The sequence below is a fragment of the Sphingomonas sp. P3_C6 genome (assembly GCF_056402595.1).
Genome location: NZ_JBFUHB010000002.1, coordinates 56641 through 114311, shown reverse-complemented (window position 1 = coordinate 114311; position 57671 = coordinate 56641). Strand labels below are relative to the sequence as shown.

45 protein-coding genes (1 of these 45 running past the window's edge) are annotated in these 57671 nt (G+C 65.5%); 37 read left to right on the top strand and 8 right to left on the bottom strand.

The window, feature by feature from the left end; all coding sequences use genetic code 11:
- On the top strand, positions 1 to 772 hold the 3' portion of the coding sequence (locus AC1DT7_RS03945) for a polysaccharide deacetylase family protein (RefSeq protein ID WP_478034399.1). The gene continues 152 nt to the left of window position 1, outside the view; only the last 772 of its 924 coding nucleotides appear in the window; its start codon lies off the left edge, out of view; it ends in the stop codon at positions 770 to 772.
- A gap of 13 nt (positions 773 to 785) precedes the next feature.
- Here AC1DT7_RS03945 and AC1DT7_RS03940 read toward each other — a convergent pair whose 3' ends face one another.
- The 3 genes from AC1DT7_RS03940 to AC1DT7_RS03930 are packed head-to-tail and all read right to left on the bottom strand — an operon-like array spanning position 786 to position 4208.
- Positions 786 to 2252, bottom strand: a complete 1467-nt coding sequence (locus AC1DT7_RS03940) for an aldehyde dehydrogenase (RefSeq protein ID WP_478034397.1) — start codon at positions 2250 to 2252, stop codon at positions 786 to 788.
- A gap of 1 nt (position 2253) precedes the next feature.
- On the bottom strand, positions 2254 to 3027 hold the full coding sequence (locus tag AC1DT7_RS03935; protein WP_478034395.1) for a maleate cis-trans isomerase family protein: 774 nt from the start codon (positions 3025 to 3027) through the stop codon (positions 2254 to 2256).
- Positions 3024 to 4208 (bottom strand): FAD-dependent oxidoreductase, encoded by a 1185-nt coding sequence (locus tag AC1DT7_RS03930; protein WP_478034394.1) that lies wholly within the window; start codon positions 4206 to 4208, stop codon positions 3024 to 3026. Before AC1DT7_RS03930 ends, AC1DT7_RS03935 begins: the two co-directional genes overlap by 4 nt.
- A 211-nt stretch (positions 4209 to 4419) precedes the next feature.
- Here AC1DT7_RS03930 and AC1DT7_RS03925 point away from each other — a divergent pair, with 211 nt between their 5' ends.
- The 10 genes from AC1DT7_RS03925 to AC1DT7_RS03880 all read left to right on the top strand — a co-directional run bounded on the left by AC1DT7_RS03925 (position 4420) and on the right by AC1DT7_RS03880 (position 16652).
- Positions 4420 to 5604: a class I SAM-dependent methyltransferase gene (locus AC1DT7_RS03925; RefSeq protein ID WP_478034393.1), complete on the top strand. Its 1185-nt coding sequence runs from the start codon at positions 4420 to 4422 to the stop codon at positions 5602 to 5604.
- 40 nt (positions 5605 to 5644) lie between these two features.
- Entirely contained in the window at positions 5645 to 6970 is a 1326-nt protein-coding gene (locus AC1DT7_RS03920; RefSeq protein WP_478034392.1) for an MFS transporter, read from the top strand.
- A 41-nt stretch (positions 6971 to 7011) separates the two neighbouring features.
- Positions 7012 to 7785 carry an IclR family transcriptional regulator gene (locus AC1DT7_RS03915; RefSeq protein ID WP_478034390.1) on the top strand — a complete coding sequence of 258 codons (774 nt, stop codon included), beginning with the start codon at positions 7012 to 7014 and terminating at the stop codon, positions 7783 to 7785.
- Positions 7786 to 8017: 232 nt separating this feature from the next.
- Complete coding sequence (locus tag AC1DT7_RS03910) at positions 8018 to 9430, top strand: FAD-dependent oxidoreductase (protein ID WP_478034388.1); 1413 nt, start codon at positions 8018 to 8020, stop codon at positions 9428 to 9430.
- Positions 9427 to 10254: an alpha/beta fold hydrolase gene (locus AC1DT7_RS03905; protein ID WP_478034387.1), complete on the top strand. Its 828-nt coding sequence runs from the start codon at positions 9427 to 9429 to the stop codon at positions 10252 to 10254. Before AC1DT7_RS03910 ends, AC1DT7_RS03905 begins: the two co-directional genes overlap by 4 nt.
- A gap of 405 nt (positions 10255 to 10659) precedes the next feature.
- Positions 10660 to 10800, top strand: coding sequence for a hypothetical protein (locus AC1DT7_RS03900; protein WP_478034385.1), 141 nt, complete (start codon positions 10660 to 10662; stop codon positions 10798 to 10800).
- A gap of 263 nt (positions 10801 to 11063) precedes the next feature.
- On the top strand, positions 11064 to 13424 hold the full coding sequence (locus AC1DT7_RS03895; protein WP_478034383.1) for a TonB-dependent receptor: 2361 nt from the start codon (positions 11064 to 11066) through the stop codon (positions 13422 to 13424).
- A 74-nt stretch (positions 13425 to 13498) separates the two neighbouring features.
- Positions 13499 to 13798, top strand: a complete 300-nt coding sequence (locus AC1DT7_RS03890; protein ID WP_478034381.1) for a hypothetical protein — start codon at positions 13499 to 13501, stop codon at positions 13796 to 13798.
- Positions 13799 to 13812: 14 nt separating this feature from the next.
- Positions 13813 to 15789: an oxidoreductase gene (locus tag AC1DT7_RS03885; protein ID WP_478034380.1), complete on the top strand. Its 1977-nt coding sequence runs from the start codon at positions 13813 to 13815 to the stop codon at positions 15787 to 15789.
- Between the two features lie 11 nt (positions 15790 to 15800).
- Positions 15801 to 16652, top strand: a complete 852-nt coding sequence (locus AC1DT7_RS03880) for an SDR family NAD(P)-dependent oxidoreductase (RefSeq protein ID WP_478034379.1) — start codon at positions 15801 to 15803, stop codon at positions 16650 to 16652.
- Positions 16653 to 16675: 23 nt separating this feature from the next.
- Here AC1DT7_RS03880 and AC1DT7_RS03875 read toward each other — a convergent pair whose 3' ends face one another.
- On the bottom strand, positions 16676 to 17074 hold the full coding sequence (locus AC1DT7_RS03875) for a GlcG/HbpS family heme-binding protein (protein WP_478034377.1): 399 nt from the start codon (positions 17072 to 17074) through the stop codon (positions 16676 to 16678).
- Between the two features lie 70 nt (positions 17075 to 17144).
- On the opposite strand from AC1DT7_RS03875, the gene AC1DT7_RS03870 reads away from it, so the two are divergent.
- The 4 genes from AC1DT7_RS03870 (at position 17145) to AC1DT7_RS03855 (ending at position 20417) form a co-directional block, all read left to right on the top strand.
- Positions 17145 to 17900 (top strand): GntR family transcriptional regulator, encoded by a 756-nt coding sequence (locus tag AC1DT7_RS03870; RefSeq protein WP_478034376.1) that lies wholly within the window; start codon positions 17145 to 17147, stop codon positions 17898 to 17900.
- A 128-nt stretch (positions 17901 to 18028) separates the two neighbouring features.
- Positions 18029 to 18961 carry a hypothetical protein gene (locus AC1DT7_RS03865; protein WP_478034375.1) on the top strand — a complete coding sequence of 311 codons (933 nt, stop codon included), beginning with the start codon at positions 18029 to 18031 and terminating at the stop codon, positions 18959 to 18961.
- Entirely contained in the window at positions 18961 to 20106 is a 1146-nt protein-coding gene (locus AC1DT7_RS03860) for a class I SAM-dependent methyltransferase (RefSeq protein WP_478034374.1), read from the top strand. Before AC1DT7_RS03865 ends, AC1DT7_RS03860 begins: the two co-directional genes overlap by 1 nt.
- The gene (locus AC1DT7_RS03855; RefSeq protein ID WP_478034373.1) at positions 20103 to 20417 is read left to right on the top strand and encodes a hypothetical protein; all 315 of its coding nucleotides are present in this window, start codon (positions 20103 to 20105) and stop codon (positions 20415 to 20417) included. The genes AC1DT7_RS03860 and AC1DT7_RS03855 overlap by 4 nt, the downstream gene beginning before the upstream one ends.
- 381 nt (positions 20418 to 20798) lie before the next feature.
- Here AC1DT7_RS03855 and AC1DT7_RS03850 read toward each other — a convergent pair whose 3' ends face one another.
- The 3 genes from AC1DT7_RS03850 to AC1DT7_RS03840 form a co-directional block, all read right to left on the bottom strand.
- Positions 20799 to 22298 carry a DUF389 domain-containing protein gene (locus tag AC1DT7_RS03850; RefSeq protein WP_478034372.1) on the bottom strand — a complete coding sequence of 500 codons (1500 nt, stop codon included), beginning with the start codon at positions 22296 to 22298 and terminating at the stop codon, positions 20799 to 20801.
- 136 nt (positions 22299 to 22434) lie between these two features.
- Positions 22435 to 23748: a chloride channel protein gene (locus AC1DT7_RS03845; RefSeq protein ID WP_478034371.1), complete on the bottom strand. Its 1314-nt coding sequence runs from the start codon at positions 23746 to 23748 to the stop codon at positions 22435 to 22437.
- Between the two features lie 281 nt (positions 23749 to 24029).
- Complete coding sequence (locus tag AC1DT7_RS03840) at positions 24030 to 24725, bottom strand: response regulator transcription factor (protein ID WP_478034370.1); 696 nt, start codon at positions 24723 to 24725, stop codon at positions 24030 to 24032.
- A gap of 503 nt (positions 24726 to 25228) precedes the next feature.
- Here AC1DT7_RS03840 and AC1DT7_RS03835 point away from each other — a divergent pair.
- From AC1DT7_RS03835 to AC1DT7_RS03730, 22 genes are read left to right on the top strand one after another with little or no spacing between them, the layout of a single operon-like run.
- On the top strand, positions 25229 to 25567 hold the full coding sequence (locus tag AC1DT7_RS03835; protein WP_478034369.1) for a hypothetical protein: 339 nt from the start codon (positions 25229 to 25231) through the stop codon (positions 25565 to 25567).
- On the top strand, positions 25567 to 26160 hold the full coding sequence (locus AC1DT7_RS03830; RefSeq protein WP_478034368.1) for a Pvc16 family protein: 594 nt from the start codon (positions 25567 to 25569) through the stop codon (positions 26158 to 26160). The genes AC1DT7_RS03835 and AC1DT7_RS03830 overlap by 1 nt, the downstream gene beginning before the upstream one ends.
- Positions 26157 to 27050 carry a hypothetical protein gene (locus AC1DT7_RS03825; RefSeq protein ID WP_478034367.1) on the top strand — a complete coding sequence of 298 codons (894 nt, stop codon included), beginning with the start codon at positions 26157 to 26159 and terminating at the stop codon, positions 27048 to 27050. The genes AC1DT7_RS03830 and AC1DT7_RS03825 overlap by 4 nt, the downstream gene beginning before the upstream one ends.
- 15 nt (positions 27051 to 27065) lie before the next feature.
- Positions 27066 to 29309 (top strand): phage tail sheath subtilisin-like domain-containing protein, encoded by a 2244-nt coding sequence (locus tag AC1DT7_RS03820; RefSeq protein WP_478034365.1) that lies wholly within the window; start codon positions 27066 to 27068, stop codon positions 29307 to 29309.
- 12 nt (positions 29310 to 29321) lie between these two features.
- Positions 29322 to 29777, top strand: coding sequence for a phage tail protein (locus AC1DT7_RS03815; protein WP_478034364.1), 456 nt, complete (start codon positions 29322 to 29324; stop codon positions 29775 to 29777).
- 3 nt (positions 29778 to 29780) lie between these two features.
- Positions 29781 to 32588, top strand: coding sequence for a phage tail sheath C-terminal domain-containing protein (locus AC1DT7_RS03810; protein ID WP_478034362.1), 2808 nt, complete (start codon positions 29781 to 29783; stop codon positions 32586 to 32588).
- A complete protein-coding gene (locus AC1DT7_RS03805; RefSeq protein ID WP_478034360.1) occupies positions 32588 to 33064 on the top strand; it encodes a phage tail protein in 477 nt (158 codons plus the stop codon). The genes AC1DT7_RS03810 and AC1DT7_RS03805 overlap by 1 nt, the downstream gene beginning before the upstream one ends.
- Positions 33061 to 33873 (top strand): CIS tube protein, encoded by an 813-nt coding sequence (locus AC1DT7_RS03800; RefSeq protein WP_478034358.1) that lies wholly within the window; start codon positions 33061 to 33063, stop codon positions 33871 to 33873. Before AC1DT7_RS03805 ends, AC1DT7_RS03800 begins: the two co-directional genes overlap by 4 nt.
- Before the next feature lie 10 nt (positions 33874 to 33883).
- Positions 33884 to 34036, top strand: coding sequence for a hypothetical protein (locus AC1DT7_RS03795; protein ID WP_478034356.1), 153 nt, complete (start codon positions 33884 to 33886; stop codon positions 34034 to 34036).
- A gap of 3 nt (positions 34037 to 34039) precedes the next feature.
- A complete protein-coding gene (locus tag AC1DT7_RS03790; protein WP_478034354.1) occupies positions 34040 to 35107 on the top strand; it encodes a phage late control D family protein in 1068 nt (355 codons plus the stop codon).
- The gene (locus tag AC1DT7_RS03785; protein WP_478034353.1) at positions 35104 to 35829 is read left to right on the top strand and encodes a phage baseplate assembly protein V; all 726 of its coding nucleotides are present in this window, start codon (positions 35104 to 35106) and stop codon (positions 35827 to 35829) included. Before AC1DT7_RS03790 ends, AC1DT7_RS03785 begins: the two co-directional genes overlap by 4 nt.
- Positions 35826 to 37907: a hypothetical protein gene (locus AC1DT7_RS03780; protein WP_478034351.1), complete on the top strand. Its 2082-nt coding sequence runs from the start codon at positions 35826 to 35828 to the stop codon at positions 37905 to 37907. Before AC1DT7_RS03785 ends, AC1DT7_RS03780 begins: the two co-directional genes overlap by 4 nt.
- Complete coding sequence (locus AC1DT7_RS03775; RefSeq protein ID WP_478034350.1) at positions 37904 to 38293, top strand: GPW/gp25 family protein; 390 nt, start codon at positions 37904 to 37906, stop codon at positions 38291 to 38293. The genes AC1DT7_RS03780 and AC1DT7_RS03775 overlap by 4 nt, the downstream gene beginning before the upstream one ends.
- A 10-nt stretch (positions 38294 to 38303) precedes the next feature.
- Positions 38304 to 40571, top strand: coding sequence for a baseplate J/gp47 family protein (locus AC1DT7_RS03770; protein ID WP_478034348.1), 2268 nt, complete (start codon positions 38304 to 38306; stop codon positions 40569 to 40571).
- Complete coding sequence (locus tag AC1DT7_RS03765; protein ID WP_478034346.1) at positions 40571 to 43375, top strand: phage tail protein; 2805 nt, start codon at positions 40571 to 40573, stop codon at positions 43373 to 43375. Before AC1DT7_RS03770 ends, AC1DT7_RS03765 begins: the two co-directional genes overlap by 1 nt.
- A gap of 13 nt (positions 43376 to 43388) precedes the next feature.
- Positions 43389 to 44654, top strand: a complete 1266-nt coding sequence (locus tag AC1DT7_RS03760) for a hypothetical protein (protein ID WP_478034344.1) — start codon at positions 43389 to 43391, stop codon at positions 44652 to 44654.
- Positions 44651 to 45925, top strand: a complete 1275-nt coding sequence (locus AC1DT7_RS03755; protein ID WP_478034342.1) for a hypothetical protein — start codon at positions 44651 to 44653, stop codon at positions 45923 to 45925. The genes AC1DT7_RS03760 and AC1DT7_RS03755 overlap by 4 nt, the downstream gene beginning before the upstream one ends.
- Positions 45926 to 45943: 18 nt before the next feature.
- The gene (locus AC1DT7_RS03750; RefSeq protein ID WP_478034340.1) at positions 45944 to 47236 is read left to right on the top strand and encodes a hypothetical protein; all 1293 of its coding nucleotides are present in this window, start codon (positions 45944 to 45946) and stop codon (positions 47234 to 47236) included.
- Between the two features lie 13 nt (positions 47237 to 47249).
- Complete coding sequence (locus AC1DT7_RS03745) at positions 47250 to 49190, top strand: hypothetical protein (RefSeq protein WP_478034339.1); 1941 nt, start codon at positions 47250 to 47252, stop codon at positions 49188 to 49190.
- A gap of 7 nt (positions 49191 to 49197) precedes the next feature.
- Positions 49198 to 50964: a hypothetical protein gene (locus AC1DT7_RS03740; protein ID WP_478034337.1), complete on the top strand. Its 1767-nt coding sequence runs from the start codon at positions 49198 to 49200 to the stop codon at positions 50962 to 50964.
- Positions 50961 to 52913 carry an ATP-binding protein gene (locus AC1DT7_RS03735; RefSeq protein ID WP_478034335.1) on the top strand — a complete coding sequence of 651 codons (1953 nt, stop codon included), beginning with the start codon at positions 50961 to 50963 and terminating at the stop codon, positions 52911 to 52913. Before AC1DT7_RS03740 ends, AC1DT7_RS03735 begins: the two co-directional genes overlap by 4 nt.
- Before the next feature lies 1 nt (position 52914).
- On the top strand, positions 52915 to 56226 hold the full coding sequence (locus tag AC1DT7_RS03730) for an eCIS core domain-containing protein (RefSeq protein ID WP_478034334.1): 3312 nt from the start codon (positions 52915 to 52917) through the stop codon (positions 56224 to 56226).
- Between the two features lie 98 nt (positions 56227 to 56324).
- On the opposite strand, the gene AC1DT7_RS03725 is transcribed toward AC1DT7_RS03730, so the two are convergent.
- Positions 56325 to 57395 carry a ComEC/Rec2 family competence protein gene (locus tag AC1DT7_RS03725; RefSeq protein WP_478034332.1) on the bottom strand — a complete coding sequence of 357 codons (1071 nt, stop codon included), beginning with the start codon at positions 57393 to 57395 and terminating at the stop codon, positions 56325 to 56327.
- Positions 57396 to 57671 lie beyond the last annotated feature (276 nt).

The following is a 57671-nucleotide window of genomic DNA, read 5'->3' as shown; positions in this document are numbered from 1 at the left end:
GTTTCCAATCACCCCGGCCGACAAGCCGTTCCGCGCGCCGGGGCACATGCAGACCGCCTATCCCGATTATCGCCATTATACGGCGCGCGAATATGGCACGCGCGTAGGCTTCTATCGCCTGCTCGATGCTTTCGCGAAGGTGGGGGCGCCCGTCTCGGTCGCAGTCAACGCGGCCATTGCCGATCGCTATCCCTCGATCATCGCCGACATCGTCGCCGCAGGCCATGAGATCGTCGCGCATTCGACGGACATGAACGGCACCATCGCCGGCGACATGGATTCGAACGCGGAGCGAGTGTTGATCCTGAAGTCGCTTGATTCGCTTGAAAAGGTTTCCGGCAAGCGTCCGCGCGGCTGGCATTCGATCGCGCGCTCGCAAAGCTTCGCAACGCCCGGCCTGCTGGTCGAGGCAGGCCTCGATTACATGTGCGATTGGGTGAATGACGAACTGCCCTATCGCTTCGCCACGCCGCAGGGCGACATCGTCAACCTGCCGCTCAACCACGAGCTGTCGGATCGCCAGATCCTGGTAAACCAGCAGCATTCGGTCGATTCATACGTCGAGCAGATGACCGACGCCTATGATCTGCTCGAAGCAGAAAGCGCGACCTTCGGCGGCCGCATGCTGCCGCTCAACCTCACGCCGTATATCATGGGCCTGCCCTACCGGATCGATGCGTTCGAACGCCTGCTCGCCAATCTCGCCGCCCGCCCGGCGACCTGGTTCGCCCGCGGCGACGAGATTGTCGATGCGGCCAAGAGCGCGATTTAGCGCCCGGCTCTCCTCAAACGCCAAGCTTCCGCAGGGTGATCGGCCGGCGCGGGATCGTGACCGCTTTCTGCCGCGTGTAGAAATCCTCGCACGCCCGTCCACCGTCGGCGCCGATGCCAGATTCCTTCCAGCCGCCGAACGGCGCGCGCAGCTCGCGCATCATCGGCGTGTTGCACCACACAATGCCTGCCTGGATGCGCTCCTGCGCCTCCATGATCCGCATCAGGCTCTGAGACCAGACATAGGAGACCAGCCCGAAGCGGCTGGCATTGGCGAGCGCGTAGGCCTCCTCGTCGGTGTCGAACACCAGGATCGCGCCGAACGGACCAAAAATCTCTTCCTGGCAGACGCGTGAATTATTGGAATCGGCCCGCACCAGGGTCGGCTCGACATAGCAGCCGCGCTCGAACGCCGGCGCGCGCTTTCCGCCGGTGAGCAGTGAGACGCCCGTTTCGCCCGGTTGCGGTGCGAAGCCGAGCACGTGCGCCATGTGCCGCGCCGATACGAGCGGCCCGATCTCCGTCGCAGGGTCGCGCGGGTCGCCCACCCGGATGCGCTTCGCTCGTTCGACCAGCGCCTCGATGAAACGATCGGCGATCCCGCGCTGGACCAGGATGCGCGATCCGGCGAGGCATTGCTGGCCGTTATTGGTGAAGATGCCGAGCAGCGCGCCGTCGACCGCCTGGTCGAAATCGGCATCGTCGAAAACGATATTGGCCGATTTGCCGCCCAGCTCTACCGTCGCCGGCTTGAGCAGTTCGCCGGCGGTGCGCATGATCACCCGGCCGGTGGGTGTACCGCCGGTGAAGGTCACGACATCGACGTCCGGGTTGCGGATCAAACGGTCGCCCGTCGTCGCGCCGCGCCCGTTGACGAGGTTGACGACGCCGTCTGGAATGCCCGCTGCGCCGAGGATCTCGACCAGCCGGCTGATCCCGAGCGGCGCCTGTTCGGAGGGCTTCAGCACGCAGGAATTGCCGAAGGCGATGCATGACGCGATCTTCATCGATCCCAACGCCAGCGGGGAATTCCACGGGCTGATCAGCGCCGCGACGCCGATCGGCTCGCGCCGGACAAAGGTCAAATAGTCTGGGTTCTGTTCGAACAGTTCGCCCGAGCTCTGCCCGATATAATCGGCGAAGAAGCGGAAATTGTCCGCTGCGCGCGGGATCGAGCGGCCCTTGATCTGCGCCAGCGGCAGGCCGGTATTGGCGCATTCGAGGTCGCCCAGTTCGTCCGCCGCGGCATCGATCAGGTCGGCACAGCTGCGCAGCACCGCCTGCCTTTTGTCGACCGGCATGGTGCGCCAGTGGCCCTGGTCGAAACTGCGCCGCGCCGCGGCCACGGCGCGGTCGATCGTCGCGCCGTCCGCCTCGGGCAATTCAACGATCAGCGCGTCAGTTGCCGGATCGATCACCGGGATCGGAGCCTCGCCGGTGCTGACGGTTTCGCCATCGATCAATGCGGTGATCATGGTCATTTCATTGTCCTTTCGGGTCGATCGCCGCCGCGCATCGGGCATGCCAGGCACGGGAGGCGGCAGGGTCGAGCAAGTCGCCTGCGCTCACCGCTGCGCAGAGCGCCGCAGCGAGGCAGAGGTTGGAAGACAGAATCGGCACGCCCGCGGTTGCGCTGGCGATCAGCGGCAGCGACGGCATGCCAGTGCCGCTGAGCAACACGGCGTCGACCGCGCCCTGGTCGATCCGCGCCAGAGCGGCGGCCGCGGCATCGCTGCCCAGCGCATAGATACCGCGCGTATCGGTATCTGGCGCGAGGTCGCCGGCAGCGGCGACCGCGACGAGATCATAGCCCAGCCCGGACCAATAGCGTGTAGCCGCCTCAGCCAGCGCGGCCGGATAGGGCGAAACCAGCGCGATGCGCCGCGCGCCGATCCGCCGGAGCGCGCGATGGACAGCCTCCGCCGCAGTAATGATCGGATAGCCGAAACGGTCCTCGCACGCGGCGATCGTCGCGCGCGCATCGTCCGCTGCGATCAGATAGGAAGATGCCGTGCACGCGAAGCCGAAGGCCTCCGGATGGAATGTGTCGAACGCGGTAAGATGGTCGCCAAGGTGGAGAAGATAGGCGCGCAACCGGTCGGCCGGCAGGCTTGCTGCGCTGGTCAGCCGCGTGACGGTCAGGCTGACCGCCGGGGGCAGCAGGATGGCGAACTCGGTCTCGACCGTCGGATTAGCCTGCGGCGTTCCGATCCCGATGCGGCCCGCGCGGCCGTAATCATAGCCGCCGGCGGTCATGCGATCTCGGCCGCGCGCCGCAGTCCCGCGATCATCGAGCTGCGCAGCAGATGTGCACGCGCCTTTTCGGGGTCAGCCGCAACCGCCTGCAGCGCGGTCAGCATCTCGCGGCGCTTATCGCTATCGCGCTCCTGCATCCGCGCGCGGTTGCGGTCAGCCTGCGCCAGCACCTCCTGCTCGGCGATCGGCCGGCGGCGGCGGGTGTAGCGGTCCAGCAGCTCGACCCCTGCCCCGCTCCACACCTGGCGGAGCGTCTCGGTCAGCTCGAACGCGTCGTGCACCCCGCCGTTCATGCCCATGCCGCCGGCCGGCGAATTCACGTGCGCTGCGTCTCCGGCGAGCAGGATGCGGCCGGCGCGATAATCGTCGGCGATGCGCATATGCACGCGGTAGGCGCGCGTCTCGAGCACCTCGTGCGGCGTATTGCTCGGCGCGATCTCCTGCAGCTTGCGCGCGATGCTTGCCGGGGTCAGCCCGTCCTCGATGCTCTCGTCATGGTCGGGATAAAGGCTGCAGCGCCACAGCTGCTTGAGCCGCAGCAGCGAGAAGGTGCCGCCCGCCTTCCACACATAATTGACATTGGACAGGCCCGGCAGGTGTTCCTGGAACGGGAAGGTCGTCGTCGCGAGGATCGTCGTCTCGGGATATGTCTTGCCCTCGAAACCGATCCCGGCCGCCTGCCGGACCACGCTGCGCGATCCGTCAGCGCCGATCACATAACGCGCGGTGAATTCAGTAGGGTCGCCACCATTAACCGGACGCGCCGTGACCGTCACCCTGTCCACATCCTGCGCCACGCGTTCGACGCGCTGGCCGAGCAGCAGCCGCACCTTGCCCTCGACCTCCAGCCGGTCGAGCAGCAGCGCGCACAGCCGCGACTGCTCGCACTGCAAGCGAAACGGGTGCCGCGTGTCCCCGGCAAGCACCGACAGGTCGAATTCGGCGCGCTCGCCCGTCTCATGCAGACGGATTTGCCAGGTCGGGCTGCGCAGGCCCTGTGCGACCAGCGGCGCGGCGAGCCCAAGCGTGTCGAGCATGTCGAGCGTCGGTGGGTGGAAAGTCGAGGCACGCAGGTCGGTCGCCAGTACCGGTTCCTCCGCGATCAGCGTGCAGGGAATACCGTGCTGCCCGACAAGATAAGCGGTGGTGAGGCCGACCGGCCCTGCGCCGACAACGATCACGCCCGTTTCCATGCTCGTTGCAGACCCCGTTGACCCGTGGATTATTTGTACTACTTCTAATAGGAATGAGGCGGGCGCAAGCTGTTTCTGCGCACGTCGGAATGAGCACGAGATAATCGCCGAGGGTGCATTGCTACGGCCAAAAGAGCGTGTTAGCCTCGAATTCAGAACAGTGTTCTAAATGTTGGAAATTCGCGCTTGGAGGGTCTAGATGACCGATACGCTGGTTTCGAATTCCGCCGTTGCCAACATCGAGACGGTGACTCAGCCGACTCATGACGAGATTGCGCGCCAGCGTTTCTGCAGCACGCTGCGCCGCCACGCGATCCAGGATTTCGCGACCGCACTCGAAAGCGATTACCGCGAGCGCATAGCCCCCAGGACCCCTGCCCCGGCGGACTGGCGCGACATCGACCGCGCGATGCGCAACGAGCCGTCGTACCGCTTCTACAGTACGCTGCGCTACAACGCGCAGGAGATGTGCTTCCAGTCGGTGCAGCCCGAGGTCGAGCGCGCCCTGCCCGAGCTGATCGCGGTCGCCCGCGACGCGGCGGAGCGCAACCCGGCCGGCGGATCGCTGCGCCTCACCCCCGGCTTCGACGTGCCGGCCTATGTCACCAATCTCGACGTGCATCTGACGCCTGGCTGCTTCCACAGCGAATGGACCGACGATGATGTGGCCCAGGGCGCCGTCGTCAGCCTCGGCGCGCGCGTCTTCACCGCGCAGCAGAGCCATCGCAGCTGGGGCGGTGTCGCCCGTGTCATCAGCCGCTGGATCAAGACGGAATTCCCCGATTTCACGCCCACGCGGATGCTCGATCTCGGCACCACCTCGGGCAAGAACCTCATGCCCTATGTCCAGGCCTTCCCCGGCGTCGAGGCGCACGGCATCGATGTCGGCGCGCCGCTGCTGCGCTACGGCCATGCCGCGGCCGAGCATGAGGGGCTGCCRGTCCATTTCAGCCAGCAGAATGCCGAGCAGACCGATTTCCCCGACGGACATTTCGATCTGATCGTCTCGAGCTTCTTCTTCCACGAGATCCCGGTCTGGGCATCGAAGAAGGTGATGGCGGAATGCCATCGCCTTCTGAAACCCGGCGGGCTGATGGTCCACCAGGAATTGCCTGCCCATGATCTGGTCGATGCGTGGGAGAATTATTTCTGGAACTGGGATACCCGCAACAACAACGAGCCGGGCTATACCGCCTGGCGCAACCAGGATCCCATCGCACTGATGGCCGGGGGCGGCTTCGATCCGCTGGCAAGCTTCGCGCACATCCTGCCGGACATCAACGCCTATCCCGATCGCGGCACGGCCTTCGCCTGGGACGAGCCCGGCCGGCCGCGCCATGGCAAGGGCGGCTGGTACGTCTTCGGCAGCCGCAAGACCGGCTGATCTTCACTCATCGCACACCACAGCAAAGGGGGCGCCGCGCGTGACACTTGAGAAGAACGGCCCGGCGTACCGCTGGTACGTCGTGATATTGCTGCTCGGCGTCTTCATCCTTTCCTATTTCGACCGGTTCATCCTCAGCCTGCTCATCGAGCCGCTTAAAGCGTCGATGAAGCTCAGCGATTTCGAGGTCGGGCTTCTGCTCGGCCCGGCCTTCTCGACTTTCCACGTGCTCGTCGCGATTCCGCTCGGCTGGTATGCCGATCGCTCGAATCGCAAATATCTGCTGCTCGCCGGCATCATCATCTGGTGTTCGATGACGGTTGGAAGCGGTCTGGTCGCAACCTTCCTGCCGCTATTCCTGATGCGCCTCGGCCTCGGTCTCGGCGAGGCAGTGGTCAGCCCCTGCTCGGTCTCGATCATCAGCGATTATTTCAACCGGCGGGAGCGGCCGCGTGCCATCAGCGTCTATATGGCCGGGCCCTATCTCGGCGCTGGCCTCGCCTTCCTGCTCGGCGGCCTGATCGTCAGCCACCTGCAGACGCTCGGCCATGTCGACTGGCCGATCTTCGGCCGGCTCGCGCCGTGGCAGGCGACCTTCGTGCTGGTCGGCATTCCGGGCTTCATCTTCGCGGGCCTGATGATGACGATCAGGGAGCCGGTTCGGCAGGAAACCACGGCCGAGCGTCCCCCCGCCAGCGCCGCCTTCAAATATATGGGCCTGCGCTGGCGCGGCTTCGGCGCGCTGATCGTCGGCTCGACCTGCAATTTCGCGCTCAGCGCGCTGACCCTGTGGAACGTGCCGCTCTTTTCGCGCCTGTGGGGTTGGGGCATCGCCGAGACCGGCTTGGTCACCGGGCTGTTCTATTTCACCGCTGGCCCGATCGGTACTGCCGTCGCGGTCTGGGCGCAGCGGCATTTCGCGATCGGCCGCGTTGATGGCTCGATGCGCGTGCTGATCCTGGGCCTGCTTATCTGCGTGCCGTGCAGCGCGCTCTATCCGATCATGCCGAGCGCGCCGGTCGCCGTAATATTCATGTTTATCGCCTTTATCGGCAAGTCGGTGGCGACTGCCGGCGGCCCGTCGTCGATGGCGCAGATCACGCCCGGCGAAGTTCGCACGCAATCGATGGCGATCTTCAACACATTCATTTCGTTGATCGGGCCATTGCTCGGCCCGCCGATCATCGGCTTTGCTACCGATATGACCGGCGATCCGAAGATGATCGGCGTAGTGCTCAGCTGCTATGTGCTCGTGCTCGGCATTCCGTCGATCCTGCTCTGTATCGTCGGCCTGAAATATTACCGCGCCGCCGTGACGGAGCTCGAGTTGGCACTGGCGGATTCCCCCGCCCATGCACATAATTGAACAATATCCCTGCCGGGCAAGGTAGAAGAGCGGAGACGGAATTGGACAAGACGATCGTCAAGGGTATGCAAGTGCTCGAAGCGCTGATCGCCGCGCCCGAACCGATCGGCGTGTCCGATCTGGCGCGCCAGGTCGGGCTTACCAAGAGCAACGTGCACCGATATCTGCAAACCTTCATCGAGCTGGGCTATGCCAGCTCGGCCAAGAGCCGCTACACAGCGACGCTGAAGATCTGGCAGCAGGGCGCAAAGGTGATCGAGCGGCTCGATCTGCGCCGCTCGATCCGCCCGATCATGGATCAGCTCGCCCGCGCCACGCTCGAAACGGTGCACCTCGCCATTTCAGACTGTGCCGACGTGATCTATATCGAGAAATCGGAAGGCGTTCATTCAGTCCGCGCCTTTTCCGAAATCGGGGAGCGCGCGCCGACGCATTGCTCGGCCACCGGCAAGATCTTCCTCGCCTTCCATCCGACTGCATTGCGCGAGACGATCGAGGGTCCTTTGCGCGCCTATACGCCACGCACGATCGTCGATCCCGACGCGCTTACCGCCGCGATCGAGGCGGTGCGTGAAGCGGGTATCGCAGTTAACCGCGGCGAATGGGAAACTGCGGTGGGCGGTATCGCCGCGCCGGTCTGGGGCCCGGACAACCAGATCATCGCCGCGATGGGGCTGGCCCTGCCGCTGTCGCGCCTGAGCGAGGAAAATAGCGCGACCCTGGTCACTCAGGTCCGCGCCGCCGCTGCCGAGGCTTCGCGCGCGCTCGGCGCCTCGGCGCCGCGGATTGCCGGGCAGGTCCGTCTGGTCGCCTGACCGGCTACTTTTACATCGTGCCTTAAGGACGAAACCGGCCACGATATCGGACCAGCGGCCGGCTCGACGACCAGCATATGTGCTGGTCATCCGTGAATTTCTCGTACCGACAACCGGCTTGATTGCCCAGCTCTGCGACCGTCGAATTGGCGCTTGACCATGCCTTATCGCGCGGCCTAGCATTATTATAGAACAATGTTCCATTATTTGGAACGATCCGGAGAGGCGCCTCATGTGGGACCTGATTGTGGTGGGCGGCGGCTCCGCGGGATTGCCGGCAACCATCTTCGCTGCCGAAAACGGCGCCAGGGTCCTGTTGGTCGATGCCGCCGAAAAGCTTGGCGGCACGCTCTGGGTCGCCACCGGTCAGATGAGCGCGGCCGGAACACAGCTCCAGGCAGCGAACGGCATCGCCGACACGCCCGATGCGCATTTCGAGGACGTGATCCGTATCAGCCGCGGCACGATCGATCCTGGCCTTGCCCGGCTCGCGATCGACAATGCCGCCGGCACGTTCGACTGGCTGATGAGTCGCGGCTTCAAGCCACTGCCTGACCACCCGGTCGCGGGCTTCGGCCATGAACCATATCGAGAGAAACGCTATTATTGGGGCCCGGAGGGCGGCATCAACATCAAGAACGTGCTGGTGCCGATCGTCGAGAGGCTCGTCGAAAGCGGCGCGGTGACATTGAAGCTCGGCCATGAAGTCATTGCGCTGCGCACTGATGCGGATGGTCGCGTGACCGGCGTGACTGCGCGTGAAACGGATGGCGCGACTTGCGATTTCAATGCCGCCAATGTCGTGCTCGCCTCGGGCGGCTACACCGCCGATCCGGCACTGTTCGCTGAACTCAACGGTTATCCGCTGTACAATGCCGCGCCCTATCCGTTTTCGCGCGGCGCGGGACTGAAGCTCGGCCAGTCGGTCGGCGGCTATCTGCGCGGGCACGACAAAGTGTTCAACAATTTCGGCACGCTCTACAACAGCGCGACCTTTCCGGCGCGCGCGATCGGCACGGTCGAACATTTCCCGGAACGTCGCGAGCCCTGGGAGATCTTCGTCAACGCGGCCGGCCAGCGCTTCATCCGCGAGGATATTCGCAGCGTCGATGCCCGCGAGATGGCGCTGAGTTACCAGCCGGACCGGCGCTACTGGATCGTGTTCGATCAGCATATTCTCGATACCGCGCCACCGATCGTCGTCGACTGGACGCGCGAGGATCTGGCCGCGAAGTTCGCCGAGAACGGTCCCTCCTTCGCCTCGGCCCACAGCATCCCGGCGCTGGCCGAAGCTGCCGGGATCGACGCCGACGGCCTTTCTGCCACCATCGCGGCCTTCAATTACGGCGTGCAGACGGGCAATGATTTCCTCGGTCGCGCGCCTGGCCCTGCCCCGATCATCCAAGGTCCGTTTTACGCAATCCGCATGCAGGGCGGCGCGATCACCGGCGCCATCGGTCTTGCCGTCAATGACGATCTCCAGGTCATCCGTCAGGATGGCACGCCGATCGGCAATCTCTACGCCGCCGGCGAAGTGCTCGGGTCGGGTCAGACGATGGGCAAGGCGGCGTGCGGCGGCATGATGGTCACCCCGGCGCTCACCTTCGGCCGCCTGCTCGGCCAGCGTCTTTCGGGAGCCAGATGATGCTGCCTTCCGTCAACCTCATTCCCGGTGAGCGGCGCCTGTACGTAGATGGCCCTGACGGTCAGGTCCATTGCCGGATCCTCGGCACCGGAACGCCGATCATGCTGATCCACCAGGCGCCTTGGGGGTCGATCCAGTTTCGCAAGGCGATGCCCGTGCTGGCGGCGTCCGGTTATCAGGTCATCGTTCCCGACATGCCGGGCCACGGCATGTCCGATCCGCCGCGCGCCGCGAGCATTGAGGCTTATGCCGAAGCGGCGGTAGCGGTGATCGACTCGCTGGGGCTCGATCGGGTCGTGATCGCAGGCCATCATGGCGGTTGCCTCGTCGCTGCGCGGGTTGCCGCGACCCGGCCCGACAGGATCGCCGCGCTCGTCACGGACAACATGCCTTATTACACCGGCGACCAACGTGCCGAACGCGCCGCTGGCCTGCACGACGCGCAGGAAATCAAGGCGGACGGCAGGCACTTTACGGATCGCTGGGCGACCGTGCGCCACATCGCCGATCCTGCCTGGAGTGACGAGACGGTTCATGTCGGTATCGTCGCTTATTTCGCGAACGGTCCTTGGAAGGAGGACGGCCACCGCGCCGCGCCGGCCTATGATCTCAACGCCGATCTCGATGCCATCGCTTGCCCCACGCTTGTCATCGCCAGCCGCACTGACCGGTTGTTTCCGATGGGCCGACAGCTCGTCGAACGCCGCCCTGGCTGGGAGTATGCCGAACTGCCGGGCGGCGCCGGCATGGTGTTCGAGCAGGCCGCCGAATGGGCTGCGCCGGTCCTCGATTTCCTGAACCGCAAAGGCTTAACACCCAAATGACGATCACCGTCTATGGTCGCCCCGGATCCCGTGACCGCTGCCCCTTATGGGTCGCGCGCGCTCGGGCTCGACGCGCAGAATATCGAGCCCGCCCCCGGCGAGACGAAGCAGCCGCCTGTCTCACGATCAATCAGACGGCAAGGTGCCGGCCCTGGTCGACAACGGTCCCACCCTGTTCGAATCTTTTGCCGACAGTCCCTACCTCGCCAAGAAATACGGTACCGGCCGCCTTCATCCGGAGGGTATCGAGCAGGGGCGCTCGTCTGACAGTGGAGCTTCTGGGGGTTGAAACGAACTCGGGCGCAACCTGACGGTGTCCCTGTTCGACCGGGTCCTCAACGCCGAAGCGGAGCGCGAATCGTGCGCCGTCGCCCGGACCGAAAAGGTCCTGCAACCGGCGCTCGATTGCGCGATACCGCACTTGCCGGGCGGCCATGGTCGCTTGGCCAGGAATTCTCCGTTGCCGACATCAATCTGGCGGCCATCGCCGCGCTCGCCAAGCCATCGAAAGTGTCCCTGAATTCATACACTAACCTGCGCGGCTAACTCAATCGCGCGCCAGCGCGACCGGCCTATAGCGGATGACTTGTTGCACTGACGACACACCCCGAACGATCGATTGGATTAACGCACAATTCGCGTGACAGCGCCGTCTATATGTCATAGCTCTATAACAAATAAGAAATGAAGTTTGTGGGTGCGCCGCTGACCCTGGTTGGCGGAGGTAGGATCGTATTGCCCGGCGTTCGGGCGTGAGGTCGGCGCGGCGAAAACGCCGGTCGGCGGCATTTTGAAAAAGGGTTTCAACGATGACCAAGAAGCTTCGCTACAGCACTGCCTTCGGCCTCAGTTTTTACGCGATGGCCGTCGCCACCCAGGCTCACGCCCAGACCGAGGCTCCCGTCTCCGCCGCTCAGGCCGCTGACGAATCCGACGGCGTTGGAGAGATCGTCGTCACCGCGCAGCGCCGCGAACAGAAGCTGCAGGACGTGCCGATCGCGATTTCCGCGTTCACCGCGCAGGAACTGCAGACGCGCCAGATCACGCGCACCATCGATCTGCTGGCCTATGTCCCCAACCTCATCGGCCACAACAACACGTCGGTCGGTACCGCCAACAGCTATTCGATGCGTGGCCTGAACAACAACGAGACGATCTCTACCTTCGATCTGCCGGTCGGCACCTATGTCGACGACGTCTATATGTCGCGGCAGAGCGCCAACAATTTCTCGCTGTTCGATGTCGAGCGGATCGAAGTGCTGCGCGGCCCCCAGGGCACGCTGTTCGGCCGCAACACGACCGGCGGCGCGATCAACGTCATCATGAAGAAGCCGGGCGCCGATTTCGGCGGTTTCGGTGAGGTCAGCTACGGCAAATATGATCGCGTGCAGGCGCGCGGCTCGGTCGACATTCCGATCATCAAGGATAAGCTGCTCAGCAAGTTCCAGGCGTATTATATCGACGACGCTGGCTATGTGAAAAACCGCGTGACTGGCGAAAAGCTGAACTCGGAACATAGCTACGGCTTCCGCGGCGCGCTTCGCCTGCTCGGCGCCGGCAACACCAGCTGGGATATCACTGGCGACTATAATTCCCAGAGCTACGCCAACTTCCCGAACTTCTACGATCCCGCGACCAAGGACCGCGTAAGCTACACCCGGCTGCGCGAGGATTCGACCGTTTCGCAGGTGTTCGGCGGCCGCAACTATCTGTCGCCAGGACTCGCCGACAACAAGCTCGGCAACACCGCCACTTCCTGGTCGGCGACATCCAACGTGCAGATCGACGCGGGCGACAGCCTGACGATCAACCTTATCACCGGCTATCGCCACATCTTTAACGAATATCTCACGGACAGCGCGATGAGCCTGGCCAGTGCCACCACGATCTACACCAGCCCCGGCGATATCGTGACTGCGGTGCCCGGCGCCACCTCTGTGCTCGCCAACGACAGCTGGCATGGGCAGTTCAGCCAGGAGATCAAGGCAAACGGCGAGGCATTTGACGGTAAGCTGAACTACACCGCAGGCGTCTATTACATCCGCGAGGACAACAAGACGAGCTTCGCCAACATCTCGATCACCGCTGCCGGCGTCGGAACGCTTTCGGCCGATCGCACGATGTACAACAACACCGATGCCATCGCGGGCTATGTGCAGGGCGATTACAAGCTCACCCCCGATCTGACCTTCACCGCCGGCATCCGCTACACGGCGGAATTCAAGGATATCCACTTCCAGCCCAACGCCACGCCGCTGACTCCGGTCGGCCTGAACCAGCCCTTCACCACGGCTGACATCATCGCGGCGGGCAATCCGGTGAAACAGACCGCCAAGGTGTGGACGCCGCGTTTCGCGCTCGACTACAAGATCACGCCGGATATCTCGGTCTATGCCTCGGCAACCAAGGGTTTCAAGTCGGGCGGATGGGTCTCGCGCGCCTACAATGCCGCGGGTATGTTCTCGTTCAAGCGGGAGACGATCTGGTCGTACGAAGGCGGTCTGCGCTCGGAGTTCTTCGACCGCAAGGTCCGCCTCAACCTGACCGGCTTCTACTTCAACGACTATGACAACCAGTTGCCGGCCGGTCGCGAGAACCCGCTGGTTCCGGGGCAGATCATCTATGTCACGCGCAACTTTGCCGATCTGCGCAACTACGGTCTGGAAGCGGAACTGACGATCGTACCGGTGCGTGGGTTCAACATCTTCTGGACCGGGGGCCTGCAGCATGCCCGCTTCGTCAATGTAGATCCTTCGGTGTTGACTCAGGCAGCGAACTGCAAGGCGGGTATCGCCACGACGACCAACTGCAACCAGGGTATCGTCACGACGGCGGGCAACATCGCCCTTCCCTCGCGTGTCGCCCCGTTCAACTCCACACTGGGGGCGAACTATACCGCCGATCTCGGGGGCAGCTTCCAGCTGATCCCGTCGGTTACCTGGGCCTATACCGACGGCAGCTATCCGTCCGCGCAGAATGACGCGCGCGGCTATCAGGAGGCGCACAGCCTGTTCAACGGCGGCCTCACGCTGCGGAACCGGGAACAGGGCTGGAGCCTGTCGGCCGACTGCACCAACTGCTTCAACAAGCGGTACGTGGCGTCCTTCCTGATCTTCCCTTACCTCAACGAGCCCGGCCGGTGGACGGTGCGCGCGCGCTTCGACTTCTGATTGCAAATACCGGGGGGCGGGGCGCAGAGATTGCGTCCCGCCCTTCGCACTTCCTTACCCGCAGGATTGATCCGATGTCCGAAGCCCGTCGCCCAGAAGATGTCTCGCTGCCGCGCAGCAGCAAGGGCCAGCGTCCGACTTTCTTCGACGATCCGTCGATCGATCAGATGATGACGTTCTTCTTCGAGCTGATGACCGAGGTCGCGGTGCTGCGCGAGCGCACCGATACGATCGAGCGACTGCTCGACGACAAGGGCCTGGTGTCGCGCGCCGATATCGAGGCCTACCGTGCCAACGCGACCGTCGAGACCGAGCGGACTGAATGGCGCAACGCCTATTTCCAGCGCGTGATGCGGATGCACGCGCCGGGATGAGTGCGCCGCCAGCCGTGACCGCCTACCCCCATCTCTTCTCGCCGGTGACGATCGGCACGCGGCCCCTGCGCAACCGCATCGTCCATGCGTCGATGTCGACTCACTTTGCCGTTGCCGGCCGGGTCACACCGCGCCTGATCGACTATTATGCCAATCGCGCCAGGGGCGGCGCCTCGATGCTGGTCAGCGAGCCGATGGCGATGCTTTCCTGGCAGAATCTGCCGACGCGCCCGGCGATACTGTACGGTATCAATGCGGGTGAGCTGGCGCGCTGGGCCGATGCGGTGGGCAACCATGGCAGCCTGATGCTCGGCCAGATCCAGGATAATGGGCGCGGCTTCCGGGCTGGCTTTCGCAACCCCAATGCGTTCGGCCCCTCGGCCCTGCCCGACGATCTCAGCGGCACCGTACCGCATGCGCTCTCGACCGGTCAGATAGAGCGGATGATCGCCGAATTCGTCGAGTCCGCTCGGGCGCTTCAGCAGGCCGGCTTCGCCGGAGTCGAGATTTCGGCGGGTCACGGCCATCTATTCCACCAGTTCCTCGCCGCGCGCTCGAACGTGCGCGAGGATCGCTATGGCGGCGATCTTGCGGGCCGCGCGACCTTGCTGCTCGAATTGATCGCCGCACTGCGCTCGGCCTGCGGCAGCGACTTCATCATCGGCACCAAGCTGCCCGCCGAGGACGGCATGCCGAATGGCATCGATCTCGCCGCGGCGGCCCGGATCACCAGCCTGGTCCACGCCACCGGGCAGGTCGATTATCTCACCTATTGTTGGGGTGCGCATGGCGACACGCTCTACGAGCATTTGCCGGATCTGCACGGCCCACGCACGCCCTATGTCGATCGCATCGCTGCGCTCGGCCAAGCCGCGCCCGGCATGCCGCTCGGCGCGCTCGGCCTGATCACCGATCCGAACGAGGGCGAACGCATCGTGCGGGACGGTCTGGCCGATCTCGTCATGCTCGGCCGTCCGTTGGTCACCGATCCCGCCTGGGGGATCAAGGCCGAGGCGGGGCGCGAGGCGCATATCCGCTATTGCGTGTCGTGCAACACCTGCTGGCACATGATCAATGTCGGGCGCGGCCTGCACTGCGACAATAACCCGCGCGTCGGCGCGCCCGACGAAGCGGATTGGACGCCGGAACCTGCGCCGGTACGCCGGAAGATCGTCATCGTCGGCGCCGGGATCGCCGGCATGGAGGCCGCTTGGGTCGCCGCGGCGAGGGGCCATGACGTAACCGTCTTTGCCGCGTCCGATGAAGCCGGGGGCAAGACGCGGCTCCACGCGCTGCTGCCCGGCGGGGAAAATCTCAGCAGCATCTATGATTACCAGCGACTCGCCGCCGAACGTGCCGGCGCCGTATTTCGCTGGAACATGCCGGCCACCGCCGCCGACATCATCGCCCTCGCCCCCGATCATGTCGTGCTAGCCACCGGCGCTACACCCGCCTGGCCCGATTATCTGCCGGCTGAGTATCGCGGCGAGGGATTCTTTCCGGATCTGCGCGAAGCGATGGCCGATCTCGCCCAGCGGCCGGGACGCCAGGCCGGCACCGCCGTGATTCACGATTCCGACGGCACGGCGTTCGTCTATGCGGCCGCCGAAATGCTCAACGATCGCTTCGAACGAGTCGTGATCCTCACGGACCGCGAACGCCTCGCTGCCGACGAAGCCATGGTCACGCGCCAGGGCGTCTATGCCCGGCTCGGTCGCAAGGGAATCGACTTCGTCACTTCGGTTCGCCCGCTCGCAACCTCGCGTTTCGAGGAAGGTGAGCTAGCCTATGCCGATGTCTATTCGGGCCGGGAAACCGTGCTGACGGATGTCGCGCTGTTCACTTACGCCACCGCCCGCATTCCCGATGTCGCGCTCGAAGCCCCGTTGCGCGCGGCGGGTCTCGACGTGCGCACGATCGGCGATGCCTATGCGCCCCGCACGGTGCTCGCCGCGACATCCGAAGGCTATCACGCCGCCATCTCATTCTGAGGAGTTTGCCGATGTATCCCGATCTCGCAGGCAAGGTGGCGATCGTCACCGGCGCCGGCCGCCACGGCGGCCTCGGCGCAGCGATCGCGCGCAAGCTGGCCGAGGACGGGGTCCGCCTCGTGCTCCACGATCTGGGCACGACCAAGGGCGCGATGGCGCCCGAACATGGTGTCGCCCAGGCATCGGAGCTTGAAGAGATCGCGGCTGAGCTGCGCACGATCCACCCCGACATCGTTACCCATACCGCCGACATGCGCGTGGAAACCGAGGTCGAGGGGCTGGTCGCGCGCGCCGTCGCCGAGTTCGGCAAGCTCGACATCCTCGTCAACAATGCCGGCGTCGGATATCTGTTCGGCCCGTTCATCGAGCAAACCCAGGAGCAATGGGATACCGTGCTCGACGTGAACCTGCGCGGCGCCTTTTTCGCGATGAAGCATGCGATCCGCCAGATGCTCAAACAGGACGAAGTGGCCGATTGGGGCCGGGGCAAGATCGTCTCGATCGGCAGCCGCGGCTCGAAATCGGGCTCTGCGCTGACCTCTTCCTATATCGCCTCGAAGCATGGGCTGGTCGGCCTGACGCGCTCAGTGGCGATCGAGATGGGTCCGGCACAGATCAACGTGAACATGGTCTGCCCCAACCATGTCACCACCGGGCTTGGGTCGTGGCAGAACGAGTATATGGCGAAGATGCGCGGCCAGACGCTCGAGGAATATCTCGAGGCGATGCGCGGGCGGATTCCGCTGGGGCGCGTCGGCACGACTCAGGACACCGCCAATGCCTGTGCATTTCTCTGCTCGGGCCAGGCGCGCTACATCACCGGCGAGGCGATGAACGTGTCGGGTGGCGAGGAGATGCACTGATCTCCCCGCCCTTCCACGCCATTTCAGCTCAATGCATCCAGGGCGGCCTGAGCGATCGCTTCATCCTGGTCCGGCGAGCCGCCTGACACCCCGACCGCGCCGACGACGTTGTTTTCATAACACACTGGCAAGCCACCCGGCATCGGCAGATATTCGGTCAGCCGCAGCAATTCCGGCTGGTCCTTCAGCCGGGCGGTCAGCACCCCGCTCGGGGCGCGCAGCAGGGCCGCGGTACGGGCCTTCGCCTGCGCGACCGCCGGCGTCATCAGCCCGGCACCGTCGCTGCGATACAGGCGGAAGGCATAGCCGCCCTCATCGACGATCGCGATCGACGCGGCGAGCCCCAGTTCCGCGGCTTTCGCGCTCGCGGCGGCCAGCATCCGGTCAAGTTCGGCGGCGCTAAGGCAAAATTTAGCGATCATGAAGTCTTTTCCCTCTTGGTGGGCAGGTGGTTAAGTGACAAGCGCAGGTGCAACGGGGAGACGATCGGCCTTGAGCAAGCGCAACGAAGACCAGGTGGACCGCCTGCAGGCGATCCCGCTCTATCATCAGATTTTCCTCCAGCTTCGCGAGGAGATCATCAACGGCAGCCGCGCGTTCGGATCGCGCATGCCGACAGAAGAAGAATTGTCCGAAAACTTCGGCGTCTCGCGCATCACCGCGCGCCGGGCACTGGCGGAGCTTGCCGACACGCACCTCGTCGAGCGCAAGCGCCGCGTCGGCACGCACGTTACCTATCAGTCGCCCGCCAAACCGATCGAGGGCAGCCTCGAACAGGCGCTCGAATCGCTCATCACCTATGGCCGCAAGACTCAGGTGCGCATCCTCGAGCTCGACATGATCGCGGCCCGTCCGCCGATCAGCGATGCTCTCGGCCTCCCGGTCGATACGCAGGTGCTGCGCGTCGACCGGGTCCGCTGGCTCGAAAATCAACCGATCAGCCATCTTGTCAGCTACGTTCCGGGCGATCTGGCGGGCGCGATGGATCGTGCTGCGCTGAAAGCCACGCCGATGCTGTCGTTGCTCGAACAGGCCGGGGTGCAGATCGGCGCGGCAACTCAGACGATCTCCGCATCGCTCGCCGACGGCACGCTCGCCAGTCTGCTCGAGGTGGATATCGGCTCGCCGATCCTGCGCGTGAACCGCACGGTGTTCGATACCGCGCATCGCCCAGTCCAGTACGTGCTCGCCCAATTCCGTCCCGATCTCTACCAGATCAAGCTCGATCTGCATTCCGCGCGACCCTGACGGACGTCGAAAAGATCGCAAATCTGCGGGTTTCGCAAGCATCTCGGTGCTTTTGCCACGAATTGCTCATTTGATATAGAAATAAGTGTAATCGGTGATAATCTGCTGCTCATGAAAAGCCCGCGGACATGACCGACTGGACCTCGAACGGCGATCCGCTGTTGACGCGGTTCCGCTTTGCCACGGTCGCCACCCCCGATCTCGACAGCTGCGTCGGCGACTATGCCGCGCTCGGCTACATCGCCCGCGACAGTAGCACCATCGCCCCTGATCTCGCCGCCAGCTGGGGCACCCCCGCCATGGCCGGACAACGTTGTGTCGTCCTCAGCACCGAGGGCGCCAGCGACGACTATCTCCGCCTGGTAGAGATCGCTCCCGTGTACGGTTACCGCGCCCTCACCACCTATGGCTGGGCCGCGTTCGAGATTATCGTCGACGACGTCTACGAGGTCCATAATCGCCTCAACGCCTCCGCCTTCACCATCGTCGGTGAGCCCCGCCCGCTGCAGTTCATGCCCTCGATCGTCGCGATGCAGGCCGTCGGCCCGTCGGGCGAATGCCTTTATTTCACGATGGAAAGCGGCGACCGCGCTACCTCGATCCTCCCGCAACCGCGCTCGCTCATCGATCGCCCCTTCATCCTGGTTGTCGCGGGGCCGGACTTCGACACGCTGCGCAACTGGTATTGCGACCTGTTCGATCTCAAGCGCCGCCCCCTTCGCGACAGCCGGATCGCGCTGATCCAGACCGCCCAGGGCCTCTCCGCCGACACGGTTACCCGGATGACCACCGCGGGCCTGCGCGATCATGGCTATCTGTTCGAATTCGATGAATATCCCCCTGGCCCCGGCCTGATCGCCGGCCCGCGTCCCTGCGCGCCGGGCATGCTCCCACCCGGCTGCGCCATGGCTAGTATCGCGACGGTCGCGATGGACCGGGTCTCCCCGCTCGCAATCATGCCGCCGGTGCGGCGCGACGGCCCTGGCTACGACGGACGGCTGGCCTGCACGGTACGCGGGCCGGCGGGCGAACTGATCGAATTCATCGAGGAGGCAGCGTGATGACCAAGGCCATGAACGTCCGCGACGTGCAACACCCCATCCTGCCGCGCGCCACCGCCGAGGAACTGAGCCGCCAGCGCGCCGTGGTCTCGCTGCGCAAGCTGCTCAACGCACGCGTCCGCCCGGAAAATGTCCGCCGCTTCCATGACGAGGGTGCGCCTGCCTTCGCCGCACGCCACCAGCGCCAGCCGCAATCGCCTGACGACATCTCGGCTGCCCTGTTCGAGTCCCCCGGCTACCGCCTGTGGAGCGCCGCCAATCGCGCGGCACAGGAAATGATCTGGGTTTCGGTCGGCGAGCCGATCTTCCGCGATCGAGACAGGATGCAGGCCGCCGCGCGAGACCTCGCCGCCTCCCCCGATCGCAAAGGCAGCCTGACGCTCGACCCGTCCTATGATCCCTCGCCCGAACTGGCCGGCACTGACGTCCATCTCCAGCCTGGCGGCTATGCCCGGGACGACGGACCCGACGATGTCGTCGCCGGCGCCTTTTACGAAACCGGCGGCAACGTCTTCTCCTTCGGCCAGGGCGCCGGCAAGAGCGACAGCAAGGCAGGCGTCATCTTTCGACTGCTCGAAGACACATTCGCCGGGTTCGAACCGAAGCGCATCCTCGATCTCGGCTGCTCGGCCGGTGCAGCTTCCGCCGCCTATGCCGATCGCTTTCCCAATGCCGAGGTGCACGCGATCGACATTGGCGCCGGCATGCTCCGCTACGCGCATGCCCGCGCCGAAGCGCTCGACGTCGCAGTGCATTTCAGCCAGATGGACGCCGCCGACCTGAAATATCCCGACGATCATTTCGATCTCGTCGTCTCGCACAACATGCTGCACGAAATCGGCGCCGACAAACGCCGCCGCGCCATGACCGAAGCGCTGCGCGTGGTGCGGCCGGGCGGACTGGTGATCTTCCAGGACGTCGACACCCGCTTCGCGCCTAGCGATGTCCACCGCGTCGAGAAGAACTGGGACACACGCTTCAACGGCGAGATTTTCTGGCAGACCTATACCGAGTCCGATCTCGAGGCCGACATGCTCGCCGCCGGTTTCGCCGCCGCGGATGTCGCCGAACATAACGTTTCCGCCGTAAGCAACCTCAACCGCTGGTACGTGATCAGCGGCCGCAAGCCTGCGACCGCAGCATGACGAGCGCAACTGACGCGATCCGCGCGGTTATCGCCTCTGGCCGCGGCACCCGACCGGCGAGCCTGGACAATGTCGAGACCGAACATGTGCTGGCCATCGCGCTGGCGATGTTGGTCGAACTGTCGGTGTCGAACGACCGGATCGACCGCCTCGAGCGCGAAGTCTCCGAGCTGCGCGGCGCAACGGTCGAAGAATTTCGCGATGCCCCGCTCTCAGATACCGCCGTCGCAGAGCGTCGGGAAGCGCTGGAGGCACTGCAATTGCGCGTATTGCGCATCATGGTCGATCCCCGGGCTGCCGGGGCCTCCTAGAAGTCGAACACGACCAGGATTGCACATATCCGGGATGGCTAGGGTAATTTGCGCACTCGTCGGGTTTGAATTTTTGTAGGATGATCTTGAGGGCGCCGCAAATGACGTCGAAGGATCGCGACTGGCCCTGGCGAACCCCGAAACAGAAGTTTCCTCGGTCGTCGAGAAGACCAACCTCGAGTCCTTCGGTCGATCCGGATGTTATTGCCGCTCCTGCCTCGGGATGGCGACACGGCCGCTTGCCTCAACTGGTCGCTGCACGCGATCGAGGCCGCGCCCGACTGGCGACTTCCTCGCCATCGTCCAACCAGCCTCGATGCAGCTGTGGCTCCGCGCTTATGAGCCTAAGACCTGGGCCAGCGCCCGGAAGCAGGGTTTGCCTCAGCGGGATCCGCCGGGATCATTTTCGTCCGCCGTCCACCTGAGCCGCAATCGTCCGCCAACGACGCCCGCGATTGCCCGTCCGCCGCGGGCGTTTATGCCCGCTGCCACCGCACCGCGCAGCCTTGATGCGCCGCCGTCCACTATCAGGTCCTTGTCCAGGCGCCCCGATGCCCATCCGGCCAGGTCCAGCGCTTCATTGTCGATGACGCCATCCTCGATCGTCAGGCCCGGCAGTGGCGCGTCACCAGGCGGGGAAAGCCGGACCTCCCAGGTCGGCAGCGCGGATCGGGCTCTCGCTTCCAGCGCGCGATAGCCCACGATGGTCAGGCCGGGTAATGGTGCGGCCGTCGCCGTTAGAATGCGTTTGGTTGGATCCACGCTCACCGCTGAGGATGCGATGCCGGCGATGAGTGCCAGATCCTCGGATGCACGCTGCTGCGCGTCCGGTGACGTCGCTTTCGCGGTGTCGGCCGCTCTCGCTATCTGCGCGGCCTCGGCGGCTCCTGTCTCGGGCGAGATACGCAACTGGTCGACATGGACATCGACCCTACGTCCCAGCCTCGCCTCCAGATCGTCCGCCAACGAGCGATCGGCCCCGGTCTCGACTCTCGGTGTCAGCATGACTGCCCGAATCCGCATCGGCTCCACGCTCTGATCGATGTCCAACTGGCTGAGCCTGGCGCCCTCGGGGAAACGGGTGCGCAGGGTTTCTCGCGTCTGGCGTTGCGCGACCGCCTCAAAGGCGATCTGCCTGAGCGAGGCGCCGAGCGGCACGGACAGAAGTCCCAGTGCGCAGACGAAAAGAACCAGCTGCCATCCAGTGTGGTGCGGGGAAAGATGGCTGCCGAACCCGTACGCGCGTGCGACCAATGCGGCGGTAAGCGCGATCGTCACGGCGTTGGTCAGAAACAGGAGAAGCGAACCGGAGAATATCGTCCAGTTCCAGGTTGCGATGCCGAACCCGACCACGACGAGTGGCGGCATCAGCGCGATCGCGATCGCGACGCCCACCACGGTGCCGCCACGGCCGCGGATCAGCGCGTAGCCACCCGCGATCGCCGAGAGCAGCGCCACGAGAAGATCGAACAGGGTCGGCTGCGTCCGTCCTGCAATCTCGCTGGTGACCGTCTGGACTGGTGAAATCGAAATGAGCACCACCGACAGCAGGATTGCAAGCAGGGACCCCATGACGAGGGCGGTCGCCGCGCGACGAACTTCGCCGAAATCGAGTGTCGCGATTCCGAAGCCCAGCCCGATGATCGGCATCATCAGGGGCGAGAGCAGCATCGCGCCAATCAGCACCGCGACCGAAGGCATGAGCAACCCAAGCAAGGAGATCGCCGCCGAAATTACGATTAGGAAAGCATATCGCCCCGACCAGCCCGCCTCTTCCCTGATCTGCTTGAGTACTGCATCGTGGTCGACCCCGCCTACCGCCGCGATCCGCCACCAGCGCCAGAATTTACCACCTCCGGCCCGCTCCAGCTTCGTCGTCACATCTGCCCCGTACCATTCCGCCTCGATTCAGGGGCTATGTCTGAAACGAAGGTATGTTCCATAGAAATTTTGAAGGGCCGTCCCGTCACAATGAATGCCGGCAAGTGGAGTTCACCTGAAAAGGCGATTCGCCCGATCAGGAAGACGGAGGAGCGCGCGGCGACACGAACGCCTTGGAAAGGCCATGATAAAGGCGTTCGCGACAGACCATTGCGCTGACCGCATCTGCGATCAGTGCTGTGGCGAACAGGGGAAGGATCATCCCTCGGCTGGCTGTCGTTTCGGTGATGATGATGACGGCGGTCAGCGGCGCGCGTACCACGCCGACGAAATAGGCGGTCATCCCCAACACGACGATGGCACCCGCTGGCGCGTCGCCGAACCACGGGGCAACCAGATTGCCGATGCCGGCTCCAACCGAAAGCGACGGCGCGAAAATGCCCCCCGGCGTTCCGCTGAGCGTCGTCGCCAGTGTCGATACGAGCTTGGCGGGGCCGAACCACAGCGAACCGCCCTGCGCCTCGACCAGGGCGCGGGTAGCACCATAGCCTGTGCCCCAGGTCGTGCCCGTTGCGATGCCTACGATCGCGACGACCAGCCCGCCGGTAAAGGCCAGGGCCACCGGGCGCGTCCGCAGCGCCCGGACAAGACGAAGATCGGAACGTCCGAAGCCTAGCACGCACCGGGAGAAAAGGCCGCCCGCCAGTCCGCCGACGATCGCGACGACGGGAACGATCATGACGACGGCACCGAGCCCGAGCGTCTTCCGCATCGCGCCGAAATAGACATAGTCGCCGGCGATGCCGAGGCTGACGAACCCGGCGATCATCACCGCTGCCATGACAAGGACCGCGACGCGCTGCTCATAGGCTGCCGCCAACTCCTCGATCGCGAAGGCAACCCCCGCGAGCGGCGTGTTGAAGGCGGCGGACACCCCGGCTGCTCCGCCCGCGATATAGACCCCGGCACTGAGCGGCACCCGGAACCAGCGATGCACCGCGACCATGATCGCGGCGCTGATCTGCACGGTCGGTCCCTCGCGTCCCACCGATCCACCGGCGAGCAGCATGACGAGCGTCAGGCCGAATTTGGCGGCCGCCGTCCGCAACGACACCAGCGGACCGGCGCACGAGGTCTCGGGATCGCGGCTGGCGGCAATGACCTGCGGAATGCCCGAGCCGCGCGCCGGGGCGAACCATCGGGAGGTGGCGAACGCGACGGCCGCGAATAGCAGCGGCGTAAGACCCAGCGGCGCATAGGGCCACCGCCGCACGATGGTAGCGAAGGCCGCCTGAGCCTGGTCTCCCAGCATCGCGAACGCCAGGGCCACGAGGCCGAGCGTTACCGCGCCCAGACCGGTCGCCAGCCGCCGCTGGGCGACCGGCAACACCTCTCCGGTCGCGGCGGGCAACACCCTGTCGACGAGGGCACGGAGGTACGGGCGATTCACCGCGCCGCTCTTGGATCATATGCCAGCATTGCGCGCTTCTGGGCCATTTTGCCGCGCGACTCTACCCTCGGAATGATCGTCGGCTTTGGTTAGCTATCGCCTTGGACGGACTGGTGCAGGGCGCACATACACGTCAGATGATCGCGTGGCCGCATTAGGAGCGCGCCTCCGTCCGGTCTCCCCGCGGTTCGAATGGCAGGCGAAGACGAAACTACGGACGATGCAGGCGCAGTGACTTGCTGCCCTGACCTGCGATCAGGCCCTTCGCTTCCAGATGAAGCTCAGACCGAAGTCGACTCATAGATGCCCTGCCCCCGCCCGCCGCGCGCGACCTGCGACAGCATCAACATCCGCCGCTGCGGCAGATTGAGCTTGTCGAGGATCATGTGAACATGGTTCTTGACCGTCGCCGGGCTGATGCTGAGCACGCAGGCGATCTCCTTGTTGGACATGCCCTCCTCCAACAGCGAGGCGATCTCGCGCTCCCGGGGCGTCAGTGTCGCGTCGCCTTCCGGTCGCCCGCGGCTCGCGAGTTGCGCAACGCGCTGGAGCAGCCTTGTGGTTAATTGGGGCGGGCATACCGGAATACCGCTCAGCGCCCGCTTGGCTGCCTGGTTCAGGTCGGTGATCGTACCGTCATGATCGACGAACGCCGTCACGCCGGCTTCAGCGCCGGCAAGCCCCTCGTCCTCACTGGTCATACCGAATCCGATCACCAGTACCGGTGGAGACAAGGCCCGCGCGGCGCGTGCCGCCTCACGCGATCGGTCGCGCGAAATATCGACGAACACGATCTCGACGGCACCCGCAGCAAGCGCGCCGCAAAGTTCCTCGGCGGAAATGGCGCCTACCACCTCGATATCACCGATCCGGGCCAGTCCCGCGGCGATCCCTTCGCGGTAGATCAGGACGTCGCTCACCACGAGCGCGGTGGGCCTCTTCCCACTGCCCGTGTCGCCGTCGCGGTGGCGTTCCATCCGTGAACTCCCTCTGACTGCACCACGCCGGCCGGTTCGAAAAACCGATCGGTCGAGATGGGCCGGACCAATTAGGCGCTGGGAAGAAAAATCCGCCCCAACATCATGATTAACGCTGAACTGACTACACAGCGCACAGCCCACCAAGCCAATAATAAATCTTGGGCATCGCTAAAGAGCAAAGGAAACCCCAAGCAACCGGGCTGTCGTGACCATAGTCCCGATCCGGGCATTCGAAAACTGGATTTAAGATCAATACGGTGTTTTCGACGATTCTCTGTCGCAACGCCATCGCCTCCCGGTCGCGCAATTGTACGGATACGACATTATGGACCGAAAGGTCTGGGCCATGGCGTGGGCAGTAGTCCGGCCAGCCGCCCCGGCCCATCGATCCGGGCCATCGGCCCTGCCCGTCAACCCGGGCCTTCCTATTCATCCTTGGGCTCATGCGCGCCGCGACACCATCGGCCTAGCTTGCCCGCCTGACCTCGAAGGGATGCGCAATGACGATCCGCGTGTTGCTCGGCGCTACCACTGCAATGGTCAGATCGGCGCTGCATGGCGCCCTTGCCGGATGTGAGGATATCGAACTGATTCAGCCAGCCGCCTCCGATACGGGTCCCGTGACCGGGGATGTCGATGTGGTCGTGCTCGACGAAGCGACCTTGCGCGACTTCCCAAAGGCGTTGCGTACCATTGTCGAGGCACCTCATATCGGCGTCGTCGCGATCGGCGAGGATGGCAGCGGCAACCTTTACCGGGTCGATCGGCAGGACTGGCGCTTCACCGCCGGACAGCACGGGCTCGCCGATGCTATCCGCGCCGTGGCGCGGGCCGGCTGATGGCCCAGTATCAGGCCATCGCTGCCGTAGCCGCCGCGATCCGCGGCCTGATCCGCGAACGCTATCCGCGCGATGCGTTCAATAGCCTGACGGTCGAGATCTATCAGGCCAAAGAGGTAGAGAAAGGTCTGACCGGCGACGGTTTCGCGATCCTCCCCTGGCGCGTGGCGATCAACACCCAGCGCCGCGCGCGTGGCCCACGAGTGGACATTTTCGGACGCAGGTTCAAGCCGTCGCTGCCGATCGACGTCAGTTTCATGATCATCCCGATCGCCTCGTCGTCTGAGAAGCAGTTGCGCATGCTCGGCTGGGTGATGCGCGCGCTTGAGGACGCAGGGTCGATCACGGCCGCCCAGCTCAACGATTACCTGACCGAGGACAATATCTTCACGGTCGAGGAGGATGTCGATCTGGTCTGCGATCCGCTCGCCCTGGCCGACCAGCTGAACATGTGGGACCGGATCCGCAAGCACCCGCTGTTCATCAATTACCTCGTCCGAATGGTGTTGATCGACAGCGTTCAGCCGCTCGACGAGAACGGCGTGGTGCTCGAACGCGGCTTCGGCGTCGGCATGACGGAGGAGGCGCTGTGACGCTCGCTCTCGTCTCGCCCGACCGTTTCGTATGGCACGTCCCGCTCGGCTTCGCCTTTCGCGATGCATCGGACCTCGGGCTGATCGGCGACGGGCTGCAGGTGCGCATCGTCGACGCCCACCGGCCGTTCCGCCAGGCGACGCTTGGCACGACGCCGAGCGGCACCTGGATGACACCACGCCTGCCCGGCCTCGGGTTCGAGCTTGCCGAAACCCCGAGCGACTGGCCCGGCAAGGCCCGTAGCTTCGCGGTATCGGTCGATGATCCCTTCCGCCGCTTCCTGCCAATGCGGTTCGCGGCGAATCTGCCGGTGCGCGGCAGGTTCGTCTGGCCAGCCTGGGCCGGACTCGACCAGGCCAGGATCGCGCCCTTGCTCCCTGCCGATGCGCCGGCTGCGTATAAGCCCGATTACCTGCCGCTTTTCCCCTCGATCGCCCGTGCGGCGCCTGGGCCGCGTTCCACCGTCCGCGCCCAGCTTGCCGAACGTCAGGCCGACGGATCGGACAAGCCGGCGTCCTGGGCGGCGATGACCGTCACAGTCGACGGCAGGATCATCGCGCTGGGGGTGGCGGGTGCGAACGGGTCGATCGCCGCGGTCGGCGCCTATCCCGCCCTTCCCGCCCAGACGCCCGAGGATGCGGTGAAGGGACGTGCCGAGGTCACCTGGAACGCCGAAATCGCCATTTATTGGGATGAGCTGACGGACGAGCTGCCCGATCTGTCCGCCATTCTCGGCCAGCTTTCGAGCCCGCCCCGCATCGCACTCAAGCAACTCAACAAGACCGATCCCTTGCCGGCCCAGCCGCTGACGCTCGGCCGTCCGCTCACGCTCGTCTCGCGGAAGTCGGCGAACGTGCGACTCTCGACGCTCTACCTCAAGCCGAATTGATCGAGGAGACTGCCCATGCCTGAATATCTCGCCCCCGGCGTCTTCGTGGAGGAAGTCTCCTACCGGGCCAAGTCGATCGAAGGTGTCAGCACAACCACCACCGGGTTCGTCGGCGCGACGCGCTATGGCCCGATCGACATCGAGCCCGACATCATCACCTCGCTGGTCGAGTTCGAGCGGGTCTATGGCGGTCGCCAGCAGCTCGAATTCGTCGATGGCGGCAAGCCGACCGACAATTATATGTGGAATGCGGTCCGCGCCTTTTTCGAGGAAGGCGGCAAACGGCTCTACGCCGCGCGGGCATTCAATGGTGACGAAAAACTGTGCTGCGCCAGCGTCCCCGGCGGATCGGCACCGCCGGCCAATGTCACCATCCGCGCCCGCTTTCCGGGCAAGGCAGGCGAAGCCCGCGTGCGGCTGCAATTCTGGGTCAGCCAGAATAAACTGGTGGTCGAAAAGGGCGTCGCCCAGCTCCGCGCCTCGCAGGACCGCGACGTGGTCTATATCGGTGGCACCGCTGCCAAAAAGGGCGTCTTCCTGGCCAATTACGACGCGCAAAAGGGCCTGTGGAGCTTCAGCCCGCAGGACGGCAGCGCCGACGTACCCCTGAAAGACCTGGCCGCACCTGCGGGTGCCGAAGTGCGCACCATCACCGCCACGGTCTATGTCGAGCCCACCGAGCCTGGCCTGCCCTTCTTCGCCGCGACCGGCCTCGCCATCGACCGCGGCCACAAGACGGCCGGCGCGGCGGATTCGCTGTTCGACTATTTCGCCGTTGATCCGGTCAACCTTTCGGCCGCGCGCTCGATCCCCATCGTGTTCGCGACGCTGAGCGAGGCCGACGCCACGATCGAACGTGACGCCGCCAAGCAGCGCAAGACCGATGCCGGTCCGGTCGACGTCAAAGCCAAGGCCGATGTCGTAAAGGCGAAGGCCGATCAGGCCACCGAACAGGGCAAGATGGACACGGCCAACGGCGACCTGGACACGGCGACGACGAACCTGGCCAACAACAACGATGCCAGCAAGGTCGCGGCGCTGACGCAGAAGGTCGATGAGGCCAAACAAAAGGTCGCGGACCAGCAGGTGCTGCTGGATGCGGCCAAGAAGAAGGTCCCGCTCGCCGAAGCCGCCGCCGCGGAAGCGGCCGCCGCGCTGGCTGCGGCGACGGAGCAGCTTGCGGCCGCCGAACTGGTGCTCACCGCGGCGGCAACCGACGACGTCAATCCGCGCAACGGTGCCAAGCTGGTCTGGGACTATCACGCGGGCGGGGCCGCCGATAACCGCTTCCTGACCACCGACCTGGAAAGCAGCACGGGAAACGCTCCTTTCCTCGACGCGGTATTCTTCCTGACCGGCGGCAGCGACGGCGACATGCCGATTGCAGACTCGTTCGAAGGAGCGGAGGATCCGGACACCAACCGCAAATCCGGGCTGAAGGCGTTCGAGGATATCGAGGACATCTCGATCGTCGCCGCGCCCGGATCGACCTTCACCGCGACCAGCGCTCAGGCGGTTGCCAATCTGCTGATCGGCCATGCCGAACGCATGCAATATCGCATCGCCGTGCTGGACAGCATCAGGGGCCAGTCGATCGCCGACGTACGGGCTTATCGCGCCATGTTCGATAGCAGCCACGCGGCCTTTTATTATCCCTGGGTCAGGATCGTAGATCCGAACACCGGCCAGGAGAATCTCTATCCGCCCTCGGGCTTCGTCGCCGGCATCTATGCCCGCAACGACGTCGAGCGCGCGGTCTACAAGGCCCCGGCCAACGAGGTCGTCACGCTTGCGCTCGGTTTCGAGAAGCCGATCAACAAGGCGCAGCAGGAGGTGCTCAACCCGGAGGGGATCAACTGCTTCCGCTTCTTCGAGGGGCGCGGCATGCGGCTGTGGGGCGCGCGCACCGCCAGTTCCGATCCCGAATGGAAATATGTCAATCTGCGCAGATACTTCGCGTATCTGGAGCGATCGATCGACAAGGGCACGCAATGGGCCGTGTTCGAGCCGAACGGCGAGCGGCTCTGGGCCAATGTGCGCCGCACGATCGAGGATTTCCTGCTCAACGAGTGGCAGTCCGGCGCGCTGCTCGGCGACAAGCCCGAACGGTCCTATTTCGTGAAGTGCGACCGCTCCACCATGACCCAGAACGACCTGGATAACGGCCGGCTGATCTGCCTGGTCGGGGTCGCCCCCCTGCGTCCTGCCGAATTCGTCATCTTCCGCATCGGCCAGTGGACGGCCGACCGCAAGTCATAAGGGGATATCGTCATGGCAGTGCTGAGAGAGAACCGGCCATATGTCCAGTTCAACTTCCTGGTCGACCTGGGCGACGGCAATCCGGAGAGTCCGCAGGCGGGCTTCCAGGAGATCAGCGGCATCGGGATGGAAGTCACCGTCTCCGAATACCGTGTCGGCAACAGCAAGGAAAATTCGGTGATGAAGATCACCGGCATGAACAAATCGACCGATGTCACCCTGAAGCGCGGCGTGATCGGCTCGCTCAACCTGTACAATTGGCTCCACCAGATCCGCAACGGCGATCAGAACGCGCTGCGCACCGTGACCATCACGCTCAAAAGCGAGGATCATACCCAGGACGTCCAGGTCTGGAAGCTGCTCCGTGCCCGCATCACAAAATACACGAGCGCCCAGTTGAACGCCAAGGGCACCGATGTGGCAATGGAAGAACTGGTGCTCGCCTATGAGCGGCTGGAGATGGAATAACCCATGTTCGCCGGCGACGCCCTTCCCGGCATCCGTGTCGACATCGCCCCGGCGCCCGTTGCCGAGGCGCTGCCGCGCATGGACGTCGCCGTGTTCGCGGGGTTCGCCGAGCGCGGGCCCTGCCATGTGGCGATCGCCCTATCGAGCGTCGCGGCCTTTGAAGCGGTATTCGGCGGCGATTGCCCGCTCGCTTATGATGGCGAGGGCGGCGAACGGCTGACCGGCAATCTCGCCTCGGCCGTCCGGGCATTCTTCTCCAATGGCGGCAAGAGGTGCTGGGCGATCCGGCTGGCCGAGACAGCGCAACTGGCCGCCGTCCGCGCAGCGACCCACGCCGTCGATCCGGGCTCGCGCCCCGCCTCGTCCGGCAGTTTCCTGATGCCGGGTCTGCTTCGCCGCCTGCCCGACCTGGACGGCGCGCCAAGCGTCATCTCGCCCGCCCTGCTCGACGCCGCCAGCCTCGGCTCCTGGTCGGACGCGATGCAGCTTGCCGCCCGCGTATCGCACCGGCCGCTCGCGATCACAGGTCAGCACCGGATACGTTTCGGCCTGCGCTTCGCCGACCTCGGCGTCCTGGCACCGGGCGACCTGATCGAACTGTCGGGTGGCAATGGCCTTGTCACCCGTTACGCCAAGGTGGTGCGGCTGGCCGAAGGCGATGTCCTGGCGCTGTGGATCGCGTCCTTCGCCCGCATCGCCGATGCCGAAACCGGGCCGGCGATCGTCAAGCAGGGCCATGCCTGGATCGCCGGTGAAACCGGCAGTTTCGCGGCAAGCCTGACCGAAGGACTGGTCGCCACCCTGACGTTCGACGCTCCGGCACCGCTCACCCGCGGCCGCTGGGTGCGCTTCCAGCACCAGGGCGAAGCCGACTGGTTGCGCATCGATGCGATCGAAGAGAACAAGGCGATCGGCCCGGCCTGGCAGCAGGTCGCGTCGCGCCTGCCCGGTGGGCCGCTCGCCGCGGCCAGGGTCACGGTCGACATTGCCGAACATCGCCCCGGCATGGACCGGGTGCATGCCGGCCTCGCCCCGTCTCCCGAGGCGGCCGGCGCGATCCATGGCCTGACCGATGCCGATCTCTATCATGCGGATCCCGCAAACCGCACCGCTGCGATCCGCCCGGGATTTGCCATTTCGAGAGACGAAAGCGACCTGATCGCGCTCGGCTATTCGGGTGACGGCGCCTTTGCCGATATCGCCGCGCGGTTCGGCACGCCGGACTTCACTGTCGCCGACCGCCTTGCGCTGCGTTCGGCATGGCTGCCGATCGGCCTTGAAACAAGCTTCGCCGAGCCGGTGGGCCCACTGCCGCAGCCGGCCGATCCGCTGGTCCGTGACGGGCTGTCGCGGTTCGACGAAAGACTTTTCCTCGACCCTCGCCTGGCCGACCAGCGGGGCGCGGGACTGGCCCAGCAGGCAGCGGCGATCCTCGATCTCGGCGAGCAGAAGCTGTTCGGCATTCATGCAGCCTTCGATATCGCTGGCGACCTTTTCCCCGAACCGAGCCTGCTCGCCGTGCCCGATGCGGTCCAGCCGGGCTGGGACATCGGGCAGACACCGGATGCAGTGCTGCCGCCGCAACCCGGCGCCCCGGTCAATGCCAATTGGCGCACCCACTCGGGCGGTTGCCTGCCGTCGGACATGCCTGTGCTTGAGACACCCGACTATGGCGCGTTTCTCGACAGCAGCACCAGGCTGCTCGCGATACCAGAACTGACCGGGCCAACGGCACCGGTGGCGGCGGACATGTTCACCCTCTCCTGGGGCCCGCAACCCGCCGACAGCGTAGTGGTACTCGAAGAATCGGCCCGCACCGACTTTTCGGACGCGGTCGAGATCCTGCGTGAAAAATCGGTGCAGCATCTCGATATTCCCGGCCGCGCGCAGGGCGTGCATTATTATCGCCTGCACATCGAGCTCGACGGCAATGTTTCCCCCTATGCCGGCATCGCCGTGGTGCTGCGCAAGGCAAGCTATGTCGCGACCCCGGTCGACACGGCATTGCTCGCCCTGTTGCAGATCGCGACCCTGCGGGTGGCCGGCGCGGGCGGCGACTTCTTCGCCCTGCTGTCGCTGCCGCGGCATTTCCGTACGGCCGAGGCGACCGCCCATGCCACCCGGCTCGCGGCCCTCGCGCCGGGCGCTGGTTCGGCGAGCCGCCTCGGCGCGGACGAAGCGCGGCTGCTGTCCTTCGGCGCACTCTATCACCCATGGCTGGTGTCGCGCGGCAATACCGGCCTGGTCTCGTCGCCGCCGGACGGCGCGATAGCCGGGCTGATGGCCGCCCGAGCGCAGAACCGCGGCGCGTGGATCGCCCCGGCCAATGATCCGGTGCAGGATATCGTGGGCCTCGATCCCGCGCTGCCCGACGGCGAATTGCTCGCGCTCGATCGTGCCCGGGTCAACATGGTCCGCAGCCTGCCGATGGGCTTCGCGCTGCTTGATGCCGATACGCTGTCGAACGAACGCGACTGGCGCCAGATCAATGTCCGCCGGCTGATGATGCTGCTCCGCCGCACCCTGCTTCGTCGCGGCATGACCTATGTCTTCGAACCCAATGGCCCGGTGCTGCGCCGCGCGGTCGAGCGCAGTCTCACCGCGACGCTCGACGATCTGCAGCAGCGCGGTGCCTTTGCCGGTGCAACGTCGGAAAAATCCTTCCGCATCGCCGTCCAGCAAAGCGATGCCGATATCGACGCCGGCCGCCTGATCGTCGAGGTGGCCGTCGCGCCCTCCCAGCCGATCCGTTTCCTCACCCTCCGCCTCGTCCAGCAGGGCGCGCGGCTTTCGATCCTTGAGGAGGCATAGTGGCTGAAGCACCGCGCCCTTTCACCGCCTTCAACTTCGCGGTCGAGATCTATCCCGACGGCAAGAGCGATCCGCTTGCCAGGGCAAGCTTCGCCGAATGCGACGGGCTTGAGATCACGCATGAGTTCAAGACGATCCGCTCGGGCGGCGCCAACGATCACGCATACCGCGTGCCCGGCACGATCGGCTACGCCAACCTCACGCTGAAGCGCGGCCTCACCGACAATTTCGATCTCTGGACCTGGTTCGCGGACTCGATCGCCGATCCGTTCCTTCGCGCCAATGCCGAGGTGGTGATGTTCGCGGAGGACGGCAGCACCGAACGTGCCCGCTTCCAGCTCAGCCGCTGCATCCCGGCCAAGATCAAGGCGCCGTCTCTCAACGCCAAGGACGGCACCATCGCGATCGAGGAATTCGCGATGGCCTATGAGAAACTCCAGCTCGCCATGCCCGCGCCGGCGGGAGGCGCCAAATGAGCGAGCAGGTTCTCGTCAAGGCGCGCATGATCGAGCTCAAGCAGGACCTCTCCGATGAGAAGCCCGGCGGCAAGAAGGTCGATGTCCAGTTCAATCCGGAATCGATGAAGGTCACCTTCGCCAACCAAGTCGCCGAACCCAAGGGCGGCGACCAGAAGGCAGGCACCGCCGGCCGCCAGTTCGTCGGCGCCGGCACCACCAAGCTCGCGCTGACGCTCTGGTTCGACGTGACCGCGATGGCGCAGAACGCCGTAGACGAAGTGCGGCGCCTCACCACCCAGATCCTCTATTTCATGACGCCGCAGGAAGCGGAGAGCGACAAGAAGAAGCTTGCGCCGCCCGGCACCCGCTTCTCCTGGGGCTCGTTCATCTTCGACGGCATGGTCGAGGGGTTTGAGGAAAGCCTCGAATTCTTCTCGCCGGCCGGCAAACCGCTCCGCGCCAGCGTCACCCTGACGCTCGCCCAGCAGAAGATTCTGGTCACCGATTATTCGAAGACGACGGGCCTGGTCCCGTCGCGCCCCGGCCAGCGGCCTTTCACCCCGGCGCCGCAGAAAACCAGCCTCCAGAATATGGCCGGCGCGGCGGGCAAGGAGGATTGGCAGGGCGTCGCCGCCGCCAACAATATCGAGGATCCGCTGCGCATGTCCCCCGGCGCGCTGATCGATCTCGACGCGAGCGTCAGTGTCAGCGGCAGCGCGGGCTTCGGTGTCGGCGTCGGCTTCGGCGCCAGCGCGTCAATCACCCCGCCAAGCATAGAGGCAGGGGCCGCCGTGTCGCTGTCGTCCCCCAGACTGTCGATCAATTGAGGAGCATGGCATGGCCGTCGTCATCGACGAATTCGAAGCGACCGGGGAACCGGCCAATGACGCCAAGGGCGATGCCGGGCCACCACAGGAGCCGCGCCCGCACGAAACCCGTCGTCGCCTCCGCGCCGTCGCCCTCCGTGCCGCCCGTGTCTGGTCGCGTTGATCGATGAGCGCCGAGGTCGCCCGTCTGCCGATGCGCCCCGCGCGGCCCTCGATCTTCATCGAGGGGCAGCGCAACCCACAGCTCGAGGCCGGGCTGCTGCGCTATGAGCTGAGCGACAGCATCGAAGGCATGGCGCGCGCGGAGATTTCGTTCGGCAACTGGGGCGGTGAGGACAAGCCCGGCTTCCAGTATTTCGATCGGAAACTCCTGGATTTCGGCAAGAAGCTGAAGGTCGGCGTCGGCGATTCCGATGCCCTGTTCGAAGGGCGCATCACCGGTATCGCCGCCGATTTCCCCGAGGGCGAGGCGGCCCGCATCACCATCTTCGCCGAAGACCGGCTGCAGGACCTGCGCATGACCCGGCGCACGCGCTGCTTCGCGCAATCCTCGCTCGGCGATGTCGTGCGAAAGATCGCACGGGAACATGGCCTCGACGCGCAGGTCGACACCCAGGCGCCGGCCGTGCCGCTGCTCGCCCAGCTCAACCAGACCGATCTTGCGTTCCTGTTCGACGTGGCGCGACGCTTCGACGCCGATATCTTCGTCCAGGGTACCGCGCTCCACGCCGCGCCGGCGCGGACCCAGGAGGGCGTGAAGCTCGCCTGGGCCGGCACCCTCCGCTCCTTCTCCGTACTCGCCGATCTCGCGCATCAGCGCAGCGGTGTCGTCGCCTCGGGCTGGGACGTCGGCGAGAAGAAGGGCGTCAGCCACAAGGGCGCAAAATCGGCGATCGAATCCGAACTCAACGGCGACACCGCCGGCGGCGACATCCTCGTCCAGGCGCTCGGCGAGCGTGTCGACACGGTCGCGCACGGCGTCCCGCGCACCGCCGATGAAGCGAGGCAGCTCGCCGAGGCGAGCTATCGCCACATGGCACGCGGCTTCGTCACCGGCGAAGGCGCCTGCGAGACCGATCCCAAGCTGCGCGCCGGGGTAAAGCTCGACCTCACCGGTCTCGGGCCGCTGTTCGACGGCGGCTACCGCGCGATCTCGGTCACGCATCTCTACGACCCGGAGCACGGCGCGCGCACCGAGTTCCGCTGCAACCGCCCGGGGATCAAGCCGCTATGAACGCGCTGACTCTCCTCGAAGGCGATCGCCGCCAGGCCCAGCTCGACGAGCGCATGCCGTTCGGCCTTGGCGGCATCTGGTACGGCGTCGCGCCGGCGACGGTGATCGACATTGCCGATCCGGACGGCACCGGCCGCGTGCAGGTCACCCTGCCCTGGTGCCCGGATTCCGCCGGCGGCCGTTATGAGGCATGGGCCCGCATGGCGACATTGTTCGCCGGCAAGGATCGCGGCAGCTGGTTCATACCGGACGTCGGGGACGAGGTGCTCATCGCGTTCGAGCATGGCGATCCCTCACGGCCCTATGTCCTTGGCGGCCTGTGGAACGGCACCGACTCCCCACCCGAAAGTGCGAGCTCCCAGAACAATCTCAAGGTCATCAAGTCGCGTAACGGCGTTACCGTCACGCTCGATGACACAAATGGCCAGGAGAAACTGATCCTCGAAACCCCGGGTGGCCAGAAATTCACCCTGAAGGACGGTCCCGGCGCGGTCGAGATCGAGGATTCCAACGGCAATTCGATCAAGCTGGAGACGGCGGGCATCACCGTCACGGCGGCGGCCAAGGTGACGGTAAATGCGTCCCAGGTCGCGATCTCGGCCGGCATGGTCCAGGTGGATGCCGGCATGTCCAAATTCTCGGGCGTGGTCCAAGCCGACACGATCATCACCAACAGCATCGTCTCGGCCAGCTATACGCCGGGCGCGGGGAATATCTGGTGACCGCGCTCGCCCATCCGCTCACCTGGGCCGCACCCCGGCCGATGTGGCGCGGCGCCGCCACGCCCGGTCGCGCGCCGACCATCCTGCGTTTCGCAAATGACGAGTTCATGGAGCAGCTTCTCGGCCTGCTGGAGACGGATCCCGGCGCGCTGAGCGATCATGTGGCCCGGCACGAGACCTGGCGCTCGCCCCAATTCCAGCAAAAGACCGAGGATCTGGTCGAGCGTGTCCCGCTGCCCGCACCGTTGAAGCTTGCGCGCCTCAAAACCCGGCTCGGCCGCGCGCCAAAACCGATTGCCGCGGTGCCGGTCGATACACCCCGCCTGAAACTCTATCAGCCCGCGCATCAGCGCTTCTATATCGCCGCCGCCACGCTCGCCTGTGCGATCCCCGGCCTACCCGACCGAAAGCTCGCTGGCGGCCATGAACAGGTCGGCTTCGTGCTGCGCCGCCTGATGCCGGCGAGCAAGGACGCGCCTGCCGGCAGCCGGCTCTACGAATATGGCTTCGTCAAGGATGCGACCGGCGCCCGCTGGCAGCGCGTCGCCGAAGGCGATGAGGGCGTGCTCGTCCCGGGCGAAGAGCGCCTGCCCGCCTTCCCATTGGCGCATCAGGATGGTCACGACCTGAAGCGGACGATGTGGGGCGGCCTCATCCCGGTCGGCCGCCGCGAGCAATATCTCAGCGCCGCGATCACCCGCACCGCGCGCCGCCTCGTCGAGGGTCAGACCGAGGCGCTCCAGGGCGCCGCCCCCGTCACGCCCCGCAATTCCAAGCTCGCACGCACCACCGAATTCAAGATCGATTTCGCCGAGCCGTGGAAGGCGCTGATCCAGGCGGTGGTGAAGGCCGCCAACGACATCTACTTTGATAACGGCGACGGCGCGACGCCTGCCAACAAGCAGCTTAGCATCCGCAAACGCAACTGGGGCTATCAGTCGCAAAGCTGGCTGCTGCTGCTCGACCTGATGGCCTTTCTCGACCGCCATCTGCCGACCGTCGCCCAGGCCGTCCGCCAGTCTTCTACCGGCACGCTCTCGGGCGACAAGCTGACGCTCTACACCTGGCTGTCAGCGGACATGTCGACGGGCGACCGAGACACGCTCAACAATGGCTTCAAGCCCGACGACTCCAGCAACATCAATCGTCCTGGTCACCTGCGTAGCCTCGCCGAAGCCTTGCGCCAGGTCGACAGGCCGGGCGTTGCGGCGCTGCTCGAAGGGGTCGAAACCCAATATCGCGATCATAAGGACGATCGGCCCAAATGGCCCCCGTTCCACTATCTGCTCGCGGGCATCGCCACCAGCGACGGCGCCGGTAACGGCATCGCGGCGGCCGGCACGTTCCGCAGCCTTCCGCCGGGCAATCCCGTGGCAGCGACGGACACGGAGACCGACGCTCTCACCGTCTCGCTCACCGGACCGTCCGTGACTGGCCTGTTCGACATCAATCAGGTCGACAAGCTCACCGTGCTCGTCGCCCGCGCGCTCGACACCAGCGACGAGGCGACCGCCCGCGCCCTGCCCTTCGCGCAGCAACTAGCCCAGACCATGGCCGACAGCGTCGGCGACACCGGCCAGTTCCGGCTTCGCTTCGTGCACCTCAATGCCGATTGCGGCCCGGTCCATCCACCGGTCCTGTCGCAGCCCAGCGTGCCGTTCGAGCTGGCCAGTTTCTTCGACCCCGACGCCCCGGCACGGCCAGTCCGCATCAGCCTGCCGATGGACACCAGCCCCGCCGGCCTGCGCAAACATGCGCGCGGCACCGCCTTCGTCCTGTCCGACATGCTGTGCGGTCAGGTTCAGCGCGCCAAGGGCATGGGTTTCATCGATCTCGTACTGCAGGTCCTGCCCTGGCCGCTGCACAAGGAGATCGACACCGGCGACGGTGGCGGCTGCAAGAACGGCAATATCGATATCGGCATGATCTGCTCGCTGTCGATCCCGATCGTCACGCTGTGCGCGCTGATCCTGCTGATGATCATCGTCAGCCTGCTCGACTTCATCTTCCGCTGGATGCCGTTCCTGGCCTTCTGTTTCCCGGTGCCGAAGTTCAAGGGCAAGGGGAGCGGCGGATGAGCAGTCCCTTTGGCAAAGGCCTGGCCTTCCCACCGCGCGTCGACGCCGCCGGCCGGATGCTCTGGTCGGAAGGCGAGCGCAACATCCAGGAATCGATCGCGGTCATCCTGAAGACCGACCTGAACGAGCGTGTCGGCCTGGCCCGCTTCGGCACCAGCCTGAACGCCTTCCTGTTCGAACCCAACAACGCGGCGACCCATGCCCGCATCGCCCATTCGATCGACGCCGCGCTGAAGAAGTGGGAGCCGCGCATCACCGTCGAGACCGTCGATGTCGCCGCCGACGCCGAGGCCACCGAGACCGCAGTCGCCACCATTACCTATCGCCTCGTCGCGACCGGCGCCGCCCAGCGCGTCGCGATCGACGTCCCGCTGGCAGCGAGCTGAGGAGGCCCGGATGCCGCTCCCCGTCCCCCCAATCGACAATCGCCGCTACCAGGCGCTGGTCGACGAGCTGATCGCGCGCATTCCGTCGCACACGCCGGAATGGACCAACTTCACTCAGTCCGATCCCGGCGTCACGCTGATCCAGCTCTTCGCGCACGTCACCGAGAGCCTGCTCTACCGCACCAACCAGATCCCCGAGCGCAACCGCGCCAAGTTCCTCCAGCTGCTCGGCGTGCCGCTTGCCCCGGCGCGCGAGGCACGCGGCCTCGTCGCCTTCGTCAATGAGCGTGCGCCAAAAGGAACCCTGGTCATCCCGCGCGGCAGCGAATTGTTCGCCGGGACCATTCCGTTCCGCACCGCGACCTCGCTCGACGTGCTGCCGGTCGAGGCGAAATTCTATGTCCGCCGGCCGATCACCACACTCAGCCAGGAGCAGCAGGATTATTATGCCCTGCTCTATGCCTCCTATAACAAGCCGTTTCCGCAGCCGCTGAACCTCTACGAAACCGTCGAGGTGGTGAATGGCCAGGGCGTGGACCTCGCCCAGACCGTCGATCACAGCCTGTGGATCGCGCTGCTCGGCCGTAAGGACGACCGCAAGGTGACCGACACCGATGCGGGCGGCTGGGACGATCTGCGCGGCAAGCTGGCGGGACGGACCTTGTCGCTCGGCCTGATGCCCGATCAGGGCGCGGACCAGATCGTGGCGCGGCCCGGTACACCGCCGCCGGCCGCCGACGGACTGCTCCGTTTCGAGGTGCCGGCGCCCGGCCCGGTTGCGCTCGACGCTAGCGGTCGCCCCTCGCCGACCTATGTCCGGCTCACCGCGCGCGCCGATTTCGATCCGCTGACCCAGCCCGGCATCGTCGAGCTGGCACTGCCCGGCGCAGCCGCCGGCATCGATTATTGGGACAATCTCGATCCTCTCGAGGCCGGCGTCGGCGATCTGCCCCCGGCGGTGGACTCGCCCGATGTCTCCGGGCGGCTGGTCACCTGGCTACGTGTACGCTCGGGCAGCACGACCGACGTGAAGCTGCAATGGATCGGGATCAACGCCGCACAGATCCGCCAGCAATTGCTGATCAACGCCGAACAGCTCGCCATCGGCGACAGCACGCCTGATCAGGCCCGCCAGCTTCGCCAGTCCCCGGTACTTGGCGGGTCGGTGATGGTGACCAGCATCGACAACAATGCGCGCCATGACTGGCAGGAGATCGACGACCTCCGCGCGGCAGGACCCGAGCTGCCGATCGCTGGCGCACCTGATATGGGCGATCCGGTCGACGTCTTCTCCTGCGATCCTGAGGCCGGAATCATCCGCTTCGGCGATGGCCTTACCGGTCGCCGCCCGCGCCTGGGCGAAGCGCTTTACGCCAGTTACGCCTGCACCGAGGGTGCCGAGGGCAATGTCGCTGCCTTCATGCTCAAGGCCGGGCCGATGCTTCCGGCCGGCGTCAGCGCGACCAACCCGGTTCCGACCTGGGGTGGTGCCGAGGCTGAAAGCGTTGCGGCTGCCGAGAAGCAGATCCCGCGCTTCGTCACCCACCGCGATCGCCTCGTCACCGCGGACGATTTCCGTGCGATCGCATGGCGCACGCCCGGCGTCGCGATCGGCCGGGTCGAGATCCTGCCCGCCGCCCATCCCGATGTCACCCCGCTGATGATCGGGTCGGCGCCGGGCGCGGTGACCCTGATGGCGATCCCGACGCGCGATCCGGCGCACCCCGATGCGCCCCGCGCCGATCGCCCGTTCCTCAATGCGCTGTGCAATTATCTCGATCCGCGCCGGCTGGTCACGACTGAACTGGTGCTGCGCGGCCCCGACTATGTCGGCATCTGGATCTCGATCGGTATCGACGTCGCGGGCGGTTATGCCGTCGCCGAAGTCGTCGAGACGGTGACGGCGCGGATCAAGGCGTATCTCAGCCCGCTCGCGGCGCCGGGCATGCCGATGCCGCAGCTTCCCATGCTCTACGGTCCGGATATCGACCCGGCGCTGCGCGGCTGGCCGCTGGCCCGCCCGGTCCATTCCCGCGCGCTTCTCGCCGAGGTGGGGCGCGCCGCAGGGGTGGTCGAGGTTGCCGATGTCCTGCTGGCACAAGGCAGCAAGGCGGGGGCGGACTCGGTCGAGATGTCCGGCCTCCAGCTTCCCGAGATCCTCGGCATTTCGGTGGTCGCCGGACCGCCGCTGCCGCTCGACGTGCTGCGCGGCGCCACCGCGACGCCCACCGCCGGCGTCAGCCGCCTGCCGGTCCCCGTTCTGGCGGAGACCTGCTGATGAACGTCAACGGCTCCCGCTTCCACATGCTGCTCGGCGCGGACGATTGGGGTTCGTGCACGAGTGCCGCACCGAAGCCGGTCAAGCTTGCGCAGCAATGGCATGCGCTCGTCCAGGATCCGAAATTCCCGGCCTATGATACCGTGAGCGGTCAGCTCACGCTCCTCCCGCTGGTCGAACCGATCCCGGATACGCCGGGCGAGCCTCGCTTCACGCCGGCCGACCACCGCGACGCGGCCGCCGACCGCAATGGCAATCTCTACGTCGTCGCCGATGACCGGCGCGGCCTGTTGGTTCGGTCCGCGGGCGACACGCGCGTCACGCCGTTCTGGCCGTTCGGCCTCGGTCGCCGCCGCAATACTCGTGCCTTTACCGATGCGATGCCGGATACGCCTGCCGACACCGTCCTTGCCGGCCTTGCGGTCACCACCGGCGATTTCCTGATCGTCGGCTTCATCGCCAATAATGCTGCAGGTTTGCTGCGCTTCGACCTGGTCGGCGGCGGTGCGCCGGAACGGACGATTCTGCCGTCAGGTCTCATCCCCGCATCGCTCGCGCCTACCTGCGACGGCGGGCTGTGGCTGCTCGACGCTGCGACCCCGCGACTGGTCCGGCTCGACAGCGACCTTCGCCTTGCCGCCGAACCGGTGAAGGACGCCGCCCCCGTTTTCGCACCCGAGGATTCCGACCCCAAGGCCGATCATTTCCGTGCCGAAATCGTGATGGTCGATGTCGGGACAGCAACCGCGCCAGTCGCGATCGCCACGCTCTGCGACGGCAGCGTCATCCTGCTCGACGCGCCAGTGAAGGCCACCGCTTCGCTCCATATCGTCGATCCCGGCACGAAGCTCCTCCGCCCGTTGATCGCGCTCGATTTCATCGCCAGCTGCTTCACCGCGACGACCCTCGACGACGCGCCCGCCTTGCTGCTCGCCGACGCCGGGGGCAATCAGGCGCGCCGTGTCCGGCTCGTCGAGCGCGATGGACGCTGGGAGGCAAGTGCTCTTCCCGACACGCTGCCGCTACGTCGGTTCGGCGGCCGCGCCCTTGTCACGATCAGGGACAAGGTCTGTTACGACAGCGGCGCGACCGATCCGATCTGGGTGCCGGTAGTCGAAATCCGCCATCGCAAATTCGCGAAGAGCGCCACTTTCCTGACCGCTGTCTACGACGGCGCAGAGCCGCAATGCGTGTGGGACCGTATCCGCCTTGATGCCTGCATTCCGGCTGGCGCCTCGGTCATGATCGAAGCCCGCGCCGCCGACGACCCCGCCGCCATTGCCATACTCGCCACCGGCTGGATCGCGCAGCCTGCCCTGGTCCTGTCCCCCAGCGGCCCCGAACTACCGGGCAAACGCGCCATCGCCGCCATTGCCACCGATGCAACGGCCGGCAAGGGAAGCTGGGACCTGCTGCTCCAGAACGTCACCGGCCGTTACGCCCAGTTGCGCATCACCCTCAGGGGCGACGAGCGCGTCACGCCGCGCCTGCGCGCCCTGCGCCTCTGGTATCCGCGCTTCTCCTGGGTCAAGCGCTTCCTGCCCGGCGTCTATCGCGAAGACACGGTGTCGGCGTCGTTCCTCGACCGCTTCCTCGCCAATTTCGAAGGCATCGAAACCGGCATCGAGGATCGTATCGGAGGCGCGGAAGCGCTGCTCGACCCGCGTACCATTCCCGCCGAGATGCTCGACTGGCTGTCGAGCTGGTACGAGGTCGCACTCGACCCGTCCTGGGACGAGCGCCGCCGCCGGTTGTTCATTGCCCATGCCGCCGGCTTCTTCGGCTGGCGCGGGACGATTCGTGGCATGCTGCTGGCGCTCAAGCTTGCGCTCGACACCAATGTCACGGCGCAGGATTTCGATCTCGATCGCGCCGCCTGCCCATCCCCAAGGACGATCCGCATCGTCGAGGCCTTTGGTAGCCGCACCCGCGGCCGGGTCTTCACGCCCGCCGATCCGATCTCCACGCCGGGCATCCGCAGCCTGGACGGCGACTGGATACCCGAAGAGGGCGCGCCGGGGCTCTGGGCACGATGGCCTGTGAAGCCGGCGCCGGCCGGCCGCTTCCCGCTTTTCCCTCGCGCCGGCGAGGAAACGAACTGGGCAGCACTGGTGCAGGCCCAATTCGGTTTCGTGCCGGCAGTCGGCCAGGGTGAGCGGGCGCGCTGGCAGGCCTTTCAGCAAACTATCGGCGCGACCTCCCCCGTCGACGACCTGCCGACGACGGCGACCCAGGACTGGCTGCGTTATGTCGCCCTGCCGTCCTATGACCGCTCCGCCTGGCAGGACTATCTGACCGGCCGGTACCGCACGCTCGACCGGCTCAATGCTGCGCACAATAGCGGCTGGGACGATTTCGCCTCGATCCCCCTGCCCGACTATCTTCCGGGCACCGCCGCGGCGGCGCGCGACTGGCTCGCCTTCGAGGGGCAGGAACTGCCGATCGGTCGCGCAGCGCACCGTTTCGCCGTGCTGCTACCCCGCACCCGCGTCGATGCCGACCCGGCGCAGGAAGCTGCCGACCTTGCGCTCGCTCGGCGGATCATCACGCTGGAGAAGCCGGCCCACACCATTTTCGACGTCCGCTTCTACTGGGCGATGAACCGCGTCGGCGAGGCGCGCCTCGGGCTCGACAGCGCCATCGGCCAGGGCAGCCGCGCACCCGAGCTGGTGCCCGGCGCAGTGCTCGGCCGCGCTTATGTTGGCGCGTCCTTCGTCGGCGGGCCCGACACCGCCCCAAGGCAGGGAGCGGATCGCATGCTGAGACAACACACCCAAGGGGAGCCATTTCATGGGATGCTGTAGCCCATTCACGGCCGTGGCGACGGCCTCCGCGGCGGACCCCGGCCGCCACGTCAACTTCACCTCGGGCATGGTCCTGGGCGTCGACGATTATCGCCAGGAGTTCGCCTATCACTCGGCGCGCGACAAATGGATCGTCCGCGATTTCCTCGGCTACGGCACGCTTTCGGGCCTTGCCGTATCTGTCGAGGACGATGGGTCGAACGGCCCGCGCGTCCGCGTCACCGCCGGCGCGGCGGCGGCGCCCAGCGGCCAGATGATCTGCGTCGGGCGAGAGCAATGCGGCAGCCTGAACGCGTGGCTAGCCCGCGAGGAGGTGAAGGAGAAGATCCGGCTGATGCTGCTCGATCCCAACCAGGATCATCTCGATCTCAGCCTGTACCTGACGCTCTGCTATGTCGATTGCGCGGTGGCCGACATACCCATCCCGGGCGAGCCCTGCCGCAGCGACGAGAACCTGATGGCGCCGTCGCGCATCGCCGACGACTACACGCTGACCTTCGCCTTCGAGGCACCGCCGATGACCGAGGCGGAAGCGATCCCGGCGCTCGATAGTTTCCTCGCGCAGCTCGGCACCGATCCCGGCAAACCCAATGATGCAGCGAGTTTCGCCAATGCCCTGCGCATTGCCGAACTCCAACTCCAGCTCGCGCTGGGCGTCTATCCGGCCGACGCGCCGGAGCCGGCCGCCGGCGACCTGGCCCCGCTCAAGGTCAACCCCAATTTCGAGACAAGCTTCCGCACCGCGCTCAAGACATTGTGGGTGACGAAGCTTCGCCCACGGGTGGCGGCGCAGCGCTGCGGCACCAGTGCCGTGCCCGCCAATGATTGCGTGCTCCTCACCCAGGTCAATCTCCCGATCGTCAAGGCTGACACGACCTGGTCGGTCGACGGGGACGAAAGCGTGGTGCTGCTCGATGACAGCCTCAGGCCGGTGCTGCTCTCCGCCGGCATCGCCCAGTCGACCTTTGGCGGCAGCGTGGTGGCCGACTCCTCGGGCCTCGGTGTCGAATTCCTCACCGCGGCGGGCTCGATCTCCGAGAAGACCCGTGTCGCGATCGTCCGGTCGGACAAGCCGATCACCGTCACCATCCCGGAGGCCACCAAGAATCTCGGGAAGGAGCTCAACGTCAAGGCAGGCGGCAAGGGAGAGATAAGCGTCGACGCTGCCGCCGGCTCCAAGATCGACGGCGAGGCTATTTTGAAGCTCGCGGTCCGCGGCGCGGTCAGCCTCGTCTCGGACGGCGCCGGCACCTGGCACGTCACGGGCCTGGTCAAATGAGCGGCAGCGACTTCATCGCGCTGGAGCAGCCGGTCAGCGACGGCGGCATCGAAAGCGTCAATTTCTTCAACGGCCGCTTGCTCACCGGTGGCGACATGCAGCGCGAGCAGCGCGCGAGGCGAGGCAGCGAGGCGCGGCTCGGCGAGGCGCTGGGCGACGGCATCGCCTTCGGCCTGGACGTCGCGGCGCTCCCGCCCGATGCCGACGACACCCTGGCGTCGATCCAGGTCCAGCCGGGCCTCGCCATCAACCGCACCGGGCAATTGCTGCGCCTGACCCAGCCCGAACGCATCCGCCTGTCGCGCACCGATTCCACCAGCTTCGCCACCGGCGGCTGCGCCTTCGACGATTGTGTGCCGCTCGCCGGTGGCACCTATGTCGCGGGCGAGGGCCTGTATCTCCTCACCATCGCGCCCGCCGAAACCGCTACCGGCCGCGCCCCCTCCAACGGGCTCGGCGCGACGGGGGCACCATGCGACATCGACCGCCGCATCGACGGCGTACGCTTCCGCCTGTTGGAGATTCCGTCCTCGCTCTACGCCGACCTGACCGTCACCGACCCCGGTTTCCGCAACGGCCTTGCCTATAAATGCTTCGGCCCCGGCGTGCTGGTCGACTGGGCAACGGCGCTGATTGCGGGCGGCGCGCGCACCGACCCGTTACTCGACAAGATGGAAGGGTACGGCTTCAGCCAGCAGGAAGTCGCGCTCGCACTGATCGGTTTCCAGGGCGCAGCCAATCTGACCCTGCTCGACAGCTGGGCGGTCCGCCGCCCGCTCTCGCTCCCCGACGCGACCGGTGCCTTTCACGGCGCCACCGCACCGCGCCGTATCGCCACCGGCCGCGCGATGCTGGCCCAGTTCCAGGCGCAGTTCGCCGATCTCCGCTCGGCCAGCACGCCCGCGCTCAAGGCCCGGACTCATTTCCCGCATCTGCCGCCGGTCGGCATCCTCCCGCGCATGACGGCCGACCAGGCCAAGGATTTCTTCGGCGGCATGACGATCCGTGGCCCGGTCCACATCAACAGTGCCACGGTCGAGCAGTTGATCCGGGAAAGTCTCGCCTTCCCCGCGATCCGTTCGGCCAGCAACGAAATCGTCTGGCTTTACGCCGTCGCCGAGAATCTGATTGCCGGCGCCAAGGCAGCGGCCGACCCGGCCAGGCCGGATCCGTACCTGATCTTCGCCTCGGCCAACATCGCTTACCGCGGCGACGCCCGCTTCAATCTCCACCGCTGGAATTACGCCAACTACGCGCTCGGCGGCGGCTGACGCCGGAAAGGATCGATCATGGTTCAAACCACTTCAGACCCCGGCAGCATCTCGGTCCCGATGTCGAGCATCCTCGACGCGCTCGAAGGGGTGCTGACCGAGGCCGAACGCAACGCCCTGTTCGAACAGCTCATCGGCCTGCGTCCGTCGGGCGTGGCGCCGGGTGACCTGATCACGGCCGAACTGTTCAATCAGGTGCTCAGCGACATCAACGACCTGTCGATACGGCTGGCGGCGCTGGAAGGGGCGTCCGGCGGGCCCATCCTCGACTCGCTCGATCCACCTACAACCGTTGCGGTCAACGGCGTGCTGATCGTCACGGGCCGCAACTTCAATCCCGACCGGCGCTTCAACATCGTCAAGATGGGTGACATCGAGATCAGCCAGTTCCGTGCCGATTCCTCGCCGACCCATCTCATCTTCCCGGTTCCCGACCTGTTCACCGGCCTACCGGACAGCCTTCCGGTCCGTGTCATCACCGGCGGGCGCATGTCGAACGCGATGCCGATCACCGTCGTCCCCCAGGAAAAGACCCAGGGTGGCGACTTCTTCATCGGTGCCGGACAGACCGGTGGCGACACGGTCAAGGTCGGCGATACCCTGACGATCACCTGGCAAGTCCAGGCGATAACCTTCTTCGAAGACAACGCAGCGCTGTCCCTAGTGGTCGGCAGCCCGCAGGGCGCGACCGCGTCGGCGTGGCTCGGCACCGCAGCCTTTCAGCCGCCGTCACTAGAAATCCTTCCCGGCGCGACCAAGGCAGTCAAGCTGTCGGTCAAGGTTCCGACCGGAGCGACCTCGGTCCAGCTCAGTATCAAGGTGGTGAGCCAGGACGGGCATGTCACCAACATCTCCGATCCAGTGGCGATCACCGTCGGTCAGGCGGTCGAAGTTTCCGATGCCCGCACGGCGATCAGCTACAATACGGTGTTCGGCGGTTTCATCACCGAAGGAACCGTCACGATCGACGGCGCCGACGGGCAGGGCCTGCTCGTCCAGAAGAACAAGAACAGCAAGTTCAAGGTTCATGCGGTCGACACGCGCGCCAATGGCGATCCGGCCGACTACACCTATAGCGTCGAATTTGTCGGCCCGGCCAATGGCTTCACGGTGGATCCGTTGCTGCCTTCCGCTGCGCCTGGAATCCCCGCGGGGCAGGATGGTCCTTTCGACGTTCCGCTCAAGGCCCAGGCGGGGACCACCACCGGCGCAACCGCGCGGATCAAGATCATCTGCAGCCAGACGAAAACCAGCGGCAATCTCACGCCTTACAAATCCTTCCGCATCATCCCCGTGAAAATCGTCGACTGAAAGGAGTCCCACGATGGCGACCACCGATACCCTATGCTTCGGCGACGCAGACGGCGTCACCGGCAATCCTAACCCCGACGGGCTTATCGATTTCGATTTCCTGCCGTTCAGCCCGGCGGAGCCGGTGCCGGAACACGGCTATGTCAATGGTTGCCGGCTGACCTTCGGGCCGGACATCGCCCAGGACGCCGGCGCGCAGGTGGCGCGGGTCATCTTCCAGGGCGTGCGTCAGCCAAGCCCTGACGTCATCGCCATGGGCTTCATGTGCCGGTTCGATCCGAGTTTCGACCCGGAGGATTTCATCGTGCTCGCTCTGCAGAGTTCGTTCAAATCCGGTCCGCGGCGGATGATCATCATCAACCCGAGCGTCAACGATACTGGCGTCGAGGCCGGCGTTGGCGACGGCCCCAACCAGATCAAACGCAATGTCACGCCGCTCCCCGCGCAAATCGACTTCTATGAGGACAATGGCGGCGTCTGGAAGGTGATGCCCGTCGCCCCTTCCGGCGTCCAGATCAAGCTGCGCTCGTGGAAACCGGGGCGCCCACAGGGTTCGCCCGAAGAATGCGCCTGGAGCGTGGAGGTCCTAATGCCGCGCACCGGAGGCGCCAACTGGATCACGCTCAACGACGATTTCGGGCTGTATTTCAATATCGTTCGTACGTTCAACATGGCGTCGGCCGCAGTCCAGTCATCCTTCCCCACGACGGCCGCCGACCTTCCTGCTCAGCCTGACATCACCTTTGTCGTGCCCCAATGGGGGCATGGGCTGATTCCGGGCATCCAGGTGCCGCCAGGCAAAAATCTCGGGCTTGGTGTACGCTTCAAGAATGGCTGGATGGGCGTCGGCCGCCGTAGCCTTGGATCGGGTAGCCAAACCCTTACCAGCACGATCGAGGGGCTGGGTGGCGCAAGCGACAATGAACTGGTCGCCATCATCGAAAATACCGGCAACGCGCCTGCGAACGACATCACCGCCGAGTTCCGCTTCGCCAATTGGGGGCTCGGGGACTACGGCTTCCACGACTGGGACCAGCCAGCGAATCTGCAGCCCAATCCCGCGCCACGACGGGTCGGCCCAAATCCGCTCGATCCCCCTATCGACCTCGGCCCGGCACCGCAGGCGAATATGCCGACGAACAATGAATGCAGCGCGCCGTGGCCACGATCCAAGGTCCCGCCGGAAATCCAGAATTCGCCGCATCAATGCCTGTGGGTGCAGCTGAGTTCGGCCACAGGGGTCAATTTCATCCAGTCGTCGACCAGACGGAACATGGATTTTGCCCATTTCTCCTCGGTCGAACGAGTGGCCGAGATAAGCGGCGAGGGCTATCCCGACCCCGCCGATGGGTCGGGCGAACATGATTTCCTGCTTCAGACCTTCTGCCGCCAGATCAATCTCTACGAGCTGGTTCGGGAAAAGGATCTTCCCGAGGATGAACTCAAAGGCATCATCCAGGGTGCGCTGGAACATGCCTATGACGGCGTGCCAAAAGAGCAGGGCAGCACCGTCCCGACCAAACCCGGCAGGGACATGTGGCGCAACAGCGTCATCTATTTCTGGATCACGCTCGGCTATCGCCGAACCGGAACCTTCATCGAGATCAAGGGCCGACGCTACGAGAATCTCGATCGAAGTCCTGGGGAATTCGGCTTGGTCGCCTATCATCCGGCGACGCAGGACCAGTTCAGCTACTCGTTCGATGGGCCCGGTCTGGTTCAGTACGAGCCGGGCGTCTACGGGATAAAGGTCCCGCACAAGGGCAGGACCCAGATCAAGGTCAAGGTCGGAGCCGACCGCGAAGGCCCGGCCGGGGATCGTTCCAAACTGCCAAGGGTCCCGTGGCCGAAGCCGGGAACAGTTGGCCCCGGTGACGATGGCACGGACACCGGCCAGCTTCCCAAGGGCTGCCTTGCTTTGCTGATGGGTATCTTCGGCAAGAAGCAGGCCTAGATCGCTCGTGGAGGCGCCCCTCCTCGTCCATCATGCGCGCGTGGCTTCTTCGGCGGCCGCGCGCGGTGATGTCGAGCGCTGGCTCGACAATGTGCCGGTCGAGGCGCTGGGGCTCGGTGAGGGCGAGCTGTTCTATGTGCCCCGCCTGCGCATGCATGTTCCGCAACGCGGTGGGATCGGCACGACCCGCATGCCCGACCGGATCCTCGCCGCGCTCCGCCAGTTGCTCGCCGGTGCCGAGAGCGGCTGGGACCTGGGTTTCGTGCCCGACCGGCCCTATCGCTTCACCAGCCGCAGCAGATATTCGGCATGGCTGATCCGGCTGTGGCTCAGCGATGGATCGCCCGCTGCGCGGGAGGCTTTTATCCGATCCTCCGGCCATGCTGACCTTGTCGAATGGCAGCGCGCCGTCCTGCTCCGCGACGGTCCCGCACTGGTCGCGACGATCGCGAGACTGGCGGAGATCGGAATCGCCGCGCGCTGGATCGCCCGGTTCGAACCTGCGGACATGACGCTGGCCCAGCGCGCGATCGAGGCAAGCTTCGCCCTTCCGCCCGCGGCACAGCTCGACACAAAATCCCCCTCCCGATCGGCGATCGAACTTGAGACGCGCCGTGCACCGACGGATCGTTTCTTCGGGCTTCTTCGGGAAACCGTCGCCTGGCTGGTCGCCCGCGGCAATGAGTGGAGCAGCCTGCCCGAACCCATGCGGGCCATGCTCCTCGGTGCGGCCATAGTGGCGCGGAAGCCGGCTATCGCGTCGGATCGGCCCATCGGCATTGCGACCGCGATCGCAACCGCCGCTGCCTTTCCTGAAATCCTTTTGGAAGAAGCCCCCATCCAGCCCGCTCCGTCACCGGCCGCTGAAGTCACGCCCCCTATGAAGGCGCGCGATGCCGGATCGGCCATCGCTGTGGAACGGCACCAAACGCGAACTGCACCGTCGGCACGACCGACCAGTTCCCGCCACGCCGTCGAGCCCCGGATATCGCCGGACACGCCAGACCATATTGCTGCATCATTCCGCGCAGCAATCGGACAGCAATTCGATCCCCCGCCGCCCGTCGACGCGCCGCAGGCCGCGATGCCGGAGCGTGCCCAGCCCGTCACCCTGCTCGCCCTCGATTCCCGCTTCTCGACCGGTTATGGCGGTCTGCTGTTCCTGCTGAACGCCTTCATCGCCCTTGGCCTCTATCCGGATTTCACCCAGCCCAAGGGCACGCGCCTGCAACCATCACCGCTCTGGCTCGCGGATCGCATCGGCCGCTACTGGTTCGGCAGGCCTTATCGCCGCGATCCTCTGGCGAACTGGATCGCTGCCCATGCCGAGGGCGGCCACCCGCCGCGCACCTGGCGCGTGCAGGACGAATGGCTGAGCGGCTTCGAAACGCGCACCATGCCCCGCCTGACACGAAGCCGCCGCCGCGTCACCTTATGGCATCCCGCCGGTTTCCCGCTGTTCGACGGTGACGAAAGGGATCGTCCCGAAAGGCATCGCCATGCTCGCATGATATCCAGGACGCCGGCGCGCCTTCCGTTGGCGGATCGCTGGCCTGCGTGTCTCGCGCTCTATCTGAATGCCCGGTTGAAAAGCCTGGCGGGTACGGGCCTTTCGCTGCTTGCCCAGCCGGCCAGTATCGACGTCCGCGACCTCGATATACGCGCGACCTTCGGCCTCGACCGGCACCCGGTCGAACTAAGGCTCGCCGGGCTCGACCGCAATCCCGGCTGGCAGCCAGCAGAAGGGCGGTCGATCGCCTTCGCCTTCGAATGAGCAATCCCTTCGCCTCGATCGCCCCCGGAGCGGCAAGCCATTTTCGGCTCGTGCTGTTCGGTACCGTGCTGCGTATCGCTGATCTGGTCTCGCCGGCTGATCGGCCAGCCTTCCTCGCCCAGTATCTCGATGAATGCGCAGGACTCTGGGGCGGCAAGCGCGCACCGGACGCAAGCCAGTGGAACGCCTTCTTGGATCTGTGGGCTGGCGTCTTTCCCGGTCTCCCTTTTAACCGCCTGAGCGCAGGGCGCCCATCCCTTTACCGCGACCTGGTCGCGACCATCGCGCTGATCGAGGAGGATCCGAGCTTCGCCCTGCTGGCCGAATCCGAGACCGGCTTCGCGACGCTCGGCGGCCTCACCGCCCTGTGGCGCGATGCCGTTCCCGATCGCGAGAGCGGCACGGTGCGCGACCTGCTGCTAGAGATGATCACCAGCGGCGTTATCACCGTCGCCGACCAGCAGGCTGCCCGCCCCGATTGGCAGCTACGCCTCGCCAACCCGATCCACGACCTGCTTTCCGGCGCTTTGCCGCGCCTCGATGGCGCCCGTTTCGAACCTTGCGACACCCTGCCCGACCTAGCCAGCTGGGTCGGCGACCCGGACCCGACCGCGCTTGCCCAGATGCTCGCGGCGAACCGCAGCGCCTTGATCCTCGTGCGTGGCCCGCGGAGCAACGGGCGCAGGACGCTGCTTCGTACCGCCGCGCGCCATGCCGGACTCAATGTGTTGACGGTGGTACCCGGCCTGCTGACCGACTCCGCGCTATGGCGCACCGCCGGCGCGCTTGCCCATACCGGCAATGCGATGATCCTCGCGGAACTCCAGCCGGCGCCCGGCGAGACCATCGAATTGCCGGCCCACCCGCTGTTCGCCGGGGCGATCGGCGTGGTGACTGGCATGATCGGCGGCGTGCGTCCGCCCGGCACCGCCCCGACCATCATGATCCCCCGGCCGATGCCGGACGCTGCCGCCCGTGAAGCGCAGTGGCGAGCGATCGGTCTCGATCGGCTTGCTGAAAGCCTGGGCGATCTATCGCTGACCTCGGGGAATATCCGCCGCGCGGCCGAGGGCGCCGCCAGCCGCGCCTCCCTCGCCGGGCACCCCGCCATCACGCGCGACGATGTGAAGACCGCACTGCGCGACCTGCGCGACGCAGGCCTCGACGCGCTCGCCACGCCGATCGAGAACGAGACACCCGAGCCGCTCCAGCTCGAAACCCAGGATGCCGCCGAATTCGACGCGCTGCTGCTGCGCTGCCGCCATCGCGAGGCACTGGGCGATCCCGGCGGCGGGCGCGGCGTCCGTGCGCTTTTCGCCGGCCCAAGCGGCACCGGCAAGACGCTCGCCGCACGGCACATCGCCGCAGCGCTGGGCAAGGATCTGTATCGCATCGACCTTTCCGCCACCGTCAGCAAATATATCGGCGAAACCGAAAAGAGCCTCGAACGCGCTCTCTCGGCGGCTGAGTCCCTCAACATCGTGCTGCTGCTCGACGAAGGCGACGCGCTGATGGCCCGGCGCACCGACGTGTCCTCGTCGAACGACCGCTACGCCAATCTCGAAACCAATTTCCTGCTCCAGCGGATCGAATCCTTCGATGGCATCCTCGTCGTCACCAGCAATGACGCCGACCGGATCGATCCTGCCTTCTCACGCCGCATGGATGCGGTCCTGACCTTCCATGCGCCCGACGAAATCCGCCGCCACGACATCCTGCGCCAGTTGCTCGGCGAACATGGTGTCTCGCCGGGCCTGCTCCACGACATCGCTTGCCGCTGCGCGCTCAGCGGAGGGCAGTTGCGCAACATCGCCCTTCACGCGCGGCTGCTCGCCTTCGATGCGGGCAAACCGATCGGCGATGCGGATCTGCGGCAAGCGGTGGTGCGCGAATATCGCAAGTCAGGCGATTACTGCCCCCTGAAGCTGCCCCTCGCGGCCGTCGGCTGACATGGCGGAAAGCGCGCGCCAGGCGAAGGCCGAGGAAACGCGCAGCACCGTGCGTGCCACTCAGCCAGCCCGCGCCACCATCGCCCGCTCGGCGCTCGACAGCCGCCGCTCTACCCTGCTCAGCAAAAAGACGATCCAGCCATCGCTGCGCGTCTCGCAGCCGAGCGACGCTGCGGAGGCAGAGGCGGACCGCGTTGCCAGGGCGGTCGTCTCGATGCCCGCCCCGGCGCCCGACACGACTCACCGCAGCGCGCCGATGCTGCACCGTGCGGCCGCTCCGACGGCGAAAAAGGGCACCAGGGCCGCCTCTGCGGGGGCCGATCCGGATACCGAAAAAGAGGTCCGCAAGGCGGCAACCGGGGGCGCTGCATTGCCCGCCAAGGTCCGCAAGACGCTGGAACCACGGTTCCGCGCCAGCTTCGCCGGGGTGCGCATCCATACCGATGGCAACGCAGCGAAGCTGTCGGCCAAGCTGGGCGCCCGCGCCTTCACCTTCGGAAACCATATCTTCTTCGGCGGCGGCGCCTATGATCCCAACAGCAAGGGCGGCATGGAACTCATCGCCCATGAACTGACCCATACGATCCAGCAGGGCGAGACGATCCAGCGCAAGGCCGATCCCGCGGCCGATACGCGCGTCAGTCAGAGGACCGGGCATCAGGCAAGCCGCCTCGGGCTCAGCGACGCGCTCAACTTTTTCGCCGATGCCGCCAACGCGATCCCCGGCTTCCGCATGTTCACCATCCTGATCGGCGTGAACCCGATCAACATGAGCGCGGTCGAGGCGAGCGCCGCCAACATCCTGCGCGCGATCGTCGAGTTCCTGCCCGGCGGCAACGTCATCACGCGCGTGCTCGACAGCTACGGCATCTTCGGCAAGGTCGGCGGCTGGATCGAAGGGCAGCTCAAATCGCTCGGTATCAGCGGCGCCTCGATCAAAGCGGCGATCGACAAGTTCCTCGAATCGCTGAGCTGGAAGGACATCTTCAATCTCAGCGGCGTGTGGGAACGCGCCAAGTCGATCTTCACTGACCCGATCAGCCGGATCATCTCCTTCGCCAAATCGCTGTTCAGCGAGATCCTCCGCATGGTCCGCGAGGCGGTGCTGCGCCCGCTTGCGGCGCTGGCCGAGGGATCGGCAGGCTACCCGTTGCTCAAGGTCGTGATCGGTTTCGATCCGGTGACGGGCGAAGCGGTCCAGCCGACCGCGGAGGCGGTGATCGGCGGCCTGCTGACCCTCGTCGGCCAGCAGGAACTCTGGGCGAACATCCAGCGCGCCAAGGCGATTCCCCGCGCCTGGGCTTGGTTCAAGGGGGCGATGGGCGGCATCAAGGCGCTCGTCAGCAGTATCCCGAGCCGCTTCATCGCCGCGCTCAAGGGCCTCGAGATCATGGATTTCGTGGTGCTGCCCAGCGCCTTCATCAAGCTGGCCAAGGTCTTCGGCAACTTCATGGGCGATTTCGGCTCATGGGCGCTCGGCACCGTCATTGACCTGCTCAAGATCATCGTCGAGGTCGTGGCGCCGGGTGCCATGCCCTACATCGCCAAGGCCGGCGCCGCCTTCAACAAGATCCTCAAGGATCCGGTCGGCTTCGTCCAGACGCTGGTCCGCGCCGGCAAGCTCGGCCTCACTCAGTTCGCCGGCAATTTCCTTACCCATCTCAAGGCGTCGCTGATCGGCTGGCTCACCGGCGCGATGGGCGGTGCCGGCGTCTATATCCCGCAGGGTTTCTCGCTGAGCGAATTGCTGAAGTTCGTTCTCTCGGTGCTCGGCCTCACCTGGGCTCATCTCCGCCCGAGGCTCGTCGCCCTAAGCAGCGAACCCGTCGTCAAGGGCCTCGAGGACGGCTTCGCCCTGGTCAAGACGCTGGTGAAGGAAGGCCCAGCTGCTGCCTGGCAGCAGATCGTCGAAACGCTGGGCAATCTGAAGGACATGGTCATCGACCAGGTCATGGCATTCGTGAAGGGCAAGATCGTCGAGGTGGCAATCTCGAAACTGGCGATGATGCTCAGCCCGGCCGGCGCGCTCATCCAGGCGATCATCTCGATCTACAATACGGTGATGTTCTTCATCGAACGGCTGCAGCAGATCGCCCAGGTTGCGGCGAGCTTCATCGATTCGATCGCGACCATCGCCGCCGGCAATGTCGGCCCCGCGGCCAACCGCGTCGAAAAGACCATGGCCGGCCTGCTGACACTTGTGATCAGTTTCCTTGCCCGCTTCGCCGGCCTCGGCAAGGTTTCCACGATCATCAACAACCTGATCGCCAAGGTCCGCGCGCCAATCTTCAAGGCGTTCGACCGCGTCGCCGGCTGGATCATCGCGCAGGCCAAGAAGCTCGGGAAATTCCTGCTCAACAAAGTCACCGGGGGTGGAAAAAAGAAGCCCGAGAGTCCCGCCGACGCACGCAGTCGTGCGGTTAAGGAGCACGTCCGCCAAGCTCTGGCAGGCCGTTCGGTCGTCGACCGCGCTACGGCGGACAGCCTTCTCGGCTCTACCTATTCCCGGTTCACAGGTGAGGGACTGAAGGGGCTCAGGACAAAGATCGATCTCAATTCGCCTACCCCAAGACTGATCGTCCTCGCCAATGCCAGCGCGACGGAGGAAGTCGCTGCCCTGCCCGTCAATGCCACCGGCGCGCGCGACGCCTTGGCCTATGTCTATCGCTTCAGCTATCTGCGCGGGAAGACCATCCTTCAGGTCTATTACGACGATGACGGAAAGCGGCTCGACGGCATCATCGAGAATGAGCCGGAATCGCCGGGCAAACCCCATGCCGAGGAGGTCTTTATCAACCGGCATCTTCCCGGGCTTGCTGTGCAAATCCGGGCCGATCACGCCGCTGGCAGGCTCAAGGCGAAGCCGGGCTCTCCCGTGAAGATAGAGCTGAATCTCAATCGCCTGCCATGCCAGGCGTGCAGCAGTATTCTGTCAGGCGTCGCAGGCCGCTATCCGGACATGCGCTTCCTGGTGCGCGCATCCTCGGTGTCCAACTCGGGATCGGCGAGCAAATTTGTGCCGTCGGATTCCGAAGCGCATATCGATTTCATCAAGAAAATGATCGAGGCCAACATCGACGTCGCACCGCTACCGATCTTCGATGAGGTGTGGAAGAAAATCCTGCAGCTCGGCAATGCTGCAAAGGCCGGCAAAATTGCGTTACGCAACGGCAGCCTGGCGCAGGAAATCACTTCCGCTCAAGGGCTGATGAACTCGGGCATGGCCGAGACCATCAAGGTCAAAGAACTGATCGATGCCGCAAAGAAGCGTGCGGCGATGGGCAAGATCCCACCAAAGGGTAGCGCTCCCTGATATTATCTCTGGCGCAGGCCTTCCGAAATCCAGCCGCAGTAGGATGTGAACAAGCGAGCGCAAGTATGATGCAAGTGACGGAGATTCTCACAATCCCCTCAATGCGACGTCCGATAATCCTCACTATATCCCGTTCTGATGTTCGTGACCTTCATCCGACGATCAGGCCACACCGATATATCCAGCGAGAAGCCACCATCCTCCGGCCCGTCAGGATTGGCGATGAACTCGGCCGGACGGTTCACTTCAGGGCTCTTCGTCGCATAGTGCAACTGCCACACCACCGGATGCGATGGTGCGGCTGCGATCGTTCGGAACACCCGCGCGTCCCCACCCTTGGTCGCACCGTTGGCCATCAGCGCGACGCGCGGCTGCAGCGCCGCCAGCAATGGCGCCGTCGTGCTGAGCTGCGATCCGTGATGCGACACCACCAGGAGGTCGGCGCGTCCCAGCCGGTTGACCGGGCAGACCAGCCCGATCTCCACATCGGCGGTCAGGTCCGCCAAGCTCACGACACGCGCCTTGCCGTAGCTTGCGACGACACCGATCGATCGCGGATTCTCCTCTCCGCCATTGCCCATGTCGGGCGATGGCGGGGCGTCACAACCCGGCGTCGGTCCGCCTGCACCGTTGAGCGCGCTCGGGAGCAGTCCTCGATCGGCCGAGACGATGTCCAGCGTCAGCGCCCCGACCACGATCCGTTCGCCCGCCTTGACGGTCCGGTGTTTGCGCCCCTTCAGCAGCGCTTCGTAGCGCGCGTAGAGCGAGGCGGTCGCATTGGGCCCGGGTTCCTTGCCGACCGGCGGCATTTCCCGATTGGGGCCATGGTCGATGATCTCGCCGACCGGCATCACCGCCAGCAGGTCCTGTATGCCGCCGACATGGTCGAGATGGTAATGCGTGATGATCAGATAATCGATCCTGGTGACGCCCAGCCGCTTCGCAGCGATGACGATGCGGTTCGCACTCGATTGCGGCAGTGGCGCTCCCGGTATCCCGACGGGCCAGCCGGTGTCGAACAGAACCGACTTGCCCTCCGGCGTGACGAACAATGTGCCCCCGCCGCCTTCGACGTCGATCGACACCACGTGAAGCGGTTTTGCCCCCGCGGCAGCGCCGGGCAGCGCTGTCGGAGCGGCCAGGAGCAATGCCGCGAAGGCCGCAGTCACGCGGCGCGATGAATTCCTGCCCTGTCGGGTGTTAGTCACAGGCTCTACTCCTCTCGGGATTCCGGTCAGGTGGGCCGAACCGGCGATCGTGTCCACCTCACCGGCGGTCGCATCGTTTCCATCGCTCTACCCACGCGCAGTGTGCGCCGTAATCATTGTATACAAAACAGCGAGACACCAGAGTCGCGGTGCAGATGGCCGTATCGGCCCTAGCTCCCAGACGATGGCGGAAATTCTTCGCACGCCCGGTTCATCCGTACGGATGGTTCGCCTTGG

Bases quoted from the DNA above. Each gene is read 5' to 3' on its own strand.
- AC1DT7_RS03940 (WP_478034397.1), bottom strand. From the start codon at position 2,252: ATGACCATGATCACCGCATTGATCGATGGCGAAACCGTCAGCACCGGC.
- AC1DT7_RS03935 (WP_478034395.1), bottom strand. From the start codon at position 3,027: ATGACCGCCGGCGGCTATGATTACGGCCGCGCGGGCCGCATCGGGATC.
- AC1DT7_RS03910 (WP_478034388.1), top strand. From the start codon at position 8,018: ATGTGGGACCTGATTGTGGTGGGCGGCGGCTCCGCGGGATTGCCGGCA.
- AC1DT7_RS03905 (WP_478034387.1), top strand. From the start codon at position 9,427: ATGATGCTGCCTTCCGTCAACCTCATTCCCGGTGAGCGGCGCCTGTAC.
- AC1DT7_RS03895 (WP_478034383.1), top strand. From the start codon at position 11,064: ATGACCAAGAAGCTTCGCTACAGCACTGCCTTCGGCCTCAGTTTTTAC.
- AC1DT7_RS03890 (WP_478034381.1), top strand. From the start codon at position 13,499: ATGTCCGAAGCCCGTCGCCCAGAAGATGTCTCGCTGCCGCGCAGCAGC.
- AC1DT7_RS03880 (WP_478034379.1), top strand. From the start codon at position 15,801: ATGTATCCCGATCTCGCAGGCAAGGTGGCGATCGTCACCGGCGCCGGC.
- AC1DT7_RS03875 (WP_478034377.1), bottom strand. From the start codon at position 17,074: ATGATCGCTAAATTTTGCCTTAGCGCCGCCGAACTTGACCGGATGCTG.
- AC1DT7_RS03865 (WP_478034375.1), top strand. From the start codon at position 18,029: ATGACCGACTGGACCTCGAACGGCGATCCGCTGTTGACGCGGTTCCGC.
- AC1DT7_RS03860 (WP_478034374.1), top strand. From the start codon at position 18,961: ATGACCAAGGCCATGAACGTCCGCGACGTGCAACACCCCATCCTGCCG.
- AC1DT7_RS03855 (WP_478034373.1), top strand. From the start codon at position 20,103: ATGACGAGCGCAACTGACGCGATCCGCGCGGTTATCGCCTCTGGCCGC.
- AC1DT7_RS03840 (WP_478034370.1), bottom strand. From the start codon at position 24,725: ATGGAACGCCACCGCGACGGCGACACGGGCAGTGGGAAGAGGCCCACC.
- AC1DT7_RS03835 (WP_478034369.1), top strand. From the start codon at position 25,229: ATGACGATCCGCGTGTTGCTCGGCGCTACCACTGCAATGGTCAGATCG.
- AC1DT7_RS03830 (WP_478034368.1), top strand. From the start codon at position 25,567: ATGGCCCAGTATCAGGCCATCGCTGCCGTAGCCGCCGCGATCCGCGGC.
- AC1DT7_RS03820 (WP_478034365.1), top strand. From the start codon at position 27,066: ATGCCTGAATATCTCGCCCCCGGCGTCTTCGTGGAGGAAGTCTCCTAC.
- AC1DT7_RS03815 (WP_478034364.1), top strand. From the start codon at position 29,322: ATGGCAGTGCTGAGAGAGAACCGGCCATATGTCCAGTTCAACTTCCTG.
- AC1DT7_RS03810 (WP_478034362.1), top strand. From the start codon at position 29,781: ATGTTCGCCGGCGACGCCCTTCCCGGCATCCGTGTCGACATCGCCCCG.
- AC1DT7_RS03800 (WP_478034358.1), top strand. From the start codon at position 33,061: ATGAGCGAGCAGGTTCTCGTCAAGGCGCGCATGATCGAGCTCAAGCAG.
- AC1DT7_RS03795 (WP_478034356.1), top strand. From the start codon at position 33,884: ATGGCCGTCGTCATCGACGAATTCGAAGCGACCGGGGAACCGGCCAAT.
- AC1DT7_RS03790 (WP_478034354.1), top strand. From the start codon at position 34,040: ATGAGCGCCGAGGTCGCCCGTCTGCCGATGCGCCCCGCGCGGCCCTCG.
- AC1DT7_RS03785 (WP_478034353.1), top strand. From the start codon at position 35,104: ATGAACGCGCTGACTCTCCTCGAAGGCGATCGCCGCCAGGCCCAGCTC.
- AC1DT7_RS03775 (WP_478034350.1), top strand. From the start codon at position 37,904: ATGAGCAGTCCCTTTGGCAAAGGCCTGGCCTTCCCACCGCGCGTCGAC.
- AC1DT7_RS03770 (WP_478034348.1), top strand. From the start codon at position 38,304: ATGCCGCTCCCCGTCCCCCCAATCGACAATCGCCGCTACCAGGCGCTG.
- AC1DT7_RS03765 (WP_478034346.1), top strand. From the start codon at position 40,571: ATGAACGTCAACGGCTCCCGCTTCCACATGCTGCTCGGCGCGGACGAT.
- AC1DT7_RS03755 (WP_478034342.1), top strand. From the start codon at position 44,651: ATGAGCGGCAGCGACTTCATCGCGCTGGAGCAGCCGGTCAGCGACGGC.
- AC1DT7_RS03750 (WP_478034340.1), top strand. From the start codon at position 45,944: ATGGTTCAAACCACTTCAGACCCCGGCAGCATCTCGGTCCCGATGTCG.
- AC1DT7_RS03745 (WP_478034339.1), top strand. From the start codon at position 47,250: ATGGCGACCACCGATACCCTATGCTTCGGCGACGCAGACGGCGTCACC.
- AC1DT7_RS03735 (WP_478034335.1), top strand. From the start codon at position 50,961: ATGAGCAATCCCTTCGCCTCGATCGCCCCCGGAGCGGCAAGCCATTTT.
- AC1DT7_RS03730 (WP_478034334.1), top strand. From the start codon at position 52,915: ATGGCGGAAAGCGCGCGCCAGGCGAAGGCCGAGGAAACGCGCAGCACC.